The organism is Mesorhizobium sp. BR1-1-15, assembly GCF_020165475.1.
Lineage (GTDB): Bacteria > Pseudomonadota > Alphaproteobacteria > Rhizobiales > Rhizobiaceae > Mesorhizobium.
Genome location: NZ_JAIUIF010000005.1, coordinates 335,643 through 384,400, shown reverse-complemented (window position 1 = coordinate 384,400; position 48,758 = coordinate 335,643). Strand labels below are relative to the sequence as shown.

The 48,758-nt window shown below is 64.6% G+C and carries 42 protein-coding genes and 2 pseudogenes (1 of these 44 only partly in view); 20 read left to right on the top strand and 24 right to left on the bottom strand.

All coding sequences use genetic code 11. From position 1 onward, the window contains the following. Positions 1-1,681, bottom strand: a pseudogene (locus tag LB541_RS12605) (autotransporter outer membrane beta-barrel domain-containing protein); the annotation flags it as partial. Positions 1,682-2,121: 440 nt separating this feature from the next. Between LB541_RS12605 and xylB the strand changes: the two are divergent. Then, positions 2,122-3,576 carry a xylulokinase gene (xylB, locus tag LB541_RS12600; RefSeq protein ID WP_224618560.1) on the top strand — a complete coding sequence of 485 codons (1,455 nt, stop codon included), beginning with the start codon at positions 2,122-2,124 and terminating at the stop codon, positions 3,574-3,576. A gap of 197 nt (positions 3,577-3,773) precedes the next feature. Here xylB and LB541_RS12595 read toward each other — a convergent pair whose 3' ends face one another. Continuing rightward, a complete protein-coding gene (locus LB541_RS12595) occupies positions 3,774-4,136 on the bottom strand; it encodes a nuclear transport factor 2 family protein (protein ID WP_224618544.1) in 363 nt (120 codons plus the stop codon). Positions 4,137-4,246: 110 nt separating this feature from the next. Between LB541_RS12595 and xylA the strand changes: the two genes are divergently transcribed. Both xylA and LB541_RS12585 read left to right on the top strand, forming a co-directional pair. Continuing rightward, complete coding sequence (gene xylA / locus LB541_RS12590) at positions 4,247-5,572, top strand: xylose isomerase (protein ID WP_224618543.1); 1,326 nt, start codon at positions 4,247-4,249, stop codon at positions 5,570-5,572. Between the two features lie 308 nt (positions 5,573-5,880). Further along, positions 5,881-6,090 (top strand): hypothetical protein, encoded by a 210-nt coding sequence (locus LB541_RS12585; RefSeq protein ID WP_140563487.1) that lies wholly within the window; start codon positions 5,881-5,883, stop codon positions 6,088-6,090. A gap of 57 nt (positions 6,091-6,147) precedes the next feature. On the opposite strand, the gene LB541_RS12580 is transcribed toward LB541_RS12585, so the two are convergent. After that, positions 6,148-7,128, bottom strand: a complete 981-nt coding sequence (locus tag LB541_RS12580; RefSeq protein ID WP_224618542.1) for a GlxA family transcriptional regulator — start codon at positions 7,126-7,128, stop codon at positions 6,148-6,150. Between the two features lie 78 nt (positions 7,129-7,206). On the opposite strand from LB541_RS12580, the gene LB541_RS12575 reads away from it, so the two are divergent. The 7 genes from LB541_RS12575 to LB541_RS12545 all read left to right on the top strand — a co-directional run bounded on the left by LB541_RS12575 (position 7,207) and on the right by LB541_RS12545 (position 15,044). Then, positions 7,207-8,124, top strand: a complete 918-nt coding sequence (locus LB541_RS12575; RefSeq protein WP_224618540.1) for a 3-keto-5-aminohexanoate cleavage protein — start codon at positions 7,207-7,209, stop codon at positions 8,122-8,124. Between the two features lie 22 nt (positions 8,125-8,146). Next, positions 8,147-8,770, top strand: a complete 624-nt coding sequence (locus LB541_RS12570; protein WP_140525797.1) for an HD domain-containing protein — start codon at positions 8,147-8,149, stop codon at positions 8,768-8,770. A 2-nt stretch (positions 8,771-8,772) separates the two neighbouring features. Then, positions 8,773-9,867, top strand: coding sequence for a carnitine 3-dehydrogenase (locus LB541_RS12565; RefSeq protein WP_224618537.1), 1,095 nt, complete (start codon positions 8,773-8,775; stop codon positions 9,865-9,867). A gap of 4 nt (positions 9,868-9,871) precedes the next feature. Beyond that, positions 9,872-11,035: an acyl-CoA dehydrogenase family protein gene (locus tag LB541_RS12560; protein ID WP_140491110.1), complete on the top strand. Its 1,164-nt coding sequence runs from the start codon at positions 9,872-9,874 to the stop codon at positions 11,033-11,035. A 3-nt stretch (positions 11,036-11,038) separates the two neighbouring features. Next, positions 11,039-13,117, top strand: coding sequence for an acetate--CoA ligase family protein (locus LB541_RS12555; RefSeq protein ID WP_224618535.1), 2,079 nt, complete (start codon positions 11,039-11,041; stop codon positions 13,115-13,117). Then, positions 13,110-13,892 (top strand): carnitinyl-CoA dehydratase, encoded by a 783-nt coding sequence (locus LB541_RS12550; protein WP_224618532.1) that lies wholly within the window; start codon positions 13,110-13,112, stop codon positions 13,890-13,892. The genes LB541_RS12555 and LB541_RS12550 overlap by 8 nt, the downstream gene beginning before the upstream one ends. Before the next feature lie 213 nt (positions 13,893-14,105). Further along, complete coding sequence (locus LB541_RS12545) at positions 14,106-15,044, top strand: alpha/beta hydrolase (RefSeq protein ID WP_224618530.1); 939 nt, start codon at positions 14,106-14,108, stop codon at positions 15,042-15,044. A 64-nt stretch (positions 15,045-15,108) separates the two neighbouring features. Here LB541_RS12545 and LB541_RS12540 read toward each other — a convergent pair whose 3' ends face one another. The 5 genes from LB541_RS12540 to LB541_RS12520 all read right to left on the bottom strand — a co-directional run bounded on the left by LB541_RS12540 (position 15,109) and on the right by LB541_RS12520 (position 20,082). After that, positions 15,109-16,767 carry an FAD-binding dehydrogenase gene (locus LB541_RS12540; protein ID WP_224618527.1) on the bottom strand — a complete coding sequence of 553 codons (1,659 nt, stop codon included), beginning with the start codon at positions 16,765-16,767 and terminating at the stop codon, positions 15,109-15,111. A 59-nt stretch (positions 16,768-16,826) separates the two neighbouring features. Then, positions 16,827-17,813, bottom strand: coding sequence for a Gfo/Idh/MocA family protein (locus LB541_RS12535; RefSeq protein WP_224618526.1), 987 nt, complete (start codon positions 17,811-17,813; stop codon positions 16,827-16,829). A 102-nt stretch (positions 17,814-17,915) separates the two neighbouring features. Next, positions 17,916-18,491: a YceI family protein gene (locus LB541_RS12530; protein ID WP_140491123.1), complete on the bottom strand. Its 576-nt coding sequence runs from the start codon at positions 18,489-18,491 to the stop codon at positions 17,916-17,918. A gap of 68 nt (positions 18,492-18,559) precedes the next feature. After that, positions 18,560-19,132 (bottom strand): cytochrome b, encoded by a 573-nt coding sequence (locus tag LB541_RS12525; protein ID WP_140625493.1) that lies wholly within the window; start codon positions 19,130-19,132, stop codon positions 18,560-18,562. A 59-nt stretch (positions 19,133-19,191) separates the two neighbouring features. Continuing rightward, complete coding sequence (locus tag LB541_RS12520; RefSeq protein WP_140517767.1) at positions 19,192-20,082, bottom strand: LysR family transcriptional regulator; 891 nt, start codon at positions 20,080-20,082, stop codon at positions 19,192-19,194. 96 nt (positions 20,083-20,178) lie between these two features. On the opposite strand from LB541_RS12520, the gene LB541_RS12515 reads away from it, so the two are divergent. Beyond that, entirely contained in the window at positions 20,179-21,174 is a 996-nt protein-coding gene (locus LB541_RS12515) for an aldo/keto reductase (protein ID WP_224618523.1), read from the top strand. Positions 21,175-21,454: 280 nt separating this feature from the next. Here the strand turns inward: LB541_RS12515 and LB541_RS12510 are convergent, their stop codons facing one another. The 7 genes from LB541_RS12510 to infC form a co-directional block, all read right to left on the bottom strand. Next, positions 21,455-22,057: a nucleotidyltransferase family protein gene (locus LB541_RS12510; protein WP_140685549.1), complete on the bottom strand. Its 603-nt coding sequence runs from the start codon at positions 22,055-22,057 to the stop codon at positions 21,455-21,457. Positions 22,058-22,105: 48 nt separating this feature from the next. Beyond that, positions 22,106-24,514, bottom strand: a complete 2,409-nt coding sequence (gene pheT / locus LB541_RS12505; RefSeq protein WP_140517764.1) for a phenylalanine--tRNA ligase subunit beta — start codon at positions 24,512-24,514, stop codon at positions 22,106-22,108. Positions 24,515-24,557: 43 nt separating this feature from the next. Then, positions 24,558-25,655, bottom strand: a complete 1,098-nt coding sequence (gene pheS / locus LB541_RS12500; protein ID WP_140554550.1) for a phenylalanine--tRNA ligase subunit alpha — start codon at positions 25,653-25,655, stop codon at positions 24,558-24,560. A 142-nt stretch (positions 25,656-25,797) separates the two neighbouring features. After that, positions 25,798-26,199, bottom strand: coding sequence for a 50S ribosomal protein L20 (rplT, locus tag LB541_RS12495; protein WP_006201247.1), 402 nt, complete (start codon positions 26,197-26,199; stop codon positions 25,798-25,800). 91 nt (positions 26,200-26,290) lie between these two features. Then, on the bottom strand, positions 26,291-26,494 hold the full coding sequence (gene rpmI, locus LB541_RS12490; protein ID WP_006201248.1) for a 50S ribosomal protein L35: 204 nt from the start codon (positions 26,492-26,494) through the stop codon (positions 26,291-26,293). A gap of 206 nt (positions 26,495-26,700) precedes the next feature. Further along, entirely contained in the window at positions 26,701-27,327 is a 627-nt protein-coding gene (locus LB541_RS12485) for a methyltransferase family protein (protein ID WP_140491138.1), read from the bottom strand. Positions 27,328-27,467: 140 nt separating this feature from the next. Continuing rightward, on the bottom strand, positions 27,468-28,004 hold the full coding sequence (gene infC, locus LB541_RS12480) for a translation initiation factor IF-3 (RefSeq protein ID WP_140491142.1): 537 nt from the start codon (positions 28,002-28,004) through the stop codon (positions 27,468-27,470). 218 nt (positions 28,005-28,222) lie between these two features. Here infC and LB541_RS12475 point away from each other — a divergent pair, with 218 nt between their 5' ends. The 4 genes from LB541_RS12475 (at position 28,223) to LB541_RS12460 (ending at position 31,591) form a co-directional block, all read left to right on the top strand. Continuing rightward, positions 28,223-28,987, top strand: a complete 765-nt coding sequence (locus tag LB541_RS12475) for an alpha/beta hydrolase (protein ID WP_224618521.1) — start codon at positions 28,223-28,225, stop codon at positions 28,985-28,987. Between the two features lie 2 nt (positions 28,988-28,989). Further along, a complete protein-coding gene (locus LB541_RS12470; protein WP_140554552.1) occupies positions 28,990-30,132 on the top strand; it encodes a benzoate/H(+) symporter BenE family transporter in 1,143 nt (380 codons plus the stop codon). 117 nt (positions 30,133-30,249) lie between these two features. Then, positions 30,250-30,732 (top strand): DUF2852 domain-containing protein, encoded by a 483-nt coding sequence (locus LB541_RS12465; RefSeq protein ID WP_140625497.1) that lies wholly within the window; start codon positions 30,250-30,252, stop codon positions 30,730-30,732. Positions 30,733-30,832: 100 nt separating this feature from the next. Next, positions 30,833-31,591 (top strand): M48 family metallopeptidase, encoded by a 759-nt coding sequence (locus LB541_RS12460; protein ID WP_140561794.1) that lies wholly within the window; start codon positions 30,833-30,835, stop codon positions 31,589-31,591. Positions 31,592-31,692: 101 nt separating this feature from the next. Here LB541_RS12460 and LB541_RS12455 read toward each other — a convergent pair whose 3' ends face one another. Beyond that, positions 31,693-31,911, bottom strand: a complete 219-nt coding sequence (locus LB541_RS12455; protein WP_140662315.1) for a hypothetical protein — start codon at positions 31,909-31,911, stop codon at positions 31,693-31,695. A gap of 111 nt (positions 31,912-32,022) precedes the next feature. Between LB541_RS12455 and LB541_RS12450 the strand changes: the two genes are divergently transcribed. The 5 genes from LB541_RS12450 (at position 32,023) to LB541_RS12430 (ending at position 37,358) form a co-directional block, all read left to right on the top strand. After that, positions 32,023-32,682, top strand: coding sequence for a phosphoribosylanthranilate isomerase (locus LB541_RS12450; protein ID WP_140491154.1), 660 nt, complete (start codon positions 32,023-32,025; stop codon positions 32,680-32,682). An 87-nt stretch (positions 32,683-32,769) separates the two neighbouring features. Beyond that, positions 32,770-34,020, top strand: a complete 1,251-nt coding sequence (gene trpB, locus LB541_RS12445; RefSeq protein WP_140662317.1) for a tryptophan synthase subunit beta — start codon at positions 32,770-32,772, stop codon at positions 34,018-34,020. Positions 34,021-34,022: 2 nt separating this feature from the next. Then, complete coding sequence (gene trpA / locus LB541_RS12440) at positions 34,023-34,862, top strand: tryptophan synthase subunit alpha (RefSeq protein WP_140554555.1); 840 nt, start codon at positions 34,023-34,025, stop codon at positions 34,860-34,862. A 181-nt stretch (positions 34,863-35,043) separates the two neighbouring features. Continuing rightward, entirely contained in the window at positions 35,044-35,970 is a 927-nt protein-coding gene (accD, locus tag LB541_RS12435; RefSeq protein ID WP_140491161.1) for an acetyl-CoA carboxylase, carboxyltransferase subunit beta, read from the top strand. A 62-nt stretch (positions 35,971-36,032) separates the two neighbouring features. Beyond that, positions 36,033-37,358, top strand: coding sequence for a bifunctional folylpolyglutamate synthase/dihydrofolate synthase (locus tag LB541_RS12430; RefSeq protein WP_140554556.1), 1,326 nt, complete (start codon positions 36,033-36,035; stop codon positions 37,356-37,358). 105 nt (positions 37,359-37,463) lie between these two features. On the opposite strand, the pseudogene LB541_RS12425 reads toward LB541_RS12430, so the two are convergent. The 8 genes and pseudogenes from LB541_RS12425 to LB541_RS12390 form a co-directional block, all read right to left on the bottom strand. Then, positions 37,464-37,710: pseudogene (locus LB541_RS12425) on the bottom strand (type II toxin-antitoxin system VapB family antitoxin). 64 nt (positions 37,711-37,774) lie between these two features. Further along, complete coding sequence (locus LB541_RS12420) at positions 37,775-38,056, bottom strand: cupin domain-containing protein (RefSeq protein ID WP_140818930.1); 282 nt, start codon at positions 38,054-38,056, stop codon at positions 37,775-37,777. Between the two features lie 134 nt (positions 38,057-38,190). Beyond that, positions 38,191-38,550 carry a thioredoxin gene (gene trxA / locus LB541_RS12415; RefSeq protein ID WP_404928036.1) on the bottom strand — a complete coding sequence of 120 codons (360 nt, stop codon included), beginning with the start codon at positions 38,548-38,550 and terminating at the stop codon, positions 38,191-38,193. Positions 38,551-38,588: 38 nt separating this feature from the next. After that, positions 38,589-42,110, bottom strand: coding sequence for a double-strand break repair helicase AddA (addA, locus tag LB541_RS12410; RefSeq protein ID WP_224618518.1), 3,522 nt, complete (start codon positions 42,108-42,110; stop codon positions 38,589-38,591). Then, the gene (gene addB / locus LB541_RS12405) at positions 42,107-45,241 is read right to left on the bottom strand and encodes a double-strand break repair protein AddB (protein WP_224618516.1); all 3,135 of its coding nucleotides are present in this window, start codon (positions 45,239-45,241) and stop codon (positions 42,107-42,109) included. The genes addA and addB overlap by 4 nt, the downstream gene beginning before the upstream one ends. Then, positions 45,238-45,984 (bottom strand): nucleotidyltransferase family protein, encoded by a 747-nt coding sequence (locus tag LB541_RS12400; protein WP_318012607.1) that lies wholly within the window; start codon positions 45,982-45,984, stop codon positions 45,238-45,240. The genes addB and LB541_RS12400 overlap by 4 nt, the downstream gene beginning before the upstream one ends. After that, positions 45,981-47,492 carry a tRNA (adenosine(37)-N6)-threonylcarbamoyltransferase complex ATPase subunit type 1 TsaE gene (tsaE, locus tag LB541_RS12395; RefSeq protein WP_140583008.1) on the bottom strand — a complete coding sequence of 504 codons (1,512 nt, stop codon included), beginning with the start codon at positions 47,490-47,492 and terminating at the stop codon, positions 45,981-45,983. Before tsaE ends, LB541_RS12400 begins: the two co-directional genes overlap by 4 nt. 8 nt (positions 47,493-47,500) lie before the next feature. After that, a protein-coding gene (locus tag LB541_RS12390) for a sensor histidine kinase (protein ID WP_140671640.1) crosses the window boundary here: on the bottom strand, positions 47,501-48,758 show its final stretch. Its footprint extends 1,298 nt past the window's final position; 1,258 of the gene's 2,556 nt are visible here — the last part of the coding sequence; the start codon falls outside the window, past its right edge; it ends in the stop codon at positions 47,501-47,503.

Genomic DNA, 48,758 nt, shown 5'->3' with positions numbered 1-48,758 from the left:
GATCAGCCGCCGGTGCCGCCGGCGGGGGTGGCGGGGGCTGGAGTTCCGGATCGCCGGCCTGCACCGGCGGCGTCGGATCGACCGGCGGATTGTTGACGTCGCCTTCGGACGGCACGGGCACGTGCGGCAGTTGCGAAGGCGGCGGCGGCGGCTCGGTTGCCGGAGGTTCGGGCTCGGGCGCCGCCGTCGGTCCGATCCCCGGCGGCGCTGCGGCCGGCGATGTCGGCGTTATCAACGACGAGCGCAGATACCAGTTCTCCGCGCTGCCTGCGGTGACGCCACCCTTGAACAGATAATATTCGAAGGCGCCCGCCGCGACCGGCGCGTCGAGCGCGAAGGCGCTGGCGCTGGAGGTGGCGCCATTGACCGCCTGGACGACCATGATGCCGTCCTGCGTCGTCTCGGCACCCGTGCCGCCGACATTGACCACCCCGATGCCGGTCGAGCCGGAAGCCGTGCCGCCCGACAGCACCAGCCTGTCCGAGGCCGAGGAATCATCGCCGAGTTCCGTCTGGATGAGCAGCAGGCCGCCAAGCCCGGTGTAATTGCCCGAAATCGTCAGCCGATCCGTCGCGCCTGTACTGCCATTGGTCAGGTCGATGCGGCCGGCATTGACGACGTCCGCAAGCTGGCCCGCCGTAAAGGCCTGTATCGACGCGTTGAAGCCGCCGCCATAGAGCGTGCTTGCCGCATCGACGCTGAGCGAGCCCGTGCCGGTGCCGCTGTCTCCCAGCACCAGATTGCCGTCCAGCGTGAGTTCGGTGTCATTGGTGGCGTCGATGCTCTCCCAGTTCTGCACCCGGCTGATGCCTTTGAGCTTGACGTTGTCGAAACTCAGCGTGTCGGTGCCGAGGCCACCATTCAGCGCGTCGGCGCCGCCCATATTGGAATTGGTCAGGTTGCTCAGCTTTGCCGTGTCGTTGTCGGCGCCGAGGTCGACGGCGCCATAGATGATGCCGCCGCCGTCCCAGACGAAACTGTCGGCGCCGAAGCTCATCAGCACGTCGCCGCCGACCGTGCCGCCGGTAATCGTCACGCTGTCATTGCCGCCGCTGACACTGATGTTGCCGCCGATCGTGCCGCCCGAAAGGATGATCGTGTCCTTGTCGAAGCCGGTGACCAGGTTGCGGTCGATGGTGCCGCCGGACATGTTGAAGTAGTTCTGGTCGAGCTTCATGTTGACGCGGCCGATGCGGCCGCCCGTCATCACCGCATGGTCGCCGTCGTCGAAGAAATCGACGATGCGTCCGTCCGTCATGGTGAAGGTGTCGAGGCCATCACCCTGGTTAAGTGAACCGATCTGGCCGCCGCTTATGTTGAAGTCGTCTATGCCCGAGCCTTGCTGCACATTGCCGATGACGGTGCCAGCGCCGATGGTGAAGAAATCGGCGCCACCGCCCTGGTCGACCGTGCCGGTGATGGTACCGGATTGCATGTTGATGCGGTCCGAACCAACGCCGAAGGTGACATTGCCGCTCACCTGGCCGGTGCCGCCGGCGGGAAAGGTGAGCGTGTTGTCGCCGTTCAGATCGTTGAGGCTCCCGCCCGAATCGCCGCTGTCGCAGATGAAGGTGTCGTTTCCGGCGGTCGGAACGAGCAGGCATGCGGCGAAGGCGGCGGAATTGGGCAGCAACGCCAGTGACGTCGCGGCAAAAACGCCAAGCATTCGAGGAAGAAACATCACCGGCATATGCCGTTTCAGAACAACTAATTTAGCGATGTCTTCCGAATCGCCATTCGGAAGCCTGTTTTCAAAGCGCCGCACCGCGTCCCTCCAAGATTCGCGATTGCAAGCCCCCACCCTACGCCGCAATGAAGACACAATTCGTTCCGTTTTACAAAGCCTAATCTGCCCGTCATGGTTGATGAACTGGAAAACGGGCCGGACAGAGCTGTGCTTTGATTGAGCCAGAATTGGTGCTTGGCGTGCGTCTCGCCAACCCTCCAAAGCGTGTTGGTGGCGGCGCGTACGCTGGCGCGGCCTCACAGCCCGCCGTCGGCGTTGTTTTCGTGATGCGCGGCCGATTGTCAGAGAATTGACCCGCGGCGGATCTTGGCTTAAAAACTGCCTCGGCCAGATTTTTTCGAGATCCGAAAAAAATAATGGCAAGGGAGGAAAACATGTATCTCGGCCTCGACCTTGGCACGTCGGGCGTCAAGGCGCTGCTGATCGATGCCGAACAGACCGTCATCGGTTCCGGCCATGGCGCGCTCGACGTTTCGCGGCCGCATCCCGGCTGGTCCGAACAGGATCCAGCCCACTGGCTACGCGCCTGCGAAGACGCGATTGCCGAACTGAAGGCCTCCCATCCCTGGCAGTTCGCGGCGGTGAAAGGCATTGGCCTATCCGGTCAGATGCATGGCGCCACCTTGCTCGATGCCTCTGACAAGGTGCTGCGCCCCTGCATTCTGTGGAACGATACGCGCAGCCATGCCGAGGCAGCCGCGCTCGACGCCGATCCGCGGTTTCGCGAGCTGACCGGCAACATCGTCTTTCCCGGTTTCACCGCGCCGAAGCTCGCCTGGGTGAAGAACAACGAACCCGCCATTTTCGCCAAAGTGGCCAAGGTGCTGCTGCCCAAGGATTTCCTGCGGCTGTGGCTGACCGGCGAACATATTTCGGAAATGTCGGACTCGGCTGGCACTTCCTGGCTCGACGTTGGGAAGCGGCGCTGGTCCGCCGACCTGCTCGCGGCCACGTCGCTCGACGAAAAGCACATGCCATCCCTGGTCGAGGGTACGCAGAAGGCCGGTGGGCTGCGCGGCGAGCTGGCGTCGAAATGGGGCGTCGAAGCCGGCATCCCGATTGCCGGCGGCGCCGGCGACAATGCGGCTTCCGCCTGCGGCATGGGCACGGTCCGTGCCGGCCATGCGTTCGTGTCTCTGGGCACGTCAGGCGTGCTGTTTGCCGCCAATGCCTCCTATCTGCCCAACCCGGCAAGCGCGGTCCACACTTTCTGCCATGCGCTGCCTGACACCTGGCATCAGATGGGCGTCATCCTGTCGGCCACCGATTCGCTCAATTGGCTGTCCGAGATTACCGGCAAGGGCGCAGGCGAGTTGACATCGGAACTGGGCGATACACTGAAGGCGCCGACCGGCGTGTCCTTCCTGCCCTATCTCTCGGGCGAGCGCACGCCGCACAATGATTCCGTCATTCGCGGCTCCTTTACCGGACTGGCGCATGAATCGAGCCGCGCCGTCCTGACCCAGGCCGTGCTGGAAGGCGTGGCCTTCGCCTTTCGCGACAGCCTCGAGGCGTTGAAGACTGCGGGCACGAGCTTGATGCGTGTGACGGCGATCGGCGGCGGCTCGCGCTCGCGCTACTGGCTGAAGGCCATCGCCACCGCGCTTCAGCTGCCTGTCGACATTCCCGCCGACGGCGATTTCGGCGCCGCCTTCGGCGCCGCCCGGCTCGGCCTGATCGCAGCGACGGACACTGATCCGATCGATGTCTGCACGGCGCCGAGGACCGATGCAACGATCGAACCGCATGCCGGCTTGGATGGTGCATTTGCCGATGCCTACCAGCGCTACCGCGGGCTTTATGCGGCGATCAGGGCGGCAACGGCGTGAGCAGGCGCCACGCGCCCCCCTCTGCCCTGCCGGGCATCTCCCCCTCTAGGGGGAAGATCGGCAGCTTTGGCGGATACGCTAGCCTTGCAAGGCCGGAGGTTGGCGAAGGTATAAAAATCAGCCAATCTCCCCCCTTGAGGGGGAGATGGCCGGCAGGCCAGAGGGGGGCGCCTGGCGCCTACCTTAGCCGTGAAGCCTCACTGCGCCGGCACCTTGTCGAGGAAGCCGGTGATGCTCTTCAGGCGGCCGTCCTCGATGACGCCGATATCGGTGCCTTCGATGATGGACGGTGTGCCCTCCGGGCCGAGGTTCCAGGAAAAGCGGATTTTGTCGGCAAACCCGTCCGGTGTGCCTTTCAGCGAGAAGCGGAAGCCGACAAAGCGCTGCTGCACGCCGTCGATCAGCGCCGCGACGCCTTCATGGCCGTCGCCCTGCATGATGGGATCGCGATAGCTGACGTCTTCGGTGAAAGTCGCCTTGAGCAGCGCCTGACGGCGCGCGGCGTCGCTCTCGTTCCAGGCGGTGATGTAGCTTTCGGCGATCTTGTTGAGATCGGTCATGATCTGTCTCCTTCGTTGGCTTTGACATGACCCTTTTCACCCAACGGACGAACGGAACCAATTACGCCTGAGGTAATCAGGCGGAGCCATTTCGGAGAGGAAGGAAATCCATGAGCAGCGGCTTTTTCGGCGACATCCAGAAGATCAAATATGAGGGGCCGGATTCGGCCAATCCGCTGGCTTACCGGTTCTACAACCCGGACGAGCTGGTGGCCGGCAAGCGGCTGGAAGACCATCTGCGCTTCGCCGTCGCCTACTGGCATTCCTTCGCCTGGCCGGGCGGCGATCCGTTCGGCGGCCAGACCTTCGATCGGCCGTGGTTCCCCAAGGCCGGCGGCATCGACACGATGGAACTGGCAAAACTGAAAGCAGACGTCGCCTTCGAGATGTTCTCGCTGCTCGGCGCGCCCTATTTCTGCTTCCACGATGCCGACGTGCGGCCCGAGGGCAAGGATTTTTCGGAAAGTTCCGCGCGCCTCGACGAGATCGCGGACTATTTCGCCACCAAGATGAAGCAGACTGGCGTCAAGCTCTTGTGGGGCACGGCGAACCTGTTCTCGCACCGCCGCTTCATGTCGGGCGCCGCGACAAACCCCGATCCGGATGTGTTTGCCTATGCGGCAGCGACGGTGAAGAGCTGCATCGACGTCACCAAGCGGCTGAAGGGTGAGAACTATGTGCTTTGGGGCGGACGTGAGGGCTATGAGACGCTGCTCAACACCGACCTTGCCCGCGAGCAGGAGCAGGCCGGCCGTTTCCTCAACCTCGTCGTCGACTACAAGCACAAAATCGGCTTCAAAGGCACGATCCTGATCGAGCCGAAGCCGCAGGAACCCACAAAACACCAGTACGACTACGATGTCGCGACCGTCTATGGCTTCCTCAAGCGCTTCGGCCTGGAGAAGGAGGTCAAGCTCAACATCGAGCAGGGCCACGCCATCCTGGCCGGCCATTCCTTCGAGCACGAGCTGGCGTTGGCCAATGCGCTCGGCATCTTCGGCTCGATCGACATGAACCGCAACGACTACCAGTCGGGCTGGGACACCGACCAGTTCCCCAACAACGTGCCGGAGATGGCGCTGGCCTATTATCAGGTTCTGCAGGCAGGCGGCTTCAAGACCGGCGGTACCAATTTCGACGCCAAGCTGCGCCGCCAGTCGCTCGATCCGCAGGACCTGCTGATCGGCCATATCGGCGGCATGGATGCCTGCGCGCGCGGCCTGAAGGCAGCCGCCAAGATGGTCGAAGACAAGGCGCTGTCGGCTCCACTCGCCGAGCGCTACGCAGGCTGGAACAGCGCCGAGGCCAAGGCGATGCTTGCCGGCAAGCGCACGCTGGAGGACATCGCCGAGCGCGTGGTGAAGAAGAAGATCGAACCGCAGCCGCGCTCCGGCCGTCAGGAACTGCTGGAAAACATCGTCAACCGCTACGTGTAAGGGATGAAAGGCGGGCGGCGGCTCGTTCAGCCGCCGCTCCGCTTACCCACGCCGCTTCGCGGGGAGAAGTTCCCGGCGTCGCGCTTATTTGCCTGCCGCCCTGTTCGCCATTGAACGGAAAAGGTGCCGGCGGGCGGACGAGGGTGGCGCCGAGACCGGGTGAAAGGGCTTTGCGCCAGTGCGGAATCGACGACAAGGTTTTGCCCACTGACGCCCCTCAATCGCCTCTCTCTTGCCTTCAAACTGCCGTCACGAATCTCCTATAAGAAGGTGCTCGTGGCGGGAGAGGAAGAAGGAGGCGAACCGATATGCAGAACGAACGTGAAATCGACGCCCTGCTCTCAAATGGCGAGGCCGGGTCGATTATCGACCGGCTGATGGCAATGCCGCATCCGAAGGATGGTGCGCGCCGCTCCAACGAATGGGACCGCGCCGTTGCCAGCCGTTTCGAGACCCATCTGGCAAGACAGATGCGCTCGCAGATCGACGGCGGCAGCGACCGGCAGAACGCTGCCTGATCAACCGCTTCCCACCCTCGGGTCAAGCCCGTGGGCATGCTTTGGACGACATGTACATCAACCCCGGCGTAGCCTGACCGGGGCTTCACCGAAAGCTCTTGAAAACGCCCTCGAAAATGCCGCGGCGGATGAAAATCCGGTCCGCCCGGCAATGTCGGCCATGGCCACTCTGGTGTCGATCACCAGCCGCCGCGCAGCGCCCAGGCGCAGCCTGAGATAGTAGGCGCCGGGCGTCTCGCCGATCGACTTGCGGAAGATGCTCTCCAGTGTCCGCGCCGTAACCCCGGCGCGCTTTGCCACGGCGGCGACCGTCAACGGCCGGTCGACATGCGCTTCCATCAGCCGGATGGCTTGCGCCAGGCGCGGATCATAGCCGTCGAGCCGGCCAAGCGAGACCAGGGGCTGAGCGTCGGTGGCCGCACGGGCCTGATCGTAGATGAAGACGCTGGCCACATCGAGCGCCACGGCCATGCCGAGGCGGGTGCGAACGAGGTGCAGCATCAGGTCGAAGGTGGGCGAGGCGCCACCGGAGGTGAAGACCGGCCCGTCGATGACGTAACGGTCCGGGCGGACGTCGACGCCCGGAAAGGCCGACGAGAAATCCTCCATGTCTTCCCAGTGGGTGGTGGCGCTGCGGCCTTCGAGCAAGCCGGCCCGCGCGACCAGCCATGTACCGGCCTCGACGCCGCCGCAGGCGCGCGCCGAACGGGCAGCGCGGCGCAGGCCCGAGAGCAGAGCCGACGTCGCATAATTCTGCGTACCGAAACCGGCGACGACGACAAGAACGTCAGTCGGCTCGGCCGCATCGAAGCGGCCGCTGACAGCCACTGGCAGGCCGCAAGTGGTGACCGGCGCCTCGCCGGTCACGGAAACCAGCTTGAAATCGAACAATGTCTCGCCGGAGATGCGGTTGGCGGCGCGCAGCGGGTCGACCGCCGAGGCCACGCACATGATCGACGAGCCGGAAAACACCAGCATCGTCACCTTGAGCGGCAGACGCTCGGCGCGAAAGATCGTCAGTTTTTCGCTTTTAGTCATGGAAGTTTCGTAAAACGCAAAACAGTTTTCGGCAAGCCGGGCGATGCTTGGCGCCTGTTCGACTGGGAGGAGAGTTCCATGCCGCTTGCGATGAACCGTGAGGTTTTCATTACCTGTGCCGTGACCGGGTCCGGCGGCACGCAGGACCGCAGCCCGCATGTGCCGCGCTCGCCCAAAGAGATCGCTGATTCGGCCATCGACGCGGCCAGGGCGGGGGCGGCGATCGTGCATTGCCATGTGCGCGATCCCGAGACCGGCAAGCCCAGGCGCGACGTTCATCTCTACCGCGAGGTGACCGAGCGCATCCGCGAGGCAGACGTCGACGTGGTGCTGAACCTTACCGCCGGCATGGGTGGAGACATGGTGTTCGGCTCGCCCGAAGCGCCGCTGCCGCTCAATGAGAAGGGCACCGACATGGGCGGCGCCACCAACCGCATGGAGCATGTGCGCCAGTGCCTGCCGGAGATCTGCACGCTCGACTGCGGCACCATGAACTTCGCCGAGGCCGACTATGTCATGACCAACACGCCCGGCATGCTGCGCGCCATGGGCGGTATGATGACCGCGCTCGGCGTCAAGCCGGAGATCGAGGCCTTCGACACAGGCCATCTGTGGTTCGCCAAGCAGTTGGTCGAGGAACAGGTTCTGAAGCCGGATGCGCTTGTGCAGCTTTGCATGGGCGTGCCATGGGGGGCGCCTGACGACCTCAACACCTTCATGGCCATGGTCAACAACGTGCCGTCGACATGGAGCTGGTCGGCCTTTTCGATCGGCCGCAACCAGATGGCCTATGCCGCCGCCGCGGTGCTGGCTGGCGGCAATGTCCGCGTTGGGTTGGAAGACAATCTCTGGCTCGACAAGGGCGTGCTGGCCACCAATGCGCAACTGGTCGAACGCGCGGCCAGCATCGTTACCAATCTCGGCGCCAGGATTCTCGGCCCGGAAGAGGTGCGCAAGAAGCTGAACCTGACCAAGCGGGCGCCACTAGCGGCATAAATTATTCGCAGGGAGGGTCGATATGGCTACCGTAAAATTCACGGCGATGAAGGATGGCGACAGGGAAGACTACGAATTCCTGACCGCGCACGAGATCGACTATGCAGCCAGGACCGGCGAGCGGCTGCTCGACGCGCTGGTCCAGCTCGACGAGGGCCTGTCGGGCTACAAGATCACCCGGCTCGGCCATTCGCTGCAGGCGGCGACGCGCGCCTGGCGTGATGGCGCCGACACCGACTGGATCGCCTGCGCGCTCCTGCACGACATCGGCGACATCTATGCACCCTACAACCACGACGAATACGCCGCTTCGATCCTGAAGCCTTTCGTGCGCGAGCAATGCACCTGGGTGGTGGAAAAGCACGGCGACTTCCAGCGCCTCTATTACGCCCATCATCTCGGCGGCAATCGCCACGCGCGCGACCGCTTTGCCGGCCATGCCTATTTCGACGATTGCGACCAGTTCTGCGAGCGCTGGGACCAGTCGAGCTTCGACCCCGACTACGAGACGCTGCCGATCGAGTTCTTCCGGCCCTTCGCGCTCGAAGTCTTTGCCCGCAAGGCCTACGACCCATCGGTGATCCGCATGGGCGAGCGCGTGCCTCTGACGGATCCACAAACAGCCGCCAAAAGAACCGGAGCCTGACAATGAGCATCATCAACAAGGCGGCCGCCATCGGCGGCGGTGTCATCGGCGCCGGCTGGGTGGCGCGGCTGCTCCTCAACGGCATCGACGTGTCGATCTTCGACCCCGATCCCGAGGCCTCGCGCAAGGTCTCGGAAGTGATGAAGGGCGCGCGCCGCGCCTACAAGCAGATGGTTCCGGGCGGCCTGCCGAAAGAAGGCAGACTGACCTTCGCCAAGACCATTGCCGACGCGGTGGCCGACGCCGATTTCATCCAGGAAAGCGTGCCGGAACGGCTCGACCTCAAGCACAAGGTGCTGGCCGAGATCGACACTCACGCGCCGGCCAATGCCATCGTCGGCTCGTCCACATCAGGCATCAAGCCGACCGACATGCAGATTGCGATGAAGAAGCATCCGGAGCGGCTGGTCGTCGGCCACCCGTTCAACCCGGTCTATCTCCTGCCGCTGGTCGAGATCGTCGGCGGCGACCAGACATTCCCCGAGGCGGTCGAGGTCGCCAAGGAGATCTATGCCTCGATCGGCATGAAGCCTGTCGTCATCCGCAAGGAGATTGAAGCCTTCGTCGGCGACCGACTGCTGGAAGCCGCCTGGCGCGAGGCGCTGTGGCTGATCAAGGACGGCATCTGCACCGTCGAGGAACTGGACGACATCATGCGCTATGGCTTTGGCCTGCGCTGGGCGCAGATGGGCATGTTCCAGGTCTATCGCGTCGCCGGCGGCGAAGCCGGCATGCGCCACTTCATGGCGCAGTTCGGCCCCTGCCTGAAATGGCCGTGGACCAAGCTGATGGACGTACCGGAGTTCAACGACGAGCTGGTCGACCTGATCGCCACGCAGTCGGACGACCAGGCGCATGGCCTGTCGATCCGCGAACTGGAAAAGATCCGCGACGACAATCTGGTCGCCATCATGGATGCGCTCTCGAAGCAGAACAAGGGCAAGGGCTGGGGAGCCGGCGCCCTGCACAGGGACTATACGAAGCAGTTGGCCAAGCTGGCGGCGAAAAAGCCGGCCGCCTCCAAGGCGGCCGAGAAGGCGAAGGCATCGAAGCCGGTGAAGAAAGCCGAAAAACCGAAGAAAAAGAAGAAAGGCTGAGACCATGGATTTCGGTCTGTCGGAGGAACAGAAGCTCATTGTCGAGACGACGCGCGCCTTCGTCGAGAATGAGCTTTACCCCCATGAGCGCGAGGTCGAGCGCACCGGCGTGCTGCGCCGCGAACTGATCGAGGAGCTAAAGGCCAAGGCGATCGAAGCCGGTCTCTATGCCGCCAACATGCCGGCCGATGTTGGCGGCGCGGGGCTCGATACGGTGACCTGGCTGCTCTACGAGAAGGAACTCGGCCGCGCCAACTACGCGCTGCACTGGACCTGCGTCGCGCGCCCCTCCAACATCCTTTTGGCCGGCACGCCGGAGCAGCGCGAAAAATATCTGTTCCCGTGCATCCGTGGCGAGAAATGGGATTGCCTGGCGATGACCGAGCCGGGCGCCGGCTCCGATCTGCGCGGCATGAAGGCGACCGCCGTGCAGGACGGCGACGACTGGGTATTGAACGGCACCAAGCACTTTATCTCCCACGCCGACCTCGCCGACTTTGCCATCGTCTTCATGGCCTCGGGCGAAGAGGATTCGCCGCGCGGCAAACGCAAGAAGATCACCGCCTTCTTCGTCGACAAGGGCACCAAGGGCTTCACGGTGCGCGACGGCTACCGCAACGTCTCGCATCGCGGCTACACCAACGCCATCCTCGAATTCGACGATTGCCGCCTTCCGGCAAGCCAGGTGTTGGGTGAAGTCCACAAGGGTTTCGACGTCGCCAATTCCTGGCTCGGCGCCACCCGCCTGCAGGTCGGCGCCACCTGCCTCGGCCGTGCCGAGCGGGCGCTTGGCCATGCGGTCGAGTACGCCGCGCAGCGTCAGCAATTTGGCCAGCAGATCGGCAAGTTCCAGGGCGTGTCGTTCAAGCTCGCCGACATGGCAACCGAACTCAAGGCCGCGGACCTGATGGTGTTCGAAGCCGGCTGGAAGTACGATCAGGGCACCGTCACCGACCAGGACATGGCCATGGCCAAGCTGAAGGCCACAGAAATGCTGGCTTACGTCGCCGACGAAGCGATCCAGATCCATGGTGGCATGGGGCTGATGGACGACCTGCCGCTGGAGCGCATCTGGCGCGACGCCCGGGTCGAGCGCATCTGGGAAGGCACGTCGGAAATCCAGCGCCACATCATTTCGCGGGCGCTGCTGCGCCCGTTCGGGGCCTGATCCATGCACAAACTTGAACGCCTTCTGCGCCCTAAATCGATCGCCGTGTTCGGCGGCGCGCAGGCCGCCGCGGTCGTGGCACAGTCGATCAAGATGGGCTTTGCCGGCGAGATCTGGCCGGTGCACCCGAGCAAGGAAGAGGTCGCCGGCCGCAAGGCCTATCGTTCGATCGCCGATCTGCCCGGCGCGCCGGACGCCGCCTTTGTCGGCGTCAACCGACACCTGACCATCGACGTGATCAAGGCCCTGGCCGAACGCGGCGCCGGCGGGGCCGTCTGCTTTGCCGCCGGTTTCCTCGAAACCGAAGCCTATGACGCGGATGGCGAGCGCCTGCAGGCCGAACTCGTCGCCGCCGCCGGCGAGATGCCGATCATCGGGCCGAACTGTTACGGCCTGATCAACTATGCCGACGGCGCGCTTTTGTGGCCCGACCAGCATGGCGGCATAAGATTGGCCGACGGCGGCAAAGGGGTGGCCATCATTACCCAGTCGTCCAACATCGCCATCAACATGACGATGCAGAAGCGCGGCCTGCCGATCGCCTTCCTGATGACCGCCGGCAACCAGGCGCAGACCGGCCTCTCCGAAATGGCGCTCGGCCTGATCGAGGACGAGCGCGTCACCTCGCTCGGCCTGCACATCGAGGCTTTCGATTCGGTAGCCGGCTTCGAGCGGCTGGCGGCACGGGCGAGGGAATTGAAAAAGCCGATCATCGCCATGAAGGTCGGCCGCTCCGAACAGGCCAGGCAAGCGACTGTCTCGCACACCGCGTCGCTCGCCGGCTCGGACGCAGCGTCCGGGGCCTTCCTGAAACGGCTCGGCATCGCGCGCGTCGATTCCATCCCCGCCTTCATCGAGGCGCTGAAGCTGCTGCATGTCACCGGTCCGCTACCCGGCTACAGCCTGTCATCGATGAGCTGTTCGGGCGGCGAGGCGTCGGTCATGGCCGACAGCGCCGAAGGCCGCTGGGTCAACTTCCCGGTGCTGACGGAAGAACACCGCGCCCATGTCAAGTCGACGCTCGGGCCGCTGGTCGCGGTCGCCAATCCATTGGACTATCACACCTTCATCTGGAACAACGAGCCGGCGATGACCGCCACCTTCACCGCCATGGTGTCGGGCGGCTTCGACCTCAACATGCTGGTACTCGACTTCCCGCGCCCGGACCGCTGCTCGGTGACCGACTGGTGGGCAACGCTGCGCGCCTTCGAATCGGCGCTCAAGACCAACAAGGCACATGGCGCGATCGTCTCCTCGCTACCCGAGAACCTGCCCGAGGAATACACCGCCGAGCTGATGGCGCGGGGCATGGTGCCGTTGTTCGGCATTTCCGAAGCGATGGATGCCGCCCAGGCGGCCGCCTTCATCGGCTGGGCTTGGCGCGAGCCGCAGGCGCAGCCGGTCGACACCTCCGCTTCCGGCGCTGCCGGCGGCGAGCATGTCACGCCTGACGAGGCGCAAGCCAAGGCGCGGCTGATCAAGGCCGGGCTGCCGGTGCCCAAGGGCGAGCGCGCCGCCAGTGCCGTCGAGGCGGTGATCTCGTCCATGGCGCTCGGTTTCCCGGTGGCGCTGAAGGCGCTGGGCGTCACCCACAAATCCGAGGTCGGCGCTGTCAGGCTCAACCTCAGGGACGCCGAAACCGTCAGCACGGCGGCGCACGATCTTTTGCCGCTCGGCACAGGCCTTTATGTAGAGCGCATGGTGCGCGACGGCGTCGCCGAGCTGATCGTCGGCTTCACCCGCGATCCGATGTTCGGCGCTGTCATGACGCTGGGCACCGGCGGCGTGCTGGTCGAATTGCTGCGCGACAGCGTCACCCTGATGCTGCCGGCGACACGCGACGACATCGAGGCCGCACTTCGCGGTCTCAAACTGTTCCCGCTGCTCGAAGGCTATCGCGGTCGGCCGAAGGCCCACGTCCAGGCTGCCATCGACGCCATCGCGGGCATTGCTGCCTTCGTGCAGACGAATGCCGGCGAGATCGAGGAACTCGACATCAATCCGCTGATCGTCTGCGCGGAAGGCAAGGGCGCCTGGATCGCCGACGCGCTTTTGGTGCTGGGAGAGAACAAGAATGCCTGACGTCATTTCGACCCGCCGTGAAGGCTCGATCCTCGAGGTCACGCTCGATCGGCCCAAGGCCAACGCCATCGACCTGAAGACCTCTCGGCTGATGGGCGAGACCTTCAAGGCGTTTCGCGACGACCCCGGCTTGCGCGTCGCCATCGTCAAGACCGCCGGCGACAAGTTCTTCTGCGCCGGCTGGGACCTGAAGGCCGCCGCCGGCGGCGACGCCGTCGACGGCGACTATGGCGTCGGCGGCTTTGCCGGGCTGCAGGAACTGCGCGACTTGAACAAGCCTGTCATCGCCTGCGTAAACGGCATGGCGGTGGGGGGCGGCTTCGAGCTGGCGCTGTCCTGCGATCTCATCTACGCCTCCGATCACTCCTCCTTCGCATTGCCCGAGATCCGCGCCGGCACGCTTGCCGACGCCGCGACCATCAAGCTGCCGAAGCGCATTCCTTATCATGTCGCCATGGACCTTTTGCTCACTGGCCGCTGGATGGACGTTGCCGAGGCGCATCGCTGGGGCCTGGTCAACGAGGTGCTGCCGAAGGAGAAGCTGGAGGACCGCGTCTGGGAGATCGCCCGCCTGCTCGCCAGCGGCCCGCCGCTTGTCTTCGCCGCGATCAAGGAAACCGCGCGGGTGGCCGAAGCGCTGACTTTCCAGGACGCTATGAACAGGGTGACGCGCCGGCAGTTGCCGACGGTCGATGCGCTGTACGGTTCCGAGGACAATATGGAAGGGTTCCGGGCTTTTGCGGAGAAGCGCGACCCGGTTTGGAAGGGGACGTGACTCTGCGGAAATGACAGCGCGAGGCACCCCCCTCTGGCCTGCCGGCCATCTCCCCCGCAAGGGGGGAGATTGGATGTCATTTCCGCTTTCGCTAATCGTCAACGCTGCAAGGAGGGCGATACCGATTGAACTGCCAATCTCCCCCCTTGCGGGGGAGATGTCCGGCAGGACAGAGGGGGGTGCCTGGGCTCGCCGTTCACAGTCGGCGCGGCCATGACCGACTACAGCAAACTCATCGATGCCGAGACCCGGGCCTTCATCGAGCGGACCAATTCCTATTACCCGCCGGATACGATCGACTACACTATTGCCGAACAGCGCGAGATCTATGACCGCATGTGCCGGGAGTTCTTTGCCGGCTATCCCGAGGGGGTGACAGCGGAGACCACCGCTATTGCCGCACAGGCGTGCAATATCCCGATCCGCATCTATCGCAGCGCCCCGCAGACAGCGGCGACGGTGCTCTATTGCCACGGCGGGGGGTTCATCCTTGGCGGGCTCGGCAGCCATGACGACGTTTGCGCCGAGCTTTGCGGCCGCACCGGTTATGACGTCGTTTCGGTCGACTACCGGCTGGCGCCGGAGCATCTGCATCCGGCCGCGTTTGACGACGCGATGAACGCCTTCGAGTGGGCGGCAGCCACCCGCGATCATCCCATCCTGCTCTGCGGCGACAGCGCCGGTGGCAATCTCTGCGCCGCAGTCAGCCATGCGACGCGCGGCCATGCGAAGAAACCGATCGGGCAGGTGCTGATCTATCCCGGGCTCGGCGGCGACCGTTCGCGTGGCTCCTATCTGAAGCATGCCGAAGCGCCTATGCTGACCACGCGCGACCTCGAATTCTACAAGCACATCCGTACCGGCGGCGTGGACCAGACCGGCGACATCACGCTTCAGCCGCTGGCCGACGCCGATTTCGCCAACCTGCCGCCGACCGTGCTGATCACCGCCGAGTGCGATCCGCTGTCGTCGGACGGCAAGGCCTATCGCGACCGCATCGTGGCGGGCGGCGGGCGAGCCACTTGGTTCGAGGAAAAAGGGCTCGTGCACGGCTATCTCAGGGCGAGGCACACGGTCGGCCGCGCCCGCGCCAGCTTTACCCGCATCGTCGAGGCGGTGTCGGCGCTCGGCAAAAGCGAGTGGATCTGGTGAGGGCCTCCTCGCATGACAATCGACAGAAGATGATCAACCCAGCGACTGCCAAGCCGTTCGGCGCTCAGCCTACCGAACGAGCCGCCGCCCGGCCGGCGCTGCGGCCGGAGAAGATACAGCCGCCCAGGAACGTGCCTTCGAGCGCCGCATAGCCATGCACGCCGCCGCCGCCGAAACCGGCGGCTTCGCCGACCGCATAGAGGCCCTGAACCGGCTCGCCATCGCTCCCCAGCACGCGGCTTTCGAGATCGGTCTGCAGGCCACCCAGCGTCTTGCGGGTCAGGATGTTGAGGCGAACCGCGATCAGCGGGCCGTTCGCGGGATCGAGCATCTTGTGCGGCCTGGCCGTGCGGATCAGCCGGTCGCCGAGATAGGCCCGCGCTCCGCGCAGCGCGGTGACCTGCATGTCCTTGGAAAAGGGATTGTCGAGTTGCCGGTCGCGGGCGCGGATCTCGCGCTCGACATGGGCGACGTCGAGCAGCGGTTCGCCGCCGGCCAGCTTGTTCATGCGCGCCACCAGATCGGGCAGTTCGGCCTCGATGATGAAATCCTCGCCCTTCTCCATGAACGCCTTGACCGGGCCCGGAATGCCCGACGTGGCGCGGCCGAGCACCTGGTGCCAGCTCTTGCCGGTCAGGTCCGGGTTCTGCTCGGAGCCCGAGAGCGCGAACTCCTTCTGGATGATTTTTTTGGTCAGGATGAACCAGGAATAGTCGAAGCCGGTGCTCATGACGTGGCTGAGCGTGCCGAGCGTGTCGAAACCGGGGTAAAGCGGCACCGGCAGGCGCTTGCCCCTGGCGTCGAGCCACAGCGACGACGGACCGGGCAGGATGCGGATGGCATGATCGGTCCAGATCGGCGCCCAGTTCCTGATGCCCTCGACATAGTGCCACATGCGGTCGTGATTGATGACGCTGCCGCCGGCCTGTTCCGTGATCGCCAGCATGCGGCCGTCGACATGGTCGGGCACGCCGGTGATCATGCACTTCGGCGCCGCGCCCAGACGCTTCGGCCAGTTTTCCCGGACCAGCTGGTGGTTGCCGCCGATGCCGCCGGAGGCGACGATCACGGCCTGCGCATGAACCTCGAAATCACCTGATATCTCACGCGAACTCTTGTGGCCGCGCTCGACGGTGCTTGGCTGCAGGATGTCGCCGCGCACCCCGTCGATCCTCGTGCCGGTGCGGATCAATTCGTTGACGCGGTGGCGGAACTTGAAGCGGATCAGTCCCTTCTTCTCGGCTTCGCGGACGCGCAGCACGAAGGGCTCGAGCACGCCGGGACCGGTGCCCCAGGTGATGTGAAAGCGGGGCACGGAATTGCCATGGCCAATGGCATTGCCGCCGCCGCGCTCGGCCCATCCGACCACGGGAAAGAATTTCATCCCGCGCTCCAGCAGCCAGGAGCGCTTCTCGCCGGCGGCGAAGCCGACGTAGGCCTCGGCCCATTTGCGCGGCCAGTGATCCTCCGGCCGGTCGAAAGCGGCGGTGCCCAGCCAGTCCTCGAGCGCCAGCTCGTGCGAATCGCGGATGCGCATGCGCCGCTGCTCGGGCGAATCGACGAGGAACAGACCGCCGAACGACCAGAAGGCCTGGCCGCCCAGCGACTGCTCCGGTTCCTGGTCGACGATGACGATCTTCTTGCCGGCCTCGGCCAGTTCGGCGGCGGCGACCAGCCCGGCAAGGCCGGCGCCGACAATGATGACATCCGCGTCGTCAGCCAATTTCCCCTCCCGTTAGCTGGCTACCGTATGAATCTCGAACCGGAATATATCAATGATGGTCAGACCGCCTCCCAGCCATCCTTGCCGCCGGCGCGGAAGATGGCGTCGATGACCTTCTGGTTGAGCACGGATTCCTCCAGCGTGAAGACGCGCTCCTTGCCGCCCTGGGCCGCCCGCGCGAAGGTCTCGACCTCGAGCCGGTACTGCTGCGTACCGGGAAAGCGGAACACCTGCGCCTCCATGTGGTTCTGATTGTGCAACTCGACGCGGTGGTGATCGTAGAGCCCGGCATTGAACGGCGAAAACACCTCGATGAACCCGTTCTCGCCATGGAACACCATCACCTGGCGCGCGGCCATCTGGGTCGAGAGATAGAAGGACAGTTCGAAGTCGCCGAAATCGGCGCGGATCGAGGAATAGATGTCGGTGCCGAATTTTTTGTCGCGCTCGATCGTCGCCTGCACGCGCAGCGGCTCCTTGCCGGTGGAAAAGCGCGTCGACACGGTCGGGTAGACGCCGATGTCGGGCAGCGCGCCGCCGCCAAGGTCGAGCTGGTTGCGCATGTTGTTGGGATCGACATTGTAATAGGAGAACGCGCCCTGCACATGGCGCAGCCGGCCGATGACGCCGCTGGCGATCAGGTCGCGCACCTTGATCCATTGCGGATGGTAGACGACCATGAAGGCTTCGCAGACCAACACCTTGCTGGCATCGCGCAGCTTGATCAGCGGCGGAATGTCCTTGGCGTCGAGCGCCAACGGCTTTTCGACCAGCACATGTTTTCCCGCCTGAATGGCCTTGGCCGTCCATTCGACATGCTGCGATGTCGGCAGCGGGATATAGACGCCGTCGACCTCGTTCGAGGCGAGCAACTCCTCATAGGAACCGAAAGCATGCGGCGCGCCGAAGCGATCGGCCAACCCACGGGCCTTCGACTGATCGCGGCTGGCGATTGCGGACAGCACGCCATTTTCCGCCTCCACGATCGCAGGTAAAAGCTGCTCGCGACCGATCTTGGCCGTCGATAACACACCCCATCGGAACATCAGGCTTCTCCTCTCGATTACAGGCGAGGAGGTTTGCCTGAAATCGGGGCAAAAGCCAATGCGGGGGCCAAGTTCCTCGCCCCACGAGCGGAGAGCGATGGCTCAACCCCTCTTCCCCGTCAGCCTCATGTCGAAACCGACGACGTTGGAATAGATCGGCGTGCCGACATCCATTCCGTAGCGCGACCGCAGCACCTTGCCGGTGACGTGGAACCCGATCGTGCCGGACTTCAGGCCATCGAGCTCGGCGGTGAACTTTTCCGCAAACGTCTTGCCGCGCGCCGTCAGCCGGCCGGTGACAAGCGCCGTCGTATCGCCGGTGCGGGTCACGCTGGTCGAGCGGAACTGGATTTCGGGGCTGTTGGCCGCATCGAACACGGCGTCTGAACGCAGGAAAGCGTCGATGCGGCCCTGGCCGGTGCCGACGCTTTCGGGAAAAATGGTGAGGTTGACCTTCGAGCGGCTGACGTCGTCATTGTCGATGCGGATCGTGCCCTTGAAGTGAGCAAACGCACCATCGAAACCGCCGCCGCCGGCCTTGCCGATGGTGAAGCGGATCGAGGAGTCAGCCTGGCTGATCGTGTAACTGCCGGCGGCATCATCGAGGACAACTGCTGCCCAGACAGGCACGGCAAGGCAAGCGGCAAGGGCCGCCGATCCGAGGAGTCGCGCATACATGAGATTATTTCCTTCTTCGGAGGCAACGCTCTTCGCGTCCTCGCTTACAAACGAGGCCGAACCCCGTTCTATTCCCCGCCTGAGGAAGGAGTGACGATGCGTGTAAGCACATTGTCCCTCAGTCGGAAATGATGGCGCAGTGCCGCCGTGACATGCAGCGCCACAAGTGCTGCGCCGGCATAGGCAAGGTACCAGTGCGCTGCCGCCCAAAAACTCTCGGCGGCATGGGATTCCGCAAGCGGCAGGTTGGGCATCACGAACAGGTTGAACGGCATGCTTGGAATTTCCAGCGTCGAGACCGAAACCAGCGCCCAGCCGGACAGAGGCAAAGCGATCTGGAAGGCATAGAGCGCCAGGTGAGCGAGCGGCGCCGCCCGGCGCTCCAGGGATCCGACCGAGGATGGCAAGGCCGGCGCGGCATTGCCGAGCCGCCAGGCGATGCGCAGGATGATCAGGCCGAGCAGCAGGAAGCCCAGCGATTTGTGCAGCTGGATGAGCTCGAAAGCCGTGCGCTGGCTGCTGATGCGGACCATCGCGAAACCGAGCGCGAACTGGCCGATGAAGGCAAGGCCGATCAGCCAATGAAGCAGGATTGCCGCCCAACCGTAGCGGGTCGGGGTATTTATGATCGAAGCTCGCATGGAAGGTGAACGAATGTCGCGTCGGCTTTCTTCCAGCCTCCCACAAGGGAGAGGGCAGCCTATCCGCTCACCCTGAAGAAATCGATGAAGGCCCTGAGCGCAGGCCGCATCTGGCGGCGACTCGGATAGTAGACGAAGAAACCCTCGAAGGACGGACACCAATCCTCCAGCACGCGGATCAGCCGGCCATCGCGGAGCGGCTCGCGGACATAATCCTCGAAGACGAAGGCAAGCCCGGCCCCGTCGACCGCCGCCTGGGCGATCAGATGGTCTTCGTCGAGAATCAATGGTCCTTGCGCGGCAATCTCGATCTCCTCGCCATCCCTGGCGAATTCCCAGCGGTAGAGGATGCCGCTGGAGAAGCGGAAGCGGATGCAGCGATGGTCGGACAGGTCACGCGGGTGGCGAGGCCTCGGCATGGTGTCGAAATAGGAGGGCGAGCCGACCACGGCGCCGCGGATATCGGGCCCGATGCGCAGCGCGATCATGTCGCGCTGCAGGCTTTCGCCAAGCCGCACGCCGGCGTCGAAACCGCCTTCCACGACGTCGGTGAAGCGGTCCTCGATGACGATCTCCAGCACGATATCGGGGTAAGCCGCGGCAAAGGCGCCGAGCCGCGGGGTCAGCACCAGATGGGCTGCCGTGCGCGGCACGCTGAGCCGCAGATTGCCGGCCGGCCGGTCGCGCGCCTCGACCGCCGTCTCCAGTGCCAGGTCGATCTCCGACAGCGCCGGCCGCAATCGTTCCAGCAACCGCGCGCCCTCTTCGGTCGGGGCAACGCTGCGGGTGCTGCGTGCCAACAGCCGCACGCCAAGCCGCGCCTCAAGGCTGGACACGGCATGGCTGACCGCCGACGGCGCGATCGCCAGTTCCCTGGCCGCGCCGCGAAAGCTGCCGCATTGGGCAACAGTTGCCAGCACCGCAAGCTGTGAAAGATGTGCTCGGTTCATTGATCTATTTTCTAGAACGCCCCGCGCACAGATGAGCCGATTATCGAACATAAGGCAAGGCGCTATTTCCTGGGCATCGCAACAAGGAGACGCGTGATGAAAACCCGCAAACTCGGTACTGAACTGGAAGTTTTCCCGGTCGGCCTCGGCTGCATGGGCATGAGCTTTGGCTATGGGGGCCAGCCGGAAGCCGAGGCGATCGCCACCTTGCGCCGCGCCGTCGAGATCGGCGTCAATTTCTTCGACACGGCAGAGGTCTACGGGCCCTACGAGAACGAGATCCTGCTCGGCAAGGCGCTGAAGCCGGTGCGCGATCAGGTGACGATCGCAACCAAGTTCGGCTTCAAGATCCTGGAGGAAGGCACCGGCACCGACCGCATGGCGGGCGTCGACAGCCGCCCCGAACACGTCAAGGCCGTCGCAGAGGCGTCACTGAAGCGGCTGGGCACCGACGTGATCGATCTCTATTACCAGCACCGCGTCGACCCGAACGTGCCGATCGAGGACACGGTCGGCGCCATGGCCGAGCTGGTGCGCGAGGGCAAAGTGCGCGCGCTCGGCCTTTCGGAAGCAAGTGTCGCCACCATCCGCCGGGCACATGCCGTACATCCGATCGCGGCGGTCCAGAGCGAATATTCACTGTGGAGCCGTGACCCGGAAGACGAGGTGTTCGCCGTCTGCCGCGAACTCGGCATCGGTTTCGTTCCCTATAGCCCGCTCGGCCGTGGCCTCTTGACCGGCACGATCGCCAAGCCCGAGACGCTTGATGACGACGACTGGCGCCGCACCTTGCCGCGCTTTCAGGCTGACGCCATGGAAGCCAATGCCAAGGTCGTGGCCACGCTGGAGAAACTGGCGACCGAAAAGGGAGTGACCTCGGCACAGCTGGCGCTCGCCTGGGTACTGCACCAGGGCGATTTCATTGTCCCCATCCCGGGCGCCCGAAAAATCCGCCATCTCGAGCAGAACACGGCGGCGGCTGATATCGAGCTGAGTGCTGCCGAGGTACAGACAATCGGCGATGCACTGTCGCCTGATGAGGTCATGGGCAAGCGCTACACAGAGGAGCTGCTGGCGCTGGTGAATGGGTGAGCTTTCACCCTCCCCCCTGTGCGGAGGTCGGCTCGCTGTCGCAGCGAAGCGAAGACAGGGGTGGGGTGGCGATGCGCGATACAGAAGATCACGGATGTCCGCGCGAGGCACCCCCCTCTGTCCTGCCGGACATCTCCCCCGCAAGGGGGGAGATTGGCAGCTTCGCTGTCTCGTCTACCTTATGCCGTCTGTAATTCGCGAAAGCGAATCAGAGCCGATCTCCCCCCTTGCGGGGGAGATGTCCGGCAGGACAGAGGGGGGTGCCTCGCGCAGACATTTCCTACCATGGCACGACCGTAATCTCCGGCCAGTAATCCCGCGCCCGCTGGCCCTTCGCCTCATGCGTCCGCTGATTGTCCATCGCTCGGTTCGGCGTGATGCGGAACGAGAAGACGTCGTCGAGACCGAACGGCGCCAGCAGTTCCAGTTGACAATCCGCGTCGTATCGCACCCCGACCGCATGTGTCTTCGACGCAAAAAACCGGACCGACTCGCTCGAACTCGTGTAGCGCGGACAGGGCCGCCCGAACTTCTGCGGGTACCACAAATGCACCCGCGCTTGGTTGCGCACCTCGACCGGCAGGGGCAGCCCCTGGAAATGCTTCGCCGCCCGGCGGATGACGGCGTCCTCGGCCTCGTAGGACAGGTCGCTATCGTCGAAATAGAACAGGTCGACATCCTTGATGCCATAACCCGACGGCTTCCCCGTCAGATGGTTCCAGACCGAGTTATAGAGCACGCCGGAGACCGCCAGCCAGTCCGGAAGATCGAGCGTGCGGGCACATACCAGCGCTTGGCGCACGAGCGCATCCGACAGCAGGATGTCGAGAAACGCAGCGCGTTGTGCTTCGAACGGGAGCCCGGAATAGTGCAAATGGTCCATCGCCCTTTGGAGGGCGATTCGCCGTGCTCCCGCAATCCCGGAAAGAGGCTATGCCCTGAGCACGCCTCCAGTCTGCTTGCCGACATTCTCGACGACGCGCCTGGCCAACGCCTCGAAATCCTCGTCGGTCAGCGTCTTCTCGACCGGCTGGATCGACACTTCGATGGCGATGGACTTCTTGCCCTCGCCGAGCGCCGCACCTTCGAAAACATCAAAGACCGAGACGCCGGTGACCAGCTTCTTGTCCGCGGCGAGCGCCGCGCGTACCAGCGTGCCGGCCTCGACCGCCTTGTCGACGACGAAGGCGAAGTCGCGCTTCACCGCCTGGAAGGCGGAGAGATCCAGCCTGGGCTTAGTTTTCGTCGGCTTTGCCTTGGGCTCGGGCACGGCATCGACATACACTTCGAAGCCGCAGAGCGGGCCGGAGACGTCGAGGCCTTCCAGCGTTTTTGGATGAAATTCACCGAACGTGCCGAGCACCGTCTTCGGTCCGAGCTTGATCGTTCCGGAACGACCAGGATGGTACCAGGACGGGCCGCCGGCCTCGATCTGCAGCCGCTCGACCGGCGCGCCGCAGGCTTCGAGTGCGGCGATGGCATCAGCCTTGGCGTCGAACACGCCGACCGGACCGGAATTGCCAGCCCAGTTGCGGCCGGAACCGTCGAGCTTGGCGGTGCCGCGCCGCACGCCGGCGGCAACGCGCCGTTGCTGGTCGGCGCCGTCGCCCTCATAGGTGCCGGAGACCTCGAACAACGCCACGTCGCCAATGCCCTTGTCGGCATTGCGCTGGGCGGCTGCGATCAGGCCGGGCAGCAGCGAGGGCCGCATGTCGGACATGTCGGCGGCGATCGGGTTGGCGAGCTTGAGCGAAGCCTGCCCGCCGCCGAATAGTTCGGCGTGCCTGGCGGGGATGAACGACCAGGTGACTGCCTCCATCATGCCGCGCACGGCCAGCGCCCGCTTGGCCGCGCGGGTGCGGATCTGCAGCGTCGTCAGGATCTTGCCGTTGACCGCGTCATGCGCGCCGAGCGGCTGCGAAGCGATGTTGTCGACGCCGTGGATGCGCATCACCTCCTCGACCAGGTCGGCCTTGCCGTCGACATCGGGACGCCAGGACGGCACGGCGATTTCGACGACATCGCCCGAACCCTCAGGCTTGAAGCCGAGGCGCGTGAGAATATCGAGGCTTTCCGCCGTCGGCACTTCTATGCCGGTCAGCCGCTTCACTTCCGACAGCGGGAAGGAGACGATCTTGGGCTGATGGCCGGCATAGCCGGCCACCTCGATTTCCGTCGGCGTGCCGCCGCAGAAATCAAGCACCAGCCGGGTCGCAAGCTCAACGCCCGGCACCATGAATTCGGGGTCGACCCCGCGCTCGAAACGATAGCGGGCATCGGTGATGATGCCGAGCGCGCGCCCGGTGCGGGCCGTGGTGATCGGGTCCCAGAGTGCGGATTCGATCAGCACGTCGGTCGTGTTCTCGTCGCAGCCGGAACGCTCGCCGCCCATGATGCCGGCGATCGATTCCACGCCATTGTCATCGGCGATGACGCACATCTCCGGCGTCAACGTGTATTCGCGGCCGTCGAGCGCCAGTACCTTTTCGCCATCCCTGGCGCGACGCACGACAAGATTGCCGGCGACCTTGCCGGCATCGAAGACATGCAGCGGCCTGCCACGATCGAAGGTGACGTAGTTGGTGATATCGACCAGCGCGCTGATGGGCCTCAGCCCAATGGCGATCAGCCGCTGCTGGAGCCATTTCGGGGACGGGCCGTTCTTGACGCCGCTGACCAGATTGAGCGCGAAGCCGGGGCAGAGTTCCGGCGCTTCGATCGTCACCTTGACGGGGCACATTCCATTGCCGACATGCGGCATGATCGCGCCGCCGACGAGGCGGCCGAGACCGCTCGCCGCGAGATCCCGGGCGATGCCGTAGACGCTGGTGGCATCAGGCCGGTTGGGCGTCAGATTGATCTCGATGACCGGATCGTCGAGATGCGCGTAAGCGGCGAAGCTGGTGCCGACCGGCGCATCTTCGGGCAGGTCGATGATGCCGTTGTGCTCGTCGGAAAGTTCCAGCTCGCGCTCGGAACACATCATGCCGTGGCTTTCGACGCCCCTGATCTTGCCAACCGTCAGCGTCACATCGATGCCGGGCACATAAGTGCCGGGCGCGGCGAAGGCGCCGATCATGCCCGCCCGCGCATTGGGTGCGCCACAGACGACCTGCACGGGCGGCTTGCCGTCGCCGGTGTCGACGGTCAGCACCCGCAGCCGGTCGGCGTCGGGATGCTGCACCGCCGTCAGCACCCTGGCGATGACGAAGGGCTTCAGGCTCGCCTTGTCGTCGACATGCTCGACCTCGAGGCCGATCGAGGTCAGCCGCTCGACGATCTCGCCGAGCGAGGCGTCGGTCTCGAGATGGTCCTTGAGCCAGGAGAGGGTGAATTTCATGATGCTGTTCCGTAATGTATCGCAGCAGGAATCGTCTTGACCGTCACGCGCTCAGGCCCCCGAACAAAGTCGGCATGTCGAGCGGCCGGAAGCCGTAATGCGACAGCCAGCGCACATCGGCATCGAAGAAGGCGCGCAGATCCGGCATGCCGTATTTCAGCATGGCGATGCGGTCGATGCCCATGCCCCAGGCAAAGCCCTGATATTCATCGGGATCGAGCCCGCCAGCGCGCAGAACGTTGGGGTGCACCATGCCGCAGCCAAGGATCTCCATCCAGTCGGAGCCTTCGCCGAAGCGCACCTCGCCTGGCCGCGAGCGGTCGCACTGGATATCGACCTCGAGGCTTGGCTCGGTGAACGGGAAGAAGGACGGCCGGAAGCGCATCTTGACCGACGGCACCTCGAAGAAGGCCTTGCAGAACTCTTCCAGCACCCACTTCATGTTGGCGACGTTGGCCGATTTGTCGATCACCAGCCCTTCGACCTGATGGAACATCGGCGAGTGGGTGGCGTCGGAATCCTGCCGGTAGGTCTTGCCCGGAATGACGATGCGGATCGGCGGCTTCTGCTTCTCCATGGTGCGGATCTGCACCGGCGAGGTGTGGGTGCGCAGAAGCTTGCGCTCGCCCTTCTCGTCCGGCTGGAAGAAGAAGGTGTCATGCATCTCGCGCGCCGGATGGCCTTCCGGGAAATTCAGCGCGGTGAAATTGTAATAGTCGGTCTCGATGTCGGGCCCTTCGGCGATGGCGAAGCCGAGATCGCCGAAGATCGCCGCGATCTCGTCGATGACCTGGCTGATCGGATGAATGCGGCCGCGCTCGGCCGGCGACTGCCGCACCGGCAGCGTCACGTCGACCTTCTCCGCGGCGAGGCGGGCAGTGATGGCAACATCCCTGAGTTCCGCCTTGCGCGCGGTGAGCGCATCGGTGACGCGGTTCTTGAGGCCGTTGATGGCGGGGCCTTTGACCTGGCGCTCCTCGGCGCTCATCGAGCCGAGCGTCTTCAGCATTTCCGAGATCGACCCCTTCTTGCCAAGGGCTGCCACGCGCACGGCTTCTATCGACGCTTCGTCGGACGCCGATGCGATGTCGGCGAGCAGCGAAGCTTCCAGGCTTTCAAGATTTCCAGCGGTGGCGTTCACGGCGAAACTCTCTCGATCGGGCAACCCACCATCACCGGGCGTGTCACCAATTTGGTTACATCAGGCATAAGAAAAACCCGCGCCAGCCGTGCCAGCGCGGGTTCCCCAAATCAGAATTTCGAATGCTTGGGAAGCGCTGGTCTTAGGCGACAGCGCTTTCAAAAGCATTCGGGGTGGTGTTCTTGAGGTACTCAAGAGCAACCTTGGCCTTGGCCACGAGCGCGGCGAAAGCCTGCGGCTCGTGGATGGCCATATCCGACAGGATCTTGCGATCGATCTCGATGCCAGCCTTGTTGAGGCCGTCGATGAAACGGCCATAGGTCAGGCCGTGCTCGTGCGTCGCGGCGTTGATGCGCTGGATCCACAGCGCGCGGAACGAGCGCTTGCGGTTCTTGCGGTCGCGATAGGCGTATTGCAGCGACTTTTCCACCGCCTGCTTGGCGATGCGGATGGTGTTCTTGCGGCGGCCGTAGAAGCCTTTCGCGGCTTTCAGGACCTTCTTGTGCTTGGCGTGCGAGGTGACGCCTCTTTTTACGCGTGCCATGTCATGATCTCCTTAAAAGCAATTCCAGGAAAAGTGCCTTGCGGTTTTCCGTTCGGAATTGCGTAAAACAAATTCGTGTTCGGCCGAATGCTCAGAGGCCGTTCGGCAGAAAATTCTTGATGACCTTCTTGCCGTCCGGTTCAGCCAGAACCATCGTGCCGCGGGCATTTCGAATGAACTTGTTGGAACGCTTGATCATGCCGTGACGCTTGCCGGCCGCAGCCGACAGGACTTTACCCGTACCGGTGATCTTGAACCGCTTTTTGGCGGCCGATTTGGTCTTCATCTTGGGCATTTTGCTACTCCGTATTGTGGCGCACCATCGCGCTTCTTGTTCGCTTCGGGCCGACCAAAGCCCGAAAAGCAAATGAAACCGCCACGGCATGCCCTGCCGGGCGGTTTTCTTGGAACGGCGGTCCTATACGTCAAAGCAGGCGACTGTGCAACACCCACCGCGCCGCGCGTTTCCCCGAACGCCGGGATGCGGCGCCCGGTCCTTCTTCAAGGGAGCGTAAACAACACCGGCAGCATACCCGACTGCTGGGCGCCGTCGATCAGTTCGAAGGCCGGCAGCGCGATGAGGAAGACCAGGCCGTCGAGAAGCGTGGTCAACAGCAGGCGCGGCTTGAAGCTGCCGGTGTCGCCTTCCTGGTAGAGGGAAAGCTTCGGAAAGAATCGCGGCACTCTTGCCAGATAGGCCTGATAGGGCTCGCCGAGCGTTTCCTTAAGGAATTTCTCCTCGCGCAGGATGACGATATGGAAGGCGCCCGCACACAGGACAGCGAACAGAATGATGCCGGAGAACGAGCCGATCTGCGCGCCGACGCCGGCCGCGGCCACAGTCGAGAACACATAGAGCGGGTTGCGGGTGATCGAATAAGGCCCGCCCGTCACAACTTCGGAAGATTTGCGCCCACCTATGTAGAGCGTCGACCAAAGGCGACCGCAGATACCTAGGAAAATCAGCAGCACGCCGAACATCTCGATCGTTTCATGCATCGCCGTATCAGGCGGAAAGCTCGATTGCCCGAACAGCAGGGCTGCGAACAGCACCACCACAAGCACGGCAAGCACCAGCCTGCGCGTGCGCTGGTAGCCACCCAGCCCGTATTTGAGTTTTTTGTCCAAGGGAGGAATCCGATCGTCGAGAGCTTAGCCGGCGACCGCAGCTATGGCCGAGAAATGGGCGTCCCGCCGATCGCCGGGACGCCCTGTAGCACAATTCAGGCGGAATTGGAGCGCGTCGGTCGCGCTAACCTTATCGTGATCTAGCGCGGCGCCAGCACCATCATCATCTGGCGGCCTTCGAGCTTCGGCTCCGCTTCCACCTTGGCGATGGTAGCCACTTCCTCACGCACCTTGTTCAGAAGCTGCATGCCGAGCTCCATATGCGCCATCTCGCGGCCACGGAAGCGCAATGTCAGCTTGACCTTGTCGCCTTCCTCGAAGAAGCGGCGCACCGCCTTCATCTTGGTCTCGTAGTCGTGGCTGTCGATGTTCGGGCGCATCTTGATCTCCTTGATCTCGATGACCTTCTGGTTCTTGCGCGCCTCGGCCGCCTTCTTCTGGTTGGCGTATTTCAACTTGCCGAGATCGAGGATTTTTACGACGGGCGGCTGCGCGTTGGGCGATATCTCGACGAGATCGAGCCCTGCCTCTTCGGCGAGCAGCAATGCGTCGTTGATGGAAACATCGCCACGGTTCTGGCCTTCGGCGTCGATAAGCTGGACCCGGGGAACCCGGATGTCACGATTGGAGCGCGGCCCATCCTTGGTCGGCGCCGCTGCTTTGAAAGGTCTGCGAATGGTCGTGGTCTCCTTGGCCGTTTCGTTCTGGATTTGCAGGTGTTGATATGTGGACGCGCCAATGTGGTGAGCGCGCGGGCGGAGTCAATAGCACAGCATTGACAGAAAATCACCTGATCGCTGCCTGCGGCAAACAAAGAAAGATCGCGAGCACTTTTCGCCACACCACTGGCTGTGTCACAAGACCCTGCGCCGAAAGTCGGCGTGAGGAAAAAGCCATGACTGCCCCTGTCTTTCTGGATGTCGACGGATCGAGCATCGCGGTGCGCCATGTTGCGGGCGCGACGCCTGGCGTCGTCTGGCTCGGCGGCTACAAGTCGGACATGCTGGGCACGAAGGCTGAAGCGCTTTCGGACTGGGCGGCAAAAGAAGGCCGCGCCTTCCTGCGCCATGACTATTCCGGACACGGCGAATCCGGCGGCGCCTTTGCCGACGGCACGATCTCGAAATGGCTTTCGCAAAGCCTGGCCGTGTTCCGGCATTTCACCAGCGGCAGCCAGATCCTGGTCGGCTCGTCGATGGGCGCCTGGATCGCCCTGCGCATGGTGCAGGAATTGCGCAAGGCAGGCGACGCAAGCGTCGTCGGTCTGGTGCTTCTAGCACCGGCGCCGGATTTTACCGCAGAACTGGTCGAACCGGTGCTGACCAAAGCGCAGAAGCGCGACCTTGCCAAAAAAGGCTTCTTCGAGGAGCCGTCGGACTATTCCACCGAGCCCTACATCTACACGCGCGCGCTGATCGAGGATGGGCGCGACAACCTGGTCATGACAGGCCCGCTCGACACGCACTGCCCCGTACACGTCTTGCAGGGCCTGGCCGATCGGGACGTGCCGTCGAGCCATGCGCTGAGGCTGGTCAGCCTGCTGCCGGCCGACGATGTCACGCTGTCGCTGATCCCGGACGGCGACCACCGGCTGTCGCGGCCGCAGGATCTCGACATGCTGGTGCGGGCGGTCGGCGACATGGCCGCGCGGGGCAAGTGACGATGCGCCTTTCCATCCCGATCTCAGCCTTCGTCGCGGCCATCGTCGGCTTCGGCGGCACGCTGGCCATCGTCATTGCCGCCGCCCACGCGGTCGAGGCCACGCAAATTCAGACCGCGAGTTGGGTGACCACGATCTGCCTGGCCATGGCGGTCGAAAGCCTGTGGCTGTCCTGGCGAACGAAAATGCCCATCATCACCGCATGGTCGACGCCGGGCCTGGCGCTGATGGCGGCGTCGAGCGGTTTTTCGATCGGCGAGGCCGTCGCCGCCTTCATCGTCACCGGCATTCTTTTGGTCGCCACCGGGCTGTTCCGGCCGCTGACGAAACTGATCTCGGGGATACCGCCCTCGGTCGCTTCAGGAATGCTGGCCGGCATTGTCGTCACCTTCGCGCTTAATGCGGTCAAAACTGTTCCCGCCGATCCCTGGCTGATCCTGCCGTTGATCGCCGCCTTCTTCGTCATCCGCCTGTTCAATCCGGCGCTGTCGGTGCTGGCAGTGCTGGTCGGCGGCGGTCTCGCCGCGTTTCTCACCGGCCGCGTCGGCGGTTTGCCCACTCCTGAACTGTCGACGCTCACTCTGATCGCGCCTGTGTTCACCGCCAAGGCGATAATCGGCCTGGCAGTACCGCTCTACCTGGTCACCATGGCTTCGCAGAACCTGTCGGGCCTCGCCGTGCTGCGCGCCGCCGGCTACCATCCGGAACCCGGTCCGCTGATCGGCATCACCGGCCTGTTTTCGCTGCTTTCGGCGCCGTTCGGCGGCTCGACCACCAATCTGGCGGCAATTTCGGCGGCTATCTGCACCGGGCCCGACGTTCATCCAGACCCAACGGAGCGCTGGAAGACAGGGCCGTTCTATGCCCTTGCCTATCTGATCTTCGCGATTTTCGGCGCCTCCCTGGTGGCGATCTTCGCCGTCCTGCCGCAGAGCCTGATCGTGCTGGTTGCGGGTCTTGCGCTGATGGCCTCGCTGGCCAACGCGCTGGCGATCGCGCTCAAGGACGAAAGCGAGCGCATGGCCGCCACCGTCACTTTTGTCGTCACCGCCTCCGGGCTGACCTTGTTCGGCGTCGGCGCCGCATTCTGGGGACTGATTGCCGGGCTGGTCGTGCTTTTTCTCGATATGCTCAAAAAGCGATAATCATTTCAGCAGCTTGTCCGGTTTTAGCCGACATTGTCTTGAATCGCCGTTTTTGCCTTCCCATTTCGATTCCACGCAGCCGGTCCTGGCTGTCTCCAACCGAAGGAATGGGAGAAAATGAACACATCCGCATTGATCCGCCCGGCCTGGACGCCGGCAACCATCGCGTTGATGGTGATCGGCTTCATGGTGTTCTGGCCGCTCGGCTTCGCCATGCTCGCCTACATCATCTGGGGCGACCGGCTCGAGGGCTTCAAGCGTGACGTCAACCGCGCGACCGACGGCATCTTCGCCGGCTGCCGCCGCGGTTCCGACAAAGCCGCGCGCTGGGGCCACGGCTCCGCCCGGACCGGCAACGTCGCGTTTGACGACTGGCGCGAAAAGGAGCTTGAACGCCTGGCCGAGGAACGCCGCAAGCTCGACGATATGTTGACCGAGTTCGACGACTACGCCCGCGAATTGCGTCGCGCCAAGGACCAGGACGAGTTCGATCGCTTCATGGCGAACCGCAACAAGTCGACCGCTCCGGCAAAGAGCGACCCGAGCACAGGCACGACCTCCACCAAGCGTGGCAAAGGCTCGAACCTGCTTGACGACTGAGGCCGAGCGACAGGCCCGATCGTGAAAAAACGGCGTCGCGCGAGCGGCGCCGTTTCTTTTTTGTTCTATTCGTTTTTCTCGAATCGCGTATCGTCCGGCCATGACCCTCGGATTCTTCCGCAATCTGACGAAGCCCAAGCCCACGCCTGTCGTGGAGCGAGAATACTGCGTTGCCGGCCGCACGCTGCCGCTCAAGATCGTCGAGAGCGCCAGGGCGCGGCGTCTGACGCTGCGCATCGATTCCGGCGGCCAGGGCCTGCGTATCACCGTGCCGCCGGGCCTGCGCCGCGGCGAGGTGGAGCGGTTCCTCGATCGTCATCAGGACTGGCTGGAGCAGCGGCTGGCCAAGGTGCCAACGCGGCCGCAGGTACGGCCCGGCATCAAGATCCCCATACGCGGCGTGCCGCACCGCATCGTGCATGAGCCGTCAAGGCGCGGCACCGTCACCGTGTCGCGCGACGAACGCGGCCCGCTGCTGATCGTGCATGGCGAGCGCATCCACCTGCCGCGCCGCATCGCCGATTTTTTGAAGCGCGAGGCCAAGAAGGAGATCGAGAAGCTGGTGGCCAGGCACACCGAGGCGCTTGGCAAGCGCGCCAAGGCGATCCGCTACAAGGACACGTCCAGCCGCTGGGGCTCGTGCACTTCCGAAGGCAATTTGTCCTTTTCCTGGCGCATCATGATGGCGCCGCCACCCGTCATCAACTACCTCGTCGCGCATGAAGTAGCGCATCTGAAAGAGATGAACCACGGCCCGAAATTCTGGAAATTGTGCGAAAAGCTCTGTCCCGACACCGACCGCTGCAAGGACTGGCTGAAGCGCAATGGCGGCGCCCTGCAGGCGATCGTTTTCGAGTAGCGCAATGAAGCGTCGTACGGCGCCAGAAAATAAGCTTTTCCGCGGTGATGCTTCACACCTCCGGTCCCGCCAGCGTCTACGTTCTTACTGGGCGCACGAACTCAATCGTCATTCGCGGCGTTGAGTTCTTCAGGCCGCAGCCCTTCTTCGCCATGATGCGGCCACGGTAAAAAATTCCGGTCGAAGGCGTCGGTGTCGAAGTAGTCGAGCGCCCGATGCGCCTCGGCGCCGTTGAAGGCGGCCTTGTCCATCAAATGCGCGATCACCTCGCGCGCCTGCGCGATCTTCTGCCTGAGTTCGGCAACGGTTCTGTCAGTCATGATGTTCTCCCGCCTTGCATGCTTTCCCATGATAGGTAGCGCCTTTGGCCCTGCCGGCAAACAACATGCTTTTTCTCGACTCTGCCTCGATTTCATGTCAATTCCCGCGCCATGGCACTCGACGTCAAAATCTGCGGCTTGAAGACCGACCAGGCAATGGCCGCGGCGCTGGCCGGCGGCGCCAGCCATGTCGGCTTCATTTTCTTTGCCAAGAGCCCGCGTTACATCGAACCGGCTGCAGCCGGGCGGTTGCGCGAAGCGGCGCGCGGCAAGGCTTTGGCGGTTGCCGTTACCGTCGACGCCAACGACACCTTCCTGGACGACATCATCGACAGCATGCGCCCGGACATGCTGCAGCTGCACGGCTCGGAAACGCCCGAACGGGTGGCCGAACTGAAAGCCCGCTATGACCTGCCGGTCATGAAGGCGCTGCCGCTCAGCGAAGCCGCCGATCTCGAGCGCATCAAACCGTTCGTCGGGGTCGCGGACCGGTTCCTGTTCGACGCCAAGCCGCCGAAGGGCTCCGAGTTGCCGGGCGGCAATGGCGTTGCGTTCGACTGGCGCATCCTGACCGGCCTTGACGCCGGGCTCGATTACATGCTTTCCGGTGGGCTCAACGCCGCCAATATCGGCGATGCCCTTCGGCTTGCCAGCCCGCCCGGAATTGATATTTCCTCCGGCGTGGAAAGCGCGCCGGGCATCAAGGATCCGGCGCTGATCGAGCAGTTTTTCCGGGCCGTCAAGGCAGCGCGAGACGACCGCGCCGCCTGACCGGCTCAAACCCGAGCATGTCCCGAAAGTGGAAAACGGCTTTCGACAGGACATGCTTAAGAAAATCGAGATGCCAGGAGATCGGCGATGAACAAGCCGGCGACACTCAATTCCTTCCGCACCGGACCCGACGAACAGGGCATGTTTGGCATTTTCGGCGGTCGTTTCGTGGCCGAAACGCTGATGCCGCTGATCCTCGACCTCGAACGGCACTGGAACGAGGTCAAGGACGATCCGGATTTCAGGGCCGAGCTCACCGATCTTTCGACCCATTATGCGGGGCGGCCGTCGAAGCTTTATTTCGCCGAAGGACTGACCAGGCATCTTCGTGAAGTTTCCTCGGCGAAGGGCCTCGGGGGCGGCGCAAAAGTCTATTTCAAGCGCGAGGACCTGAACCATACCGGTTCGCACAAGATCAACAATTGCCTCGGCCAGATCCTGCTGGCCAAGCGCATGGGCAAGACGCGTATCATCGCCGAGACCGGCGCCGGCCAGCATGGCGTGGCCTCAGCCACGGTCGCTGCCCGTTTCGGCTTTCCCTGCGTCGTCTACATGGGTGCCACCGACGTTGCCCGCCAAAGCCCCAACGTGTTCCGCATGAAACTGCTCGGCGCCGAAGTGCGGCCGGTGACCGCTGGCCACGGCACGCTGAAGGACGCCATGAACGAAGCCCTTCGTGATTGGGTGACCAATGTCGAGGACACTTATTACCTGATCGGCACCGCGGCCGGCCCGCACCCTTATCCGGAGCTGGTGCGCGACTTCCAGTCAGTGATCGGTTCGGAGGCGCGCGCGCAGATTCTCGAACAGGAGGGCCAGCTGCCCGACACCATCATCGCCGCCGTCGGCGGCGGTTCCAATGCCATCGGCCTGTTCCATCCGTTCCTCGACGACAAGGATGTCCGTATCATCGGCGTCGAGGCTGGGGGGCGTGGCCTCGACGGCATCGAGCACTGCGCCTCGATGAACGCCGGCGCGCCGGGCGTGCTGCATGGCAACCGCACTTATCTCCTGCAAAATGCCGACGGCCAGATCATGGACGGCCATTCGATCTCGGCCGGCCTCGATTATCCCGGCGTCGGCCCGGAGCATTCCTGGCTGCGCGATTCTGGCCGCGTCGAATATGTGCCGATCCTCGACGACGAGGCGCTGGAGGCCTTCAAGCTGACCACACGCGTCGAAGGCATCATCCCGGCGCTCGAATCGGCGCACGCTATCGCCCATGCGGTGAAGATCGTGCCCGCCATGGACAAGGACCAGATCGTCATCGTCAACCTGTCCGGCCGCGGCGACAAGGACGTGCATACGGTGGCTTCGATGCTGGGCATGGAGATCTGATCATGGTGACCCGCATCGATCGCCGCATGGCAAAGCTCAAGAACGAAGGCCGCCCGGCGCTCGTCACCTATTTCATGGGCGGCGACCCGGACTATCAGACCTCACTGTCGATCATGAAGGCGCTGCCAATGGCCGGCGCGGACATCATCGAACTCGGCATGCCGTTCTCCGATCCGATGGCCGATGGCCCGGCGATCCAGGCCGCGGGCTTGAGAGCACTGAGAGGCGGCCAGACGCTGGTCAAGACGCTCAAGATGGCGGCTGACTTCCGCACCGGCGACAATGAGACGCCGATCGTTCTGATGGGCTACTACAACCCGATCTACATCTACGGCGTCGACCGCTTTCTCAAGGACGCATTGGCCAGCGGCATCGACGGGCTGATCGTCGTCGACCTGCCGCCTGAGATGGACGAGGAGCTGTGCATCCCGGCGCTGAAAGCCGGCATCAACTTCATCCGGCTGGCGACGCCGACCACCGACGACAAGCGCCTGCCCAAGGTGCTGCAGAACACGTCCGGCTTCGTCTATTACGTGTCGATGACCGGCATCACCGGTTCCGCGCTGGCCGACACCGGCAAGGTGGCTGCGGCGGTCAAGCGCATCAAGGGCCATACCGATCTGCCGGTCTGCGTCGGCTTCGGCGTCAAGACCGCCGAACAGGCGCGCGTCATCGGCGCCAATGCCGACGGCGTCGTCGTCGGCACCGCGATCGTCAATGCGGTCGCCAATGTGCTGGGGCCGAAGGGCGAAAAGACCGCCGACCCGGCCGAGGCCGTCGCCACGCTGGTCAGCGGCCTCGCGCAGGGCGTGCGGTCGGCCCGCCTTGCTGCCGCCGAATAGTTTTCCTACCTCAGGTCTTGTGCACGTCGCCATCCCGGGCGGCATGCGCTGGATCGGTTTGCCGTTTCACGGAAACGCCGAACCGCTCTATCTTTTTGCTTTATCGCAATTCCGGTCGGAAAACCGGTTCACACTTTTCCTGGAATTGCTCTAACTCTTCGTCAGGACAGGAGCCGAAGCGATGAACTGGATCACCAACTACGTTCGCCCGAAGATCAATTCGATGCTCGGCCGGCGCACCGACATGCCCGAGAACCTGTGGATCAAGGATCCCGAGACCGGGGAGATGGTGTTCCACAAGGATCTGGAATCCAACCAGTTCGTCATCCCGTCTTCGGGCCATCACATGAAGATCTCGGCCAAGGAGCGGCTGAAATACTTCCTCGACGACGGCAAATACGAACAGCTCGAAAATCCCAAGGTCATGCTGGACCCGCTGAAATTCCGCGACGAGAAGCGCTACACCGACCGGTTGAAGGACGCCAAGGCCAAGACCGGCCTGGAAGATGCCATCGTCAACGCGCTGGGCACCGTAGAAGGCCTGCCGGTGGTGGTGACGGTGCAGGATTTTGCCTTCATGGGCGGTTCGCTCGGCATGGCCGCGGGCGACGCCATCGTTCATGCCTTCGAGGTGGCCGTGCAGCGCAAGCGGCCGCTGATCCTGTTTGCCGCTTCCGGCGGCGCGCGCATGCAGGAAGGCATCCTGTCGCTGATGCAATTGCCGCGCACCACGGTTGGCGTCGACCGGCTGAAGGAAGCCGGCCTTCCCTACATCGTCGTGCTGACCAATCCGACGACCGGCGGCGTCACTGCCTCCTACGCCATGCTGGGCGACGTGCATATAGCCGAGCCCGGCGCACTGATCGGCTTCGCCGGACCGCGCGTCATCGAGCAGACCATCCGGGAAAAACTGCCGGACGGCTTCCAGCGCTCCGAATATCTGATGGAGCACGGCATGGTCGACATGGTGGTGTCGCGACTGGAGATGCGCCGGACCATCGCGCGGCTCTTGAAGATGCTGCTCAAGATGCCGGAAGAGCACAAGCCCCTGGAGCCGGAAATCCTGCCGCCGGCGGTGGTCGCGACGGAAGCACGGCCGCAGGCCTGACGCGACACTCTTTGCCGCGAACCGCGATTGCGCGCGATCCATCGCGCGCTTAGGACTCTTACATGACCACGCTTGCCGCCGACCGTGAAATCGAAGCGCTGATGGCGCTTCACCCGAAAGGCTTCGATCTTTCGCTCGACCGCATTTCACGGCTGCTGGAGCGGCTGGGCAATCCTCAGGACTTGCTGCCGCCGGTGATCCATATCGCCGGCACCAACGGCAAGGGCTCTTGCGCCGCCTTCTCGCGGGCGCTTCTGGAAGCGTCCGGCCGGCTCGTGCACGTGCACACCTCGCCGCATCTGGTCAGCTGGCACGAGCGCTACCGGCTGGCGGCCGATGGCGGCGGCAGGCTGGTCGAGGACGATATCTTCGCCGAGGCCATCGCCCGCGTCGCCAAGGCCAATGGCGGCGAGAAGATCACCGTTTTCGAGATCCTCACCGCCGTCACCTTCATCCTGTTTTCGGAGCATCCGGCCGATGCCGCCATCGTCGAGGTCGGTCTCGGCGGCCGCTTCGACGCCACCAATGTCATCGCCAGGCCGGCTGTCTCGGTGATCATGCCGGTGTCGATGGACCACGAAGCCTATCTCGGCGACCGCGTCGAACTGATCGCCGCCGAGAAGGCCGGCATCATCAAGCGCGGCTGCCCGGTGGTCATCGGGGCGCAGGAAACCGAGGCGGCGCAGCAGGTGCTGATCGAAACCGCCGAGCGGCTCGGCTGCCCGACCCTGGTCTATGGACAGGATTTCCTCGCCTTCGAGGAGAACGGCCGCATGGTCTATCAGGACGATGATGGCTTGATGGATCTGCCGCCGCCGCGGCTGCCCGGGCGCCACCAGTTCGCCAACGCGGCCGCCGCGATCGCCGCCGTCAAGGCAGCCGGCTTCGAGATCAGCCACCGTGCCGCCGAGAAGGCGATGACCACTGTCGCCTGGCCGGGGCGGATGCAGAAGCTGTCGCAAGGCAGGCTGACGGAACTGGCGCCGAAGGGCGCCGACATCTGGCTCGACGGCGGCCACAATCCGGGCGCCGGCGTGGTCGTCGCCGAGGCGCTGGCCGAGCAGGAAGAGAAGAACCCCAGGCCGCTTTTTCTCATCTCCGGCATGATCAACACCAAGGACCAGAGCGGCTATTTCCGCGCCTTCAATGGCCTCGCCCGGCACGTCTATACGGTGCCGGTGAGCCTGAGCGACGCCAGCGTGCCGAACGACGAACTGGCGGCCCGCGCCACGGAGGCCGGGCTTACGGCCGAGCCGGTGAGTTCCGTCGCCAGCGCGCTGATGTTGCTGCGCGACACCTGGGACGGCCCGCCGCCGCGAATCCTGATCGGCGGCTCGCTCTATCTGGCTGGCGCGGTGTTGGCGGAGAACGGCACGCCGCCGACGTGACGCTTCCAGTATCTGCGCCTAACTAACCGGTCCAAGCCGCCGCTCAGAAGTCCCAACGCGAGATCATATCAGGCCGGTGGTGCCAGGTCGTTGGTACGGCGAAAATCAAACTTCAGGTCCTGTATGAGCCTGACGGCCTTCTCGGACGATTTCTCCAGATCGATGTCGGTGCCACTGCTTGCGCCAGGTGGGCATAGAATGTGGGCGCGGGTTCGCGACCTGCTTCACGAATCTCGTAGGATTCAAGCGCTCGCTCGACGACATCTGCTATCGAGCGATTTTCGCGACGAGCAAGTCTATGAGCCAGGTCGCGTGCTTTTGCGCTACGGACCGAGAGCTGAGGTTCGGCCATCTCAAACTCCGTTGTTGGAAGACATATATACCGGTTTCCGCTGCGGTATTCGAGGCGAACGCCGCTATTTCAGCTCGATCTCAATGAAGGCATATTCGCCGTCATTGACGCTGATGACGTCGTGCTCGACGCCTTCCCTGCGGAAATAGGGCGCGCCTTTCTTCATTTCGGCGAAGGATTCGCCGTCCTTGGTCAGAAGCTTTACCTTGCCGTCCATCAGCGGCACGACAACATAGTCGTGGCCATGGCGGTGCCAGCCGGTGTTGTCGCCCGGCTGAAAGCGGTATTCCGTGACGATGACGCGCTCATTGTCGATGAAGACGGTGGCCTTGGCGGATCCGGTCATTTTTCCTCTCCCTACATCTGCTGCCAGCAGAAGACATGGAGGCCCCGGACGTCAGGGCCAGAGCGGGCGACCAATGACGCCAACAAAAAGCCCGGCGCGATCGGCCGGGCTTGATGTCAGGAATTTCGGATTGATCAGGCGAGATTACCGTTGATCCAGTGCGACAGCGCGGTCTTGGGCGCGGCGCCAACTTTCACATCGGCTCTTTCGCCGCCCTTGAAGATCATCAGCGTCGGGATCGAGCGCACGCCGAATTCCGCTGCCAGTTCGGGATTCTCGTCGATGTTGAGCTTGGCGATCTTCACCTTGCTGCCGAGCTCATTGGCGATGTCTTCCAGCGCCGGCGCGATCATCTTGCAGGGACCGCACCATTCCGCCCAGAAATCCACCACGACCGGCTCCTTGGCGTCGAGCACAGCGGTCTGGAAATTGTTCTTGTCGACCTTGACGGTAGCCATGCGGAAATCCTTTCGAAATTTTTCGTCGCACCAAATGTGGTGGTTGCCGCGCCCTTCTTCAAGCAGTTCTTGTGTCACGCTCGCGTGAGTCGGGCAAGAGCGTCATCCATGGCCCGAGCCGGCAGTTCGATCAGCCGCGGCGCCTCCGTGAACAGCAAGGCCGCCGTGACTTCGCGGCCGGGATAGAGCGGCCGCAGCAAGGCGCGATAGAGCGCGAGCTGCAGCAGATAGGCGGGCGGAACCTCGCCCAGCGAGGCGGGCGCCGGCCGATTGGTCTTGTAATCGATGATGGATACGCGGTCCGGCGTCACCGCCAACCTGTCGATCTTGCCGGAAATCGAGCGTTTCGTGCCCTTGACGTCGAGGCTGCCCATGACCGCCACTTCGGCGCGCGAAGAGGGTCCGAAAAGCGGCGCGAAACGCGGATCGGCAAGGATCGCCATCACCGAGGCGACCGCCTTTTCGCACTCGCCGGCCGGCCATTGCGCGCCGGCGCGGGCGAGATAGCGTTCGGCTGCGCCCTGGCGTTCGTTTTGCGCCACGCCGGGCAGCATCTGCAGCAGTTTGTGAAGCGCCAGGCCTCGCATGACGGCGAAGCCGGGTTCGGCGTCGCCATCCAGCACCGGCGAGCCGGTGTCGATGACGCTTTCCTTGCCCTCGTCGATCAGGGCGGAGGTTCCGGATGGCGACAGCGGGCGCGGCAGGTCCTCGTATGGGGGCAGCGGCTTGAACAAGATTTCGGGCGGCGGCCCGAAGTCCCGCGTCTGCCTGGCTTCGCTCTCGGCGACCGGTGCAAACGGCGGCAATCCGGTCACCTGGAAGCGATGCACTGAGACGCCGCCGCCGGCCGGATGCGGATACTCGGCACTCTCCGGCGCCCCGACCAGGGCACGGCTGACGAGCGAATGCCAGGTGCCGGCGTTCGGTGCGCGCTTGCCGTGATAACCGCAAACGATCAGCCTGTCCTCGGCCCGGGTCATGCCGACATAGAGCAGCCGCCGGTACTCGTCATCGGCGAGATCGCGCGCCCTGGCCGCGGCAGCCTTCGAAATCCCGTTGGCGACGTCGCTGGTCGAACGCCAGAGAAAGCCCTTGCCGCTCCAGTTCAGCCCGGAACCCTCGAACGGCATCAGGCGCGGCAGGTGCTGATCGCTGAACGGAGCCGAACCGCCATCGACCAGGAAGACGACAGGCGCCTCGAGCCCCTTGGCTGCATGCACGGTCATGATGCGGACCTCGTCGCGGGTCTGGTCCATCTCGCGCTTGATTTCTGGGCCGGCGCTCTCCAGCGTCGACAGGAAGGCTTCCAGCCCGGGCAAGCCGGTCCGCTCCTCGGCAAGGCAGAAACTCAGGAATTCGTCGAGAATGTCCCCGGCTTCCGGCCCGAGCCGCGCAACCATCTTGCGGCGCACGCCACCGCGTGCCAGCAGGCCGGCATAGAATTCGAACACCGGCTTGAAGACGGCCTCGTTGGCCCAGATGTCGAGTTGAGCGGCGACCGCCGCGAGCGCTTCGCTTTGGCTGGCATGCTGGCGCAGGGACCCGGCCAGCGACAGGCCGGATGGTCTTTGCGCGGCCAGTGTGAAAAGCATCTCTTCCGACAGATCGAAGATCGGGCTCCGCAGCACGGCGGCGAGCGACAGATCGTCCTGCGGCTGGATCAGGAAATGGCCGAGCGCGATCAGGTCCTTGACCGCGATGTGGCCGGGCAGGCTCAACCGGTCCGCGCCGGCGACCGGGATGTCACGACGTTTCAGGGCACGCGTCAGTGCATGAACGAAGCGATCGCGCTTGCGCACCAGCACCAGCACGTCGCCAGGGCGCAGCCTCTTGCCGCGGCCTTCGATGACCTCGCCATTGCCGATCCAGCCGGCAATGGTGGCGGCGACGTTTTCGGCAACCCGAACCGCCGGCGCGCGGGCATGGTCGACTGCCTGCGTCCAGTCGTCCGGCTCGTCGACGACATCGGCGCCGATGGATGGCCAGACCTCGACATAGCCCGGTGCATCGGTGCGTATCGCCTTGTGGCTCAGCGGGTCGGGGTCATGGCTGATGCCGCGCCGCACGACCGGATCGGCGAAGACACGGTCGACAGCGGCCAGAACATCGTCGGTCGAGCGGAACGACCAGGTGAGCTTCAGATCGGCGAAGGGCGCATCGGCGTCGCGCACCTTGCTTGCGAACAGGAGCCTGCTGTCGGCGAAGGAATCCGGCGCCGCTCCCTGGAAGGAATAGATCGACTGTTTTTCGTCACCGACAGCGAAGATCGTCCGATGCGCGGTGTCGCGGGCGCCGATGCCGGCGAAGAATTCCTCGGCCAGCCGCTTCACCACCTCCCACTGGTCGGGGCTGGTGTCCTGCGCCTCGTCGAGCAGGATGTGGTCGATGCCCTGGTCGAGCTTGTATTGCACCCACGGGCCGGCATCGGGCCTGGCCAGGAGACTGACGGTGCGGGTGATCAGGTCGTTGAAGTCGAGGAACCCGCGGCCACGCTTCAACTGCTCGTAGCGGGCGATCAGCCAGTCGGCCAGCGTCAGCGCGGCGCGCGTGCCCTCCAGCATCCGGAACAGGGCGAGCCGGTCGACCGTCTCGACGATTGCGGTGGTCGCCGAGAGATAGCGCTCCGCCAGGTCCGGCAGCCGGTCGAGCAGCGCCTTCTTGAAGGCCTTGGCTGGATCGTAGACGTCGCCGTCGGCCTTCAGGAAAGCCCGCGAAAGCAGCTGCAGGCGGCGCACGGGGTCGGTTTCCGCGAAAGCCAGGCGCGCATGAGGCAAGATGTTGTTGAGCACCGTCCTGGCGTCGGCGGCCTCCGCCGCCTGGGCGAAGCCGGCAAAATAATCCGGCAGGAAGCCGGGCAGCGGCCAGATGGCGGCCGCTATGCCTTCGGCGGTCTGGCCGGGGCGGAATTGGAATTCGTCGAACAGCGTCTGGAAGTTCGGGCCGCCTCGATCGATTTCACCGATGAAGGCGCCCAGTTCGTCGCGCTTGCGGACGATCTCACCCAGCAAGGCGTCGAGACCGGCCTCGCCACCGCGCTCGAGCACGGCGGCGAAAGCTTCGGCGAGGTTCGGCCGATCCGCCGCGCTGCCCGAAATCATTTCACGGCGCGCGGCGGCGAACAACGATGCCTCCATCTGCGGGTCGAGCATCTCGAAATGCGCGGGGATGTTGGCTTCCAGCGGGAACTGGTGCAGCACCGATTCGCAGAAGGCATGGATGGTCTGGATCTTCAGCCCGCCGGGCGTTTCCAGCGCCTCGGCAAACAGGCGGCGGGCGCGGCGCATGGTTTCGCGGTCGGGCCGGCGGCCATCGAGCGCCTCGACCCTCACCGCCAATTCGGCATCGCCGAGCGCGGTCCATTCCGACAATGTCGAGAAAACCCGGTTCGACATGTTGGCGGCGGCGGCGCGCGTATAGGTCAGGCACAGTATCTTCGACGGATCGGTGCCGCGAAGCAGGAGCCGGATGACGCGCTGGGCCAGCACATGGGTCTTGCCGGACCCGGCATTGGCCGACACCCAGGCGGAATTCCTCGGATCCGAGGCGCTGGCCTGCCTGGAGGCGGTTTCGCCGGGGATGGGATAGGCTTTCTTCATGCCTCCCCTCCCTCATCGTCCGCATCGCCGCCTGCCGACCATTCGAGCACGCGGGCGAGATGGTCGTAGTCGCCGTCGGTCTCGCCTTCGCGGAACGGCAGTGCCCGCGACAGATAGCCGGCCGCCGGATCGGCATAGTGGATGAGCAATTTCTCCAGCCGCGCCCAGGCCTCCTCGGCGAGGTCCGTGGCGGTGCGTGGCTGCCGGTTGTATTCGAGGATCGATTCCTCGAAAACCTCGCCATTCGGCTTCAGCCTGACGAAAGCCAATTGCGAGGGCTCGCGCGCGCCGAGTTCCTGGAAAGCGCCGCGCCTGAGCAACGCGCCCTCCAGCGCCAGTTGCGGCGACAGCAGCGTGTGCGCCTGGGCCTTGGAAGGCGAGGAGCCGGTCTTGTAGTCCAATATGTCGGCCATGCCGCCATGGAGAAGATCGACCCGGTCGGCATAGCCCGACAGGGTGATCCCGGATTGGCCGACCATGGTCTTGCCCGCTCGCGCCTCGGCGTGGCGCCGGGCCACGGCCCCAGCGCGGCCGCGTTCCCATTCGATGATGCTGGCGGCGAGTTTTTCGAAACGCGGCCACCAGACCGCCTCGACATCGGTGGGAAGTGCTGCCTCGGCGAAGCAGGTCCGGCCGGCGGCGAGCAGGCCGGCCAGCGCATCGGGAGCACGCGGATCGGCCACGCTGCCCGAGAACAGATGCAGGATGGCGTGGAACAGCGTGCCGCGCTCGGCCGCACCCGGGTCGCGGATGACCGGGTCGAGCGGCAGCAGGCCGAGGATGCGCCTGGCATAGATGGCGTAGGGATCGCGACGCAGCGTCTCGATCTCGGTGACCGAGAAATGGGTTGGACGCAGCGCGACCGGCGGTTTCGGCTGCGGGCGCGGCGCGAAGTCCCGCCGCGGGCCGGTATCGAGCGCGCGCGCCCAGGCGATGAGCTCGTCGCCGCGTTCGGCAAGCCTGGCTGCCTGGTCCTTGCCGATATAAGTGAGAATGCGCTGCAGCCAGCGCGAGGGCACGGCGGGCGCGTCACCGGCGCGTGCGGAGCGCGACAGCACCACCTTCGCCGCCCCCATGGCCATCTGGAAATCATGCGCGGCAAGCCCAATGCGCCGTTCGGGCGGCTCCAGGTCGATGCCGGTCTTCATCAGCCGCGACATGAAGCGGTCGCTTTCGGGTTTGCGCGGCCACACGCCTTCGTTCATGCCGCCGATGACCAACGTGTCGACATTCTGCAAGCGGGCTTCCAGCGCCCCCCAGATGGCAACGTTCCTGTCTGTGCCTTGCGCCGGCTTGACCGTCTCGGGCGCGATCAGCGCCGCCATGACGTCTGGCCATTCGTCGGCGGCAAACGAGAGCGGCACGGGCGCCGCGACCAGTCCGCGCAACAGCTCGGCCAGTTTCTCGCCGGCATCGCCGGCATAGAGCGCGCCAAGCCCGCCATCGGCCGCACGGCCGAGATTTTCCAACACCACGACGCTGGCCCCGACCAGCGCCACAAGACCGGCGTCGGCCTGGCCGCGAAAGGCGGCAAGCGGCGCCAGCGCTTCGTTGAGACGTCCGAGCAAATTCCGCGCGCCTTCGATGGCGCGCACGGTCAGCCGGGCAAACCAGAAAGGCCGCCTGCTGTCGGCGCCGAGGTCAATCAGGCGGGCTTCGAACAGGTCCGGCAGCGACGCGATGTCGGGGCGGCCGGTGCCGCCGCGCAGCGCCACCAGCTCGATCAGTTCCGCCGCATGGCGAACGCTCGTCCGGTCCAGGCCAAGGGCAAGCAGGGGATGCTTGAGCAACGACAGCAGGCCGACGGGGTCACCGGGGCGGAACACCGCCTGCAACGCCAGCCCAAGCAGGCCGGCGGCGGGCGTGTTGGAAAGCGGCACACCGCCGGAATCGTCGGCGACGACGCCGAAGCGGGCGAGTTCGACCGAGACGCGGCGCGCCAGCGCCCGGTCGCCGGTAACGAGAGCCGCCTTTTGGCCGGGCTGCTCGACGGCGCGCTTGAGCGCAACGGCGATCGCCACGGCTTCATCGCGCTCGCTGGCCGCTTCCAGCAGGCTCACGCCGGAGAACGCCTGCTCGATGTCGGAGGCGGAAAAGCCGCTGCGCGTCTCGGCCCACAATTCGGTGGTCTCGGCCGGCCGCAGCGCTTCGCCCACGAGGGCGGCGCGAAGCGCGAGTTCATGTCCGGCCGCGCCTATCTCCTCGACATCGCCGCGCAGCACCCCGATGGTGCCGATCAGCTTGGCGAGGCCGTATTGCGGATGGCCGAGCACGGCCGGACGTGCGCCCGGCGCCGTGATGGCCTGGAAGGACGGCTCATCCATCGTCCGGTCGAGGCCTGGCAGCACGATGGCTCCGCCCCCCAAGCGGGCGATGGCGGCCAGCAGCTCTGCCGTGGCGGGGATGGAGCCGGTGGAACCGGCGGCGATAACCGGCCCGGCGGGCGGATTGCGCCGCAACCGCGCCGCTTCCAGCCGGAGCAGGGCGCTGCGATGCGCGGCCGGGTTGGAGAGGTTCCGTTCCCCAAGGAATTTCGGCCAGGCGTCGGTGACGATGCCGAGAAAATCAAGCGTGACCTGCCACCATCCCGCGAGATTGCCGCTCACCAGGTCAGCGAGCCGCGTCCAGTCCGTGCCTTCCGTCTCGATCTCATCCATAAGCCGGGCGAGATCGCGTGCCAGCCAGATCGCATCGGCGGTGGAGGCCGGAATGACGATCTCCTCCTCGAAAAGCGCCGCCACATGCGCCGGCAGCCGGCGTTTCCAGGCACGCACCAACGGCGCCAGCAGCAACAGGCGTTCGGTCGCCGCGATCGGCGGCGCGAGGTCGATGGCCGCCGACGCTTCCGTCTCGAACGCGGCCTCGTCCTCGTCGAACTCGCCGAGCGGCCGGATGACTGGCAGAATCGCCGAACCGCCGCCGCCCCTCGCCGACAGGCTGTCGACGAAGACGCCACGCAAGGCGCGCGCGGCGCGGCGCGTCGGCACATAGATGGTGACATCGGCCAAGGCGAGCGGGTCGCCATCGAAGCGAAAGCCCGGAACAAGACGCCCGGCCAGCAGCGCCTCGGCAAGCGTCGGCAGAAACGGCGCACCGGGCGGAATGGAGAAAACGCGGCCCGGGCCGCTCATTGCAACTCGGCTAGCGCGTCGGCGACCGCCGCTTCCGCGCTCGCAATGGCGTCAGGCGTGCCGACGGTGATCCAATGGCCATGCATCGGCATGCCGGACAGCCGGCCGGCGGCGATCGCCTTGTCGAAGTAGGCGTTAAGCGAATGAGGTTCCGGCAGGGCACCCTTGAAGATGCGCGGATGGACGATCGCCGCCCCGGCATAGATCAGGCCCGCCGGATCGCCCTTGGAACGCCGCAGGGTGCCGTCCGGCGCCACCAGGAAATCGGTGCTGCCGCAGTGTCCGGTCGCCTGATGGAGATCCGCCAGCATCAGCAGAATATCCATTTTCGCGGCGTCCCATGCAAGGGCGAGACGGTTGAGATTGGGCGTTCCTTGGTCGATCCAGAAGGTGTCGGCGTTGAGGATGTAGAAGGGCTGTTGGCCGAGCTCCGGCAGCGCCTTGACGATGCCGCCGGCGGAATCGAGCAACCGCTCGCTCTCGTCCGAAATGACGATCCGCGGCGCATGGCGCGCGCCGAGATGGGCGACGATCTGTTCGGGAAGATAGTGCACGTTGACGACGGCCTTGCCGATGCCGGCCGCGGCGAGACTGTCGAGGCCCCAGTCGAGCAGCGTCTTGCCGGCGATCCTGACCAGCGGCTTGGGGATCGTGTCGGTGATCGGCCGCATGCGCTTGCCGAGCCCTGCGGCAAGCACTATCGCAGTTTTGGGCACGATCGCTGCGTCCGGTATCGATGTCACGGCGTTTGCTCCTCCAGCAGACCGTGAGCGGTATAGAACTCGCGAAGGCCGGCCAAGGCAGGATGAGACAGCGCCCGGCGCAGATAGTCGCGGATACGCGGCAAGTGCTTCAGATAATAGGGCTTGCCGTCGCGTTTTTCGAGCCGGACGAAGATGCCGAGGATCTTGGAATTGCGCTGCGCCGCCATGATCGCATAGGCCTCGATGAATGCCGCCTCGTCAAATGGGCCGGCCGCGTGGCGGGCGGCGACATAGGCATCGAGCGTGCGTTTCTCGATGCCTGGCGGGATGGTGACGCGCGCGTCCATGGCCAGCGAGGCGACGTCGTAAGCGGCGGGGCCGATCAACGCGTCCTGGATATCGACGATACCGAGCCGGTCATGGCCGGAGCGCTCAGCGCGCCAGATGATGTTCGGCGAATGAAAGTCACGCAGCATCAGCGTGTATTGGCTGTCAGCGAGCCGGTCGAGAACCGCGTTCCACTCCTTGTGGTAGCCGACGCGCAAGGCATCGCCCGCCGGAGCGCCCGTCAGCATCGGCACGTACCAATCGACCAGCAGGTCCGCCTCGATCAGCATGGCGTCGCGGTCGAAGGGCGGCACATCGTGAAACACGCCGGGCGCGGCCTCCATCCGGTGGGGCCAGGTCTTGCCATGCATCATGGCGAGCAGTTCGGCCGCCGCCTCATAGCGCCCGGCGACCGGCCTGCCATGCCCGTCCAGGAAACCTTCGGAGCCCAGATGTTCGAGCAGCAGGAATCCCTGGTCGAGATCCTGCGCATGGATTTCGGGAACGCTGACCCCGGCGGCGAGCAGCGCGCGGTCGATGGCGGCGAAGGCTGACACCGACTGGGCGGTGTGGGCGATGACGCCATAGGGCTTGCCGTCGCGCACCGGCGGGCCTAGCACCAGCCGCGGCGAGTTCATCAGCACCCTCGCGGCGTGGCCTGGAAGCGAGACAATTTCGTAGGAGCGGGCAGAGGCATCGCCGATGAAATGGCGGCGGCTGGCCTCGCCCCATCCAGCGCCTTCGAGGAAATCACGCATGGCGAGCGACCGCGCCACCCGATCGTAGGCAGCGCCTTGCCCGGACAGTCTCGCCAATCGGCCATCGCCATGCTGGACGAGTTCGATCAACACGGCGGTCCCAGGCAAATAACCCTCGGCCCGTTCCGGCCATTCGACAAGGGCCGCGCCTTGCGCCAACGCCTCGTCGAAGCCCAGTTCATCGAGCTCGGCTGCCGAGGACAGGCGGTAGAGGTCGAAATGATGGACCGGGATGCGCGTATCGTAGCTTTGCACAAGGGTGAAGGTAGGACTCGGCACGTCGAGACCGGCATCGTCGGCCAAGGCCCTGATCAGCGCCCGCGCCAGCGTCGATTTGCCCGCGCCGAGATCGCCCTTCAGCGCCAGGACGTCGCCGGCGCGCAACGCCAGCGCCAGATCCTCACCCAGCCGCGCTGTCTGTGTTTCGTCGGCGAGTAAACGCTCGAGCATCAATGCGGCCATCGAGTGCGCTACTCGGCCGCGGCGCGGATGCCCGGCATGTCGGGAAAGGTGCAGATGACGGTCGTGCCCTTGTCCTTGCCGGTTTCGATGCGGACGCTGCCGCCATGCAGCTCGACGAAGCTCTTGACGATCGACAGTCCGAGCCCGGCGCCGCGCCGGCGGCCGCCATTGGCGCGCGGCTCGAAGCGGCGGAACACCGAGTCAAGCACGTCGGGCGGCATGCCGGGTCCATCGTCATGGACCGAGAATTCCACCCCGTCCGCCAACTGACGGCAGGCGAGCCGGATGGCGCTGGCCTCCGGCGCGTAGTTGGCGGCGTTGCTGAGCAGGTTGTAGAGGATCTGGCGAATGCGGATTTCGTCACCGTGGAAGGTCTTCGGCGCCGCGGCGGCATCGACCTCGAGCCTGATTGAATGCTCTTCCAGCCGGTCGGCAACCAGCTCGGCGGCGGCGGCGATCGTGCGGTCGACATGGACCTCGGAAATGTCGAGCTGCATGATGCCGGCATCGACCGTGGCCAGGTCGAGTATGTCGTTGACGATGGTCAAAAGCACCGAGGACGACGAGCCGACATGCTCGACATATTCGCGCTGCTTCTGCGTCAGCGGACCGGTGGCCGGCAGCGACAGCAGTTCGGTGAAGCCGATGATGTTGGTCAGCGGCGAGCGCAGTTCGTAGGACACGTGCTGGACGAATTCGTTCTTGAGCTGGTCGGATTTCTCCAGCGCCTCGTTCTTGTCCTTGAGCGCGCGTTCGACACGGACGCTGTCGGTAACGTCGACGAAGGTCATCATCACCTGCCCGTTGGGCAGGGGGATCACGGCGTAGCGCAGCACGGTGCCGTTGTTGAGCTCGGTCTGACCGTGGCGGTCGCGGCGCTCATCGTCGAAGCCGGTGATGGCGGCGACGAAGCCGCCCCACGGGCTGTCGATCGCTTGCAGGTCGCAAAGCTCACGGATTGCGGAAACATGGACATTGGGCCGGGCGGTTTCGGCGTCCAGGCCCCACAAAGTAGCAAATGCCGGGTTCGACAGGCGCAGCCTGCCGTCGGGACCGAACACCGCCACGCCTTCGGCGAGGTTGTCGAGTGTTTCGCCCTGGACCCGCACCGCGGTGCGGTAGCGGCTTTCGAGGTCCATCTTCTCGGTCAGGTTCTCGAACACCCAGGTGACGCCGCCCTTGGGCTGCGGGTTGGCGACGACGCGGATGGTCTTGCCGTCGGGCAGGTGCCACCAATGCTCCTGCGATTCCACCGCGCGGTAGGCG

Bases quoted from the DNA above. Each gene is read 5' to 3' on its own strand.
- LB541_RS12515 (WP_224618523.1), top strand. From the start codon at position 20,179: ATGAAAACCCGCAAACTCGGTACTGAACTGGAAGTTTTCCCGGTCGGC.
- LB541_RS12450 (WP_140491154.1), top strand. From the start codon at position 32,023: ATGGCACTCGACGTCAAAATCTGCGGCTTGAAGACCGACCAGGCAATG.
- LB541_RS12430 (WP_140554556.1), top strand. From the start codon at position 36,033: ATGACCACGCTTGCCGCCGACCGTGAAATCGAAGCGCTGATGGCGCTT.
- rplT (WP_006201247.1), bottom strand. From the start codon at position 26,199: ATGGCACGCGTAAAAAGAGGCGTCACCTCGCACGCCAAGCACAAGAAG.
- LB541_RS12465 (WP_140625497.1), top strand. From the start codon at position 30,250: ATGAACACATCCGCATTGATCCGCCCGGCCTGGACGCCGGCAACCATC.
- LB541_RS12580 (WP_224618542.1), bottom strand. From the start codon at position 7,128: ATGACTAAAAGCGAAAAACTGACGATCTTTCGCGCCGAGCGTCTGCCG.
- LB541_RS12550 (WP_224618532.1), top strand. From the start codon at position 13,110: ATGCCTGACGTCATTTCGACCCGCCGTGAAGGCTCGATCCTCGAGGTC.
- LB541_RS12555 (WP_224618535.1), top strand. From the start codon at position 11,039: ATGCACAAACTTGAACGCCTTCTGCGCCCTAAATCGATCGCCGTGTTC.
- LB541_RS12525 (WP_140625493.1), bottom strand. From the start codon at position 19,132: ATGCGAGCTTCGATCATAAATACCCCGACCCGCTACGGTTGGGCGGCA.
- xylA (WP_224618543.1), top strand. From the start codon at position 4,247: ATGAGCAGCGGCTTTTTCGGCGACATCCAGAAGATCAAATATGAGGGG.
- LB541_RS12510 (WP_140685549.1), bottom strand. From the start codon at position 22,057: ATGGACCATTTGCACTATTCCGGGCTCCCGTTCGAAGCACAACGCGCT.
- tsaE (WP_140583008.1), bottom strand. From the start codon at position 47,492: ATGGCCGCATTGATGCTCGAGCGTTTACTCGCCGACGAAACACAGACA.
- LB541_RS12530 (WP_140491123.1), bottom strand. From the start codon at position 18,491: ATGTATGCGCGACTCCTCGGATCGGCGGCCCTTGCCGCTTGCCTTGCC.
- LB541_RS12570 (WP_140525797.1), top strand. From the start codon at position 8,147: ATGGCTACCGTAAAATTCACGGCGATGAAGGATGGCGACAGGGAAGAC.
- addA (WP_224618518.1), bottom strand. From the start codon at position 42,110: ATGAAGAAAGCCTATCCCATCCCCGGCGAAACCGCCTCCAGGCAGGCC.
- accD (WP_140491161.1), top strand. From the start codon at position 35,044: ATGAACTGGATCACCAACTACGTTCGCCCGAAGATCAATTCGATGCTC.
- LB541_RS12595 (WP_224618544.1), bottom strand. From the start codon at position 4,136: ATGACCGATCTCAACAAGATCGCCGAAAGCTACATCACCGCCTGGAAC.
- LB541_RS12460 (WP_140561794.1), top strand. From the start codon at position 30,833: ATGACCCTCGGATTCTTCCGCAATCTGACGAAGCCCAAGCCCACGCCT.
- LB541_RS12470 (WP_140554552.1), top strand. From the start codon at position 28,990: ATGCGCCTTTCCATCCCGATCTCAGCCTTCGTCGCGGCCATCGTCGGC.
- xylB (WP_224618560.1), top strand. From the start codon at position 2,122: ATGTATCTCGGCCTCGACCTTGGCACGTCGGGCGTCAAGGCGCTGCTG.
- LB541_RS12585 (WP_140563487.1), top strand. From the start codon at position 5,881: ATGCAGAACGAACGTGAAATCGACGCCCTGCTCTCAAATGGCGAGGCC.
- LB541_RS12545 (WP_224618530.1), top strand. From the start codon at position 14,106: ATGACCGACTACAGCAAACTCATCGATGCCGAGACCCGGGCCTTCATC.
- LB541_RS12455 (WP_140662315.1), bottom strand. From the start codon at position 31,911: ATGACTGACAGAACCGTTGCCGAACTCAGGCAGAAGATCGCGCAGGCG.
- trpB (WP_140662317.1), top strand. From the start codon at position 32,770: ATGAACAAGCCGGCGACACTCAATTCCTTCCGCACCGGACCCGACGAA.
- LB541_RS12520 (WP_140517767.1), bottom strand. From the start codon at position 20,082: ATGAACCGAGCACATCTTTCACAGCTTGCGGTGCTGGCAACTGTTGCC.
- LB541_RS12560 (WP_140491110.1), top strand. From the start codon at position 9,872: ATGGATTTCGGTCTGTCGGAGGAACAGAAGCTCATTGTCGAGACGACG.
- LB541_RS12420 (WP_140818930.1), bottom strand. From the start codon at position 38,056: ATGACCGGATCCGCCAAGGCCACCGTCTTCATCGACAATGAGCGCGTC.
- LB541_RS12475 (WP_224618521.1), top strand. From the start codon at position 28,223: ATGACTGCCCCTGTCTTTCTGGATGTCGACGGATCGAGCATCGCGGTG.
- LB541_RS12575 (WP_224618540.1), top strand. From the start codon at position 7,207: ATGCCGCTTGCGATGAACCGTGAGGTTTTCATTACCTGTGCCGTGACC.
- pheT (WP_140517764.1), bottom strand. From the start codon at position 24,514: ATGAAATTCACCCTCTCCTGGCTCAAGGACCATCTCGAGACCGACGCC.
- rpmI (WP_006201248.1), bottom strand. From the start codon at position 26,494: ATGCCCAAGATGAAGACCAAATCGGCCGCCAAAAAGCGGTTCAAGATC.
- addB (WP_224618516.1), bottom strand. From the start codon at position 45,241: ATGAGCGGCCCGGGCCGCGTTTTCTCCATTCCGCCCGGTGCGCCGTTT.
- LB541_RS12565 (WP_224618537.1), top strand. From the start codon at position 8,773: ATGAGCATCATCAACAAGGCGGCCGCCATCGGCGGCGGTGTCATCGGC.
- trpA (WP_140554555.1), top strand. From the start codon at position 34,023: ATGGTGACCCGCATCGATCGCCGCATGGCAAAGCTCAAGAACGAAGGC.
- LB541_RS12535 (WP_224618526.1), bottom strand. From the start codon at position 17,813: ATGTTCCGATGGGGTGTGTTATCGACGGCCAAGATCGGTCGCGAGCAG.